At 37.0% G+C, this 50,437-nt stretch carries 43 protein-coding genes; 30 read left to right on the plus strand and 13 right to left on the minus strand.

Going from position 1 to position 50,437, the window contains the following annotated elements; translation table 11 throughout:
* The first annotated feature begins 557 nt into the window (after positions 1-557).
* Both NK356_RS15760 and NK356_RS15765 read left to right on the plus strand, forming a co-directional pair.
* Positions 558-1,025: a heme-binding domain-containing protein gene (locus NK356_RS15760; protein WP_253317426.1), complete on the plus strand. Its 468-nt coding sequence runs from the start codon at positions 558-560 to the stop codon at positions 1,023-1,025.
* Between the two features lie 4 nt (positions 1,026-1,029).
* The gene (locus NK356_RS15765; RefSeq protein WP_034695014.1) at positions 1,030-1,440 is read left to right on the plus strand and encodes a thiol-disulfide oxidoreductase DCC family protein; all 411 of its coding nucleotides are present in this window, start codon (positions 1,030-1,032) and stop codon (positions 1,438-1,440) included.
* A gap of 402 nt (positions 1,441-1,842) precedes the next feature.
* Here the strand turns inward: NK356_RS15765 and NK356_RS15770 are convergent, their stop codons facing one another.
* Positions 1,843-3,282 carry an alpha-amylase gene (locus tag NK356_RS15770; RefSeq protein ID WP_253317427.1) on the minus strand — a complete coding sequence of 480 codons (1,440 nt, stop codon included), beginning with the start codon at positions 3,280-3,282 and terminating at the stop codon, positions 1,843-1,845.
* A gap of 187 nt (positions 3,283-3,469) precedes the next feature.
* On the opposite strand from NK356_RS15770, the gene NK356_RS15775 reads away from it, so the two are divergent.
* Positions 3,470-4,138, plus strand: a complete 669-nt coding sequence (locus tag NK356_RS15775; RefSeq protein ID WP_034695011.1) for a DUF4290 domain-containing protein — start codon at positions 3,470-3,472, stop codon at positions 4,136-4,138.
* The gene (murA, locus tag NK356_RS15780; RefSeq protein ID WP_034695010.1) at positions 4,138-5,445 is read left to right on the plus strand and encodes a UDP-N-acetylglucosamine 1-carboxyvinyltransferase; all 1,308 of its coding nucleotides are present in this window, start codon (positions 4,138-4,140) and stop codon (positions 5,443-5,445) included. Before NK356_RS15775 ends, murA begins: the two co-directional genes overlap by 1 nt.
* Before the next feature lie 228 nt (positions 5,446-5,673).
* Here the strand turns inward: murA and NK356_RS15785 are convergent, their stop codons facing one another.
* The gene (locus NK356_RS15785; protein WP_034695009.1) at positions 5,674-5,985 is read right to left on the minus strand and encodes an NIL domain-containing protein; all 312 of its coding nucleotides are present in this window, start codon (positions 5,983-5,985) and stop codon (positions 5,674-5,676) included.
* A gap of 160 nt (positions 5,986-6,145) precedes the next feature.
* Positions 6,146-6,820, minus strand: a complete 675-nt coding sequence (locus tag NK356_RS15790; protein ID WP_081906422.1) for a YiiX/YebB-like N1pC/P60 family cysteine hydrolase — start codon at positions 6,818-6,820, stop codon at positions 6,146-6,148.
* Between the two features lie 101 nt (positions 6,821-6,921).
* On the opposite strand from NK356_RS15790, the gene NK356_RS15795 reads away from it, so the two are divergent.
* A complete protein-coding gene (locus tag NK356_RS15795) occupies positions 6,922-7,623 on the plus strand; it encodes a response regulator transcription factor (protein WP_034695040.1) in 702 nt (233 codons plus the stop codon).
* A gap of 31 nt (positions 7,624-7,654) precedes the next feature.
* Positions 7,655-9,016, plus strand: coding sequence for an ATP-binding protein (locus NK356_RS15800; RefSeq protein ID WP_253317428.1), 1,362 nt, complete (start codon positions 7,655-7,657; stop codon positions 9,014-9,016).
* Positions 9,017-9,099: 83 nt separating this feature from the next.
* Here NK356_RS15800 and NK356_RS15805 read toward each other — a convergent pair whose 3' ends face one another.
* On the minus strand, positions 9,100-9,951 hold the full coding sequence (locus NK356_RS15805) for a DMT family transporter (protein ID WP_034695039.1): 852 nt from the start codon (positions 9,949-9,951) through the stop codon (positions 9,100-9,102).
* Positions 9,952-10,356: 405 nt separating this feature from the next.
* Between NK356_RS15805 and NK356_RS15810 the strand changes: the two genes are divergently transcribed.
* Genes NK356_RS15810 through NK356_RS15830 form a run of 5 tightly spaced genes read left to right on the plus strand, consistent with a single transcriptional unit; the run spans position 10,357 to position 19,278 of the window.
* Positions 10,357-11,055 (plus strand): MgtC/SapB family protein, encoded by a 699-nt coding sequence (locus NK356_RS15810; protein ID WP_034695005.1) that lies wholly within the window; start codon positions 10,357-10,359, stop codon positions 11,053-11,055.
* A 23-nt stretch (positions 11,056-11,078) separates the two neighbouring features.
* On the plus strand, positions 11,079-13,751 hold the full coding sequence (gene mgtA, locus NK356_RS15815; RefSeq protein WP_253317429.1) for a magnesium-translocating P-type ATPase: 2,673 nt from the start codon (positions 11,079-11,081) through the stop codon (positions 13,749-13,751).
* Positions 13,752-13,808: 57 nt separating this feature from the next.
* Positions 13,809-14,912, plus strand: a complete 1,104-nt coding sequence (locus NK356_RS15820; RefSeq protein ID WP_034695003.1) for an efflux RND transporter periplasmic adaptor subunit — start codon at positions 13,809-13,811, stop codon at positions 14,910-14,912.
* A 15-nt stretch (positions 14,913-14,927) separates the two neighbouring features.
* A complete protein-coding gene (locus tag NK356_RS15825) occupies positions 14,928-18,023 on the plus strand; it encodes an efflux RND transporter permease subunit (RefSeq protein WP_253317430.1) in 3,096 nt (1,031 codons plus the stop codon).
* On the plus strand, positions 18,013-19,278 hold the full coding sequence (locus tag NK356_RS15830) for a TolC family protein (RefSeq protein WP_253317431.1): 1,266 nt from the start codon (positions 18,013-18,015) through the stop codon (positions 19,276-19,278). The genes NK356_RS15825 and NK356_RS15830 overlap by 11 nt, the downstream gene beginning before the upstream one ends.
* A gap of 201 nt (positions 19,279-19,479) precedes the next feature.
* Here NK356_RS15830 and NK356_RS15835 read toward each other — a convergent pair whose 3' ends face one another.
* Both NK356_RS15835 and NK356_RS15840 read right to left on the minus strand, forming a co-directional pair.
* Positions 19,480-19,935: a DUF1801 domain-containing protein gene (locus NK356_RS15835; RefSeq protein ID WP_253317432.1), complete on the minus strand. Its 456-nt coding sequence runs from the start codon at positions 19,933-19,935 to the stop codon at positions 19,480-19,482.
* A gap of 100 nt (positions 19,936-20,035) precedes the next feature.
* Positions 20,036-22,528: a GEVED domain-containing protein gene (locus NK356_RS15840; RefSeq protein ID WP_081906421.1), complete on the minus strand. Its 2,493-nt coding sequence runs from the start codon at positions 22,526-22,528 to the stop codon at positions 20,036-20,038.
* Positions 22,529-22,755: 227 nt separating this feature from the next.
* On the opposite strand from NK356_RS15840, the gene NK356_RS15845 reads away from it, so the two are divergent.
* The 4 genes from NK356_RS15845 to proC all read left to right on the plus strand — a co-directional run bounded on the left by NK356_RS15845 (position 22,756) and on the right by proC (position 26,852).
* Complete coding sequence (locus tag NK356_RS15845) at positions 22,756-23,961, plus strand: pyridoxal phosphate-dependent aminotransferase (RefSeq protein WP_034694997.1); 1,206 nt, start codon at positions 22,756-22,758, stop codon at positions 23,959-23,961.
* A gap of 10 nt (positions 23,962-23,971) precedes the next feature.
* Complete coding sequence (locus NK356_RS15850; protein ID WP_034694995.1) at positions 23,972-24,457, plus strand: hypothetical protein; 486 nt, start codon at positions 23,972-23,974, stop codon at positions 24,455-24,457.
* 3 nt (positions 24,458-24,460) lie between these two features.
* Positions 24,461-25,474 (plus strand): UDP-N-acetylmuramate dehydrogenase, encoded by a 1,014-nt coding sequence (gene murB, locus NK356_RS15855; protein WP_034694994.1) that lies wholly within the window; start codon positions 24,461-24,463, stop codon positions 25,472-25,474.
* 574 nt (positions 25,475-26,048) lie between these two features.
* Positions 26,049-26,852 carry a pyrroline-5-carboxylate reductase gene (proC, locus tag NK356_RS15860; protein ID WP_253317433.1) on the plus strand — a complete coding sequence of 268 codons (804 nt, stop codon included), beginning with the start codon at positions 26,049-26,051 and terminating at the stop codon, positions 26,850-26,852.
* Here proC and NK356_RS15865 read toward each other — a convergent pair.
* Complete coding sequence (locus NK356_RS15865; protein ID WP_034694990.1) at positions 26,842-27,255, minus strand: VanZ family protein; 414 nt, start codon at positions 27,253-27,255, stop codon at positions 26,842-26,844. The two genes, proC and NK356_RS15865, sit on opposite strands and share 11 nt — an antisense overlap.
* A 56-nt stretch (positions 27,256-27,311) precedes the next feature.
* Between NK356_RS15865 and lnt the strand changes: the two genes are divergently transcribed.
* Positions 27,312-28,946 carry an apolipoprotein N-acyltransferase gene (gene lnt / locus NK356_RS15870; RefSeq protein ID WP_253317434.1) on the plus strand — a complete coding sequence of 545 codons (1,635 nt, stop codon included), beginning with the start codon at positions 27,312-27,314 and terminating at the stop codon, positions 28,944-28,946.
* 225 nt (positions 28,947-29,171) lie between these two features.
* On the opposite strand, the gene NK356_RS15875 is transcribed toward lnt, so the two are convergent.
* Positions 29,172-30,881, minus strand: a complete 1,710-nt coding sequence (locus NK356_RS15875; RefSeq protein WP_253317435.1) for a T9SS type A sorting domain-containing protein — start codon at positions 30,879-30,881, stop codon at positions 29,172-29,174.
* Positions 30,882-31,124: 243 nt separating this feature from the next.
* Here NK356_RS15875 and rpmB point away from each other — a divergent pair, with 243 nt between their 5' ends.
* The 6 genes from rpmB (at position 31,125) to NK356_RS15905 (ending at position 33,588) form a co-directional block, all read left to right on the plus strand.
* Positions 31,125-31,367 carry a 50S ribosomal protein L28 gene (gene rpmB / locus NK356_RS15880; RefSeq protein WP_002976757.1) on the plus strand — a complete coding sequence of 81 codons (243 nt, stop codon included), beginning with the start codon at positions 31,125-31,127 and terminating at the stop codon, positions 31,365-31,367.
* Positions 31,368-31,373: 6 nt separating this feature from the next.
* Positions 31,374-31,556, plus strand: coding sequence for a 50S ribosomal protein L33 (gene rpmG / locus NK356_RS15885; protein ID WP_027373683.1), 183 nt, complete (start codon positions 31,374-31,376; stop codon positions 31,554-31,556).
* Positions 31,557-31,576: 20 nt separating this feature from the next.
* On the plus strand, positions 31,577-31,729 hold the full coding sequence (locus tag NK356_RS15890) for a DUF4295 domain-containing protein (protein ID WP_002976755.1): 153 nt from the start codon (positions 31,577-31,579) through the stop codon (positions 31,727-31,729).
* An 89-nt stretch (positions 31,730-31,818) separates the two neighbouring features.
* Entirely contained in the window at positions 31,819-32,286 is a 468-nt protein-coding gene (locus NK356_RS15895) for a RidA family protein (RefSeq protein WP_253317436.1), read from the plus strand.
* A gap of 15 nt (positions 32,287-32,301) precedes the next feature.
* Positions 32,302-33,255 carry a signal recognition particle-docking protein FtsY gene (gene ftsY, locus NK356_RS15900; protein WP_034694984.1) on the plus strand — a complete coding sequence of 318 codons (954 nt, stop codon included), beginning with the start codon at positions 32,302-32,304 and terminating at the stop codon, positions 33,253-33,255.
* A 72-nt stretch (positions 33,256-33,327) separates the two neighbouring features.
* The gene (locus NK356_RS15905) at positions 33,328-33,588 is read left to right on the plus strand and encodes a GlsB/YeaQ/YmgE family stress response membrane protein (RefSeq protein ID WP_034694983.1); all 261 of its coding nucleotides are present in this window, start codon (positions 33,328-33,330) and stop codon (positions 33,586-33,588) included.
* Between the two features lie 79 nt (positions 33,589-33,667).
* On the opposite strand, the gene sppA is transcribed toward NK356_RS15905, so the two are convergent.
* Positions 33,668-35,425 carry a signal peptide peptidase SppA gene (gene sppA, locus NK356_RS15910; protein WP_034694974.1) on the minus strand — a complete coding sequence of 586 codons (1,758 nt, stop codon included), beginning with the start codon at positions 35,423-35,425 and terminating at the stop codon, positions 33,668-33,670.
* 20 nt (positions 35,426-35,445) lie between these two features.
* Between sppA and folK the strand changes: the two genes are divergently transcribed.
* The 6 genes from folK to fmt all read left to right on the plus strand — a co-directional run bounded on the left by folK (position 35,446) and on the right by fmt (position 43,297).
* Positions 35,446-35,862 carry a 2-amino-4-hydroxy-6-hydroxymethyldihydropteridine diphosphokinase gene (gene folK, locus NK356_RS15915; RefSeq protein WP_034694973.1) on the plus strand — a complete coding sequence of 139 codons (417 nt, stop codon included), beginning with the start codon at positions 35,446-35,448 and terminating at the stop codon, positions 35,860-35,862.
* A 17-nt stretch (positions 35,863-35,879) separates the two neighbouring features.
* Positions 35,880-36,995: a hypothetical protein gene (locus tag NK356_RS15920; RefSeq protein ID WP_034694972.1), complete on the plus strand. Its 1,116-nt coding sequence runs from the start codon at positions 35,880-35,882 to the stop codon at positions 36,993-36,995.
* 48 nt (positions 36,996-37,043) lie between these two features.
* Positions 37,044-38,570: an OmpA family protein gene (locus NK356_RS15925; RefSeq protein WP_034694971.1), complete on the plus strand. Its 1,527-nt coding sequence runs from the start codon at positions 37,044-37,046 to the stop codon at positions 38,568-38,570.
* Positions 38,571-38,776: 206 nt separating this feature from the next.
* Positions 38,777-40,216, plus strand: a complete 1,440-nt coding sequence (locus tag NK356_RS15930) for an OmpA family protein (RefSeq protein WP_034694970.1) — start codon at positions 38,777-38,779, stop codon at positions 40,214-40,216.
* A 77-nt stretch (positions 40,217-40,293) separates the two neighbouring features.
* Positions 40,294-42,201, plus strand: coding sequence for an ATP-dependent DNA helicase RecQ (locus NK356_RS15935; RefSeq protein ID WP_034694969.1), 1,908 nt, complete (start codon positions 40,294-40,296; stop codon positions 42,199-42,201).
* A gap of 148 nt (positions 42,202-42,349) precedes the next feature.
* Positions 42,350-43,297, plus strand: coding sequence for a methionyl-tRNA formyltransferase (fmt, locus tag NK356_RS15940; protein ID WP_034694968.1), 948 nt, complete (start codon positions 42,350-42,352; stop codon positions 43,295-43,297).
* Positions 43,298-43,374: 77 nt separating this feature from the next.
* Here fmt and NK356_RS15945 read toward each other — a convergent pair whose 3' ends face one another.
* The 3 genes from NK356_RS15945 to NK356_RS15955 form a co-directional block, all read right to left on the minus strand.
* Positions 43,375-43,956, minus strand: a complete 582-nt coding sequence (locus tag NK356_RS15945; RefSeq protein WP_034694966.1) for a Crp/Fnr family transcriptional regulator — start codon at positions 43,954-43,956, stop codon at positions 43,375-43,377.
* A gap of 103 nt (positions 43,957-44,059) precedes the next feature.
* Positions 44,060-45,181, minus strand: a complete 1,122-nt coding sequence (gene ribB / locus NK356_RS15950) for a 3,4-dihydroxy-2-butanone-4-phosphate synthase (protein ID WP_034694964.1) — start codon at positions 45,179-45,181, stop codon at positions 44,060-44,062.
* Between the two features lie 68 nt (positions 45,182-45,249).
* On the minus strand, positions 45,250-46,254 hold the full coding sequence (locus NK356_RS15955) for an LLM class flavin-dependent oxidoreductase (RefSeq protein ID WP_253317437.1): 1,005 nt from the start codon (positions 46,252-46,254) through the stop codon (positions 45,250-45,252).
* 305 nt (positions 46,255-46,559) lie between these two features.
* Between NK356_RS15955 and NK356_RS15960 the strand changes: the two genes are divergently transcribed.
* Positions 46,560-47,408 (plus strand): M12 family metallopeptidase, encoded by an 849-nt coding sequence (locus tag NK356_RS15960; RefSeq protein ID WP_034694959.1) that lies wholly within the window; start codon positions 46,560-46,562, stop codon positions 47,406-47,408.
* Positions 47,409-47,444: 36 nt separating this feature from the next.
* On the opposite strand, the gene NK356_RS15965 is transcribed toward NK356_RS15960, so the two are convergent.
* On the minus strand, positions 47,445-49,571 hold the full coding sequence (locus NK356_RS15965) for a helix-turn-helix domain-containing protein (RefSeq protein ID WP_034694957.1): 2,127 nt from the start codon (positions 49,569-49,571) through the stop codon (positions 47,445-47,447).
* Positions 49,572-49,653: 82 nt separating this feature from the next.
* Here NK356_RS15965 and NK356_RS15970 point away from each other — a divergent pair, with 82 nt between their 5' ends.
* Entirely contained in the window at positions 49,654-50,106 is a 453-nt protein-coding gene (locus tag NK356_RS15970) for a hypothetical protein (RefSeq protein ID WP_253317438.1), read from the plus strand.
* Positions 50,107-50,437 lie beyond the last annotated feature (331 nt).

The following is a 50,437-nucleotide window of genomic DNA, read 5'->3' on the forward strand; positions in this document are numbered from 1 at the left end:
TCAGGCCACCAATCAGAATTCTGGGTTCCTCCTCCTGCTACACTCTTTTTCATTGTTCCGTTATGAAACGGGCATTTACTGATGTCATTCAAATCTTTTTCCATTGTCGTTTATTTTATTTTTTATGTTGATTAATACAGTTTCAATTCTCTGTTGTAAGAACATGACAAACCTACAACGTTTAATCGATAAATACAATCTATTAATTTTTATTTCAACGATAGTTAAAAACTATAAATAAATATTTTTAACAGCTTTAAAGCTAAGACATAATTGAGGTATTAAGTTAGTCATTTTTCAGATCAACTTAAATAAAAACAGGTATATACAACGCAATTTAGAATTACTCAACGTAAGAATTTTAAAGAAGAAAGAAAGTTGGAGGCTGGAAGAAGGAAGTTGAGCAGCATCATGAAAAACAACCTGATGATTTCTGAAAAAACACGCTATTTCAACAATTTCTAAAAGCTCTTCTCTCTTCCCTCTCCCAGCTTCCAGCTTTATCCCACTAAAAATAAATTAACTACCTTTATATAGATCAAACATGAACATCTGCTATGAAAAAAATAATTGTTGTAGTTCTCGTTGCCTTTATCATCATCCAGTTTTTCCCCATTGATAAAACAAATCCACCGCTTACTCCGGGAATGGATTTTCTGAAGATTAAAAATACTCCGGAAAAAATTTCCCGTACCCTCAGAACGTCCTGCTATGACTGCCACTCAAATGAAACCAAATATCCATGGTATAGCAGTATTTCCCCAACTTCATGGTGGGTAAAAAATCACATTGATGAAGGAAGAAAACATCTTAATTTTTCTACCTTTGCAGTATATGAGCCTAAAAGACAGCTTCATAAACTGGATGAATGTATAGAAATGGTTGAGAAGAAAGAAATGCCGCTCGAGTCTTATTATTTAGGGCATCAGGATGCTAAACTGTCTGATGAACAGCGTGCAGATCTTGTTCAATATTTCAAAAAAGTAAAAGAAGATACTGAGAGAGGAATCATGTTTAATAAATAAGGTCATGGAAAACTGGGAAAATAAACATATTGTATTTTTTGACGGAGATTGCGGTGTATGCAATTTCTGGGTGCAATGGATTTTGGAGAGAGATAAAAAAGACCAATTCATGTTTGCTTCTCTTCAATCTGATTTCGGACAGCAGTTTTTATCCGAAAGAGGACTTGAAACCAATGTCTTCAATACGATGTATCTTTGGAAACCCGGACGGTATTATCAGATCAAATCAAGAGCCGTACTGGAAATCGCTAATTTACTGGGAGGAGTTTATAAACTTTCCTTTGTTGGGAAAATCCTGCCTGCCTCTTTAAGTGATAAAGTGTATGATGTTATTTCCAGAAACAGAATGAAACTGGCCAATCAAAAATGTTATTTACCAGATCAGCATCAGAAGAAAAAATTTATTCAGGTATAATCTTTCCTTAGTATTACATTTAATCTTGTATAAAGAATCTGTTTAAACCTTTTATTTTTGAAATAGTAAGATAAGATGAGTTTCGCTTTAAGCTTAACAATCAGAATGATTCATCTTAATTACACTTTATTTCTTAAACCTTTCTTAATGGTTTTAATTATATTCAAAAATATCATTCCGTAAGAAACTCATACAATTTGACATTGAAAATAATGGATTGTATGGATTCCTACGGAATGACAAATAAGACGTATAGTTGTTCTTGTTTAATGTTTAATGTTTAATGTTTAATGTTTAATGTTTAATGTTTAATGTTTAATGGAAATTAAACTGAATAACAACTTCATAATTTATAATTTATAATTCATCATTTATTATTGCTCATTACCGATTGCTCATTACTTATAAATTAGGCGACCACACAGAATAAGAATTCGGCGGACACTGGATTTTCACCCATTTATCTCCCTGAGTTGTTGGATACCAACTTGAATTTCCTGTGAAATCTTTGATCTGCTGACTGCTCCAATTTGTTTCTATCCATCTTTCCTGCCAGCTTGAAGACGTATTGATATAAACAACAAGCCCTGGATTACCGTTATAGCCGTTACGTCTTGCAATATATTCATCGTTATCAGTATACAGAATGGAAGTTGTTCCGGTGGCTTTATTATTATGAATCCAGATCAGGTTATTCAGTCTTTCTTTATTTAACCATTCTTCATAATCTCTGTAGAAAATAGTCGGATAACCTTCATGGGTTAAGATATAGGCATATGCCGGCATTTTATTGTAAATAATATCGGTATCATGATTGGCAACAAAAGTCACTGCTTTGTAGGGATTTCTTTTCCACATCATATCATCATTCAGAACATTTAAGTTTCCGTTGTCAAAGGCTTCATCCATTTTATAATAGGCAGCAAAGTCAAATACGGAACTGTTCGCATTATTTGCCCACCACTCTAATGTATTGACGTTGGAATCCCATAATTCTCCAACTGAAAATCCTCCTACTTTTGAATTCCAGGTATTGACCACCCATGGCCCGAATCCTTTAACGTAATCGAATCTCCAGCCATCAAATTTCATCACGTTTTTATAATATTTTGCCACGGAATCATCTCTGCCCCAAAGCCAGTCCTGCACATGAGGATTAGCGTGACATAAATCCGGAAAGCCGCCAAAAGCCCCTTCATCATTATTCCCGTAAGAATTTTTATAAAAGTCATTGTAATTTCTCTGGAATTTTCCGGATGCCACTCCTGAAAAGTTAGTCCAGGTATTGGTTCCTGTAAAAGGATTGGCTTCGGATTGTCCTCCACTGTTATGATTGATTACAATGTCTGCATACACCTGCATATTTTCTGCATGTGCTTTGGTAATCAATCCCTCCAGTTCAGCTCTGGATCCGAAACGGGTTTCTGTACTTCCATTTTGATTAAAATCTCCAAAATCATAATAATCGGTAGGGTCATATCCCATAGAATAAGCTCCGTTCTGAGCTTTTGACGCCGGAGGTAACCAAACAGCTCCAATTCCGGCAGTAGACCATGCAGTTAATTTATCTTTAACAGTATTCCACCAGTTACCACCTTCCGGAACATCCCAGTAAAAACCCTGCATCAGAACTCCGCCACCAGGTCCGGCTGTGAATTTACTTTGTGCAGAACCTGAACTGCTTCCTGTACTAAAAGGGCGGCCATCGTGATGGGTCACATTCACTGTTTTGTTGTGAACCTCTTCCTGCCTGGAAGGTTCAGTTGTCAATTCATCACTCGTTCTGCATGAGCTTACTAATGCTAAAGCCAGCAGTGAAAGGAAAAAGTTTGTTTTTTTCATCGCTTTAATTAATTATCAATCTATCAAACAAGATACAATTTTATTAAAAACAAATTCAAATGAATGGGAAATATTTTCATTTTCCACAATAAATCAATAAGAAAGGCATCTAAATTTTTCATTAAAAAATCATAAATTTTTCAGAATCCCGAGACAATTTTTCTTTTAATCCATATATTTGCATACTATGGAATACAATACCCAAAAAACTCAGCTTCATATGCCAGAATATGGCAGAATTATACAACAGTTGGTTGAGCGCTGCAAAGAACTTCCTACCAAAGAGGAAAGGAACGAAATGGCTATGGCAATCATCGATTTTATGGGTCAGAGAAACCCACAACTTCGCGACGAGGAAAATTATAAACATAAACTTTGGGACCATCTTTATATTCTTGCCAATCATGATCTGGATGTAGATTCTCCTTATCCCTTCCCTACGATGGAAGAGCTGGCAGAAAAACCTAAAAGAATGGAATATCCAAAACTTCAAGGTGACTTTAAGTTCTACGGAAAAAGTATTCTTCAATTGATAGAAAAAGCAATCGAACTGGAAACGGGTGATGAAAAAGAAGCCCTTATTGAGGTGATTGCCAACAATATGAAGAAGTCTTATAATGTCTATAATAAAGAACATGTGACGGATGATGTGATTTTCCGCCACCTGAAAGAACTGTCTGAAAACAGGTTGGATCTTACCGGAATAGACTCTCTTGAAAAGAGTAAAATCTATTACACCAGCAATAACAACAACCGAAATAATAACAATAACAACAGGAATAACAACAATAATAAAAACAATAATAACCAGCCTAATAAGAGAAGGCACAATAACAATCATAAAAACAGGAAATAATGAGTGGAACATTTCAAATAAGGGGAGGAAAAAGACTGCAGGGTGAAATAACTCCACAAGGAGCCAAAAATGAGGCTCTACAAATTTTATGTGCGGTTCTTCTGACGGACGAGGAAGTAAGAATCAAAAATATTCCGGATATTCATGATGTGAACAGACTGATTGAAATTCTTGGAGATTTTGGTGTAAAAATTACTAAAAACGGACAGGGAGATTATACTTTCAAGGCAGACCAGGTTAATTTTGATTATATTAAATCTAACGAGTTCAAAAAGGACGGAGCAAAATTACGTGGATCCATTATGCTGATGGGACCAATGCTTGCCCGTTATGGAGAAGCTTATATGCCAACTCCGGGTGGTGACAAAATCGGAAGAAGAAGATTGGACACTCACTTTCAGGGACTTGTTGAATTAGGTGCTGAATTCAATTATGATGAAGAGGAATATTTCTATTCTTTAAAAGCTAAAGAATTAAGAGGAAAATTCATCCTGTTGGAGGAAGCTTCTGTTACCGGAACTGCTAATATTGTAATGGCGGCAGCTCTGGCAAAAGGAAAAACAAGAATCTACAACGCTGCCTGCGAACCTTATCTTCAGCAATTATGCAAAATGCTGAACAGAATGGGTGCTAATATCTCAGGAATCGGATCCAACCTTCTTACGATTGAAGGGGTGGACTACCTTAGAGGAACGGAGCACACGATGCTACCGGATATGGTGGAAATCGGATCATGGATTGGTCTTGCAGCCATGACAAAATCTGAAATCACCATCAAAAATGTAAACTGGAACCAGCTTGGTGTGATCCCGAATACCTTCAGAAAATTAGGAATTGAGCTTGAGCAAAGCGGTGATGATATTTACATTCCTGCTCAGGAGCATTATAAAATCCAGAAATTTATTGACGGTTCTATCCTTACCATTTCGGATGCGCCATGGCCTGGATTTACACCGGATTTATTATCTATTATTTTAGTGGTAGCTACTCAGGCAAAAGGAAGTATCCTTGTTCATCAGAAAATGTTTGAGTCCAGATTATTCTTTGTGGATAAGTTAATCGATATGGGAGCTCAGATCATTTTATGTGATCCGCACAGAGCTACAGTAATCGGATTAAACCAGGAAGCTCCATTAAGAGGAACAACAATGGTTTCCCCGGATATCAGAGCCGGAAACGCACTACTTATTGCTGCACTTTCTGCTGAAGGAAAATCTATTATCCACAATATCGAGCAAATCGACAGAGGATATGAAAATATTGATGGAAGACTAAGAGCTATTGGTGCTGACATCGAAAGAATCTAAAATTATTTTATTTAATAATAGGAAAGCGTTCAGAATATCTGAGCGCTTTTTTTGTTTTACCATCCCGTCAAAAATTCTTTAAATTTTTGCCACCCCTCCTCTGGAGGGGAATTTTGTCCCGATTAACAATTGACCTTTTTAATGTATTTATCATCTTCTTTTGTAAAAAATAAAAAGTGCCCGGTAAAAAACCGGACACTTTGGTAATTAAAACTATATGAATCTCACTTAAAAATAGGTTCTGCAGGTATATTCTACCGTCGTATTGATAAGTTTATTTTTATTCAGATAGACTTCAAGCTGCTGAAAATCATCTGAATTGACATTAATATATAACTGTACCGAACCGAAACTATATCCGTTCACGTACTCTACATTAGCAGATAACACTCTATGGCAAATTCCAAACTGATTATAGATGGTATTCATTAAATGTTCAAATTTCATTTTGCCATTCAACTCTATTTCCAGTAATAATTCTTTTTTAGGCAGGCTTATTTTATTTTGCAAAACCTGCAGGCCGGGATTAGGTGTAATCATTGCTAAACATTTTTGGGTTAAACATTGTCAGATCATATTGCGTTCTGCATTTAAATCTGTGACAAAAATATAAAAAAATATTAGTCCACCAAATTAGTAGACTAATATTTTTAAAAATTTAACATAAAAAAAAGAAGCCTGTTCAGCTTCTTCCTATATTTTAAAAATTTCCTATTCTTTCCAATTTGTCAGAACCGGCCAGTCCGTTAGGATTGCAACCAGGCTCACCTTCAGGGACTTTGATATTTTTTTTGTTGTAAAACTCCTCCCAGAATGCATTCGTTTTTCCTGTTTTCGGATCAATAAACGTCATGGGTTCCAGTTTGAAAATATTTTCTGCACAGAAAGCTCTTTCCACAAAATCTGAACAGTAATAGGATTGTTCATCCAGAATATAATTGAAATTGTATGGTTTTCCCAACATGGAATTTGCTTTTTTAACGGCTTCAGGAATTGCTTTCTGATATTCCGGTTTTAAACGGTAAACAATCACCTCCTGCCCTTCTTCTTTCTGATCTTTAATAAAATCCTTCAAATCCTGTCTCTGAGAACCGCCTTTAGGAGCAGCATGCAGAACAAACATCCGGTTGCCTTCTTTTTCCAGAATTCCTATGTGATCAAATGAAGCCACCTTTTGTTTTTGAGTAACATTATTGATTGCTCCGGAAAGACCCGATTCTTTTGCTGTTACAAAAAGAAGATCTCCATTTTTGAGTTGTACATTGCTTGGATAAGAGTGATTACACTGGATCAACAAAACCATTAAACAGGACAACCATCCAGTAACCATTATTTCTTTGATTCTTTTGCTAAAAAATGTTTTAAATTCGGACATTCTATTATACTTTTCGGTACCAAAATTACAAAATAGAATTCATTACATTTGTGGGAATATTGATCTATTCCTCACACCAACCCAAACATTCCAAGAATCTTATGCCCCATATTTTATTAGTTGAAGACGACGACAGGCTTTCAAAATTGATTGCAAAGGGATTTCAGGAAGCTGAATTTGAGGTCACTGTGGCATATGACGGAGTTACAGGCCTGAAACTGGCTTTACAGACAAATTTTGATCTGGTAGTGACCGACATTATTCTTCCCAAAAAAGACGGTCTTGAATTTTGCCATGAAATCAAAACTTTAAAACCCAATCTTCCTGTCATTATGCTTACTGCACTGGGAACTACTGATGACAAGCTGGAAGGATTTGATGCCGGAGCAGATGATTATCTCACCAAGCCTTTTGAAATGCGGGAACTGGTAGCAAGGATAAAAGTACTTCTTAAACGTTTTTCACAACAGTTGAAGCAAAAAGTTTTTGTCCTTAAATATGAAGGCATTGAAATGAATCTGGAACAAAAAACTGTGAGCCGTGATCATACCTTGATAAAACTGACTCCGAAAGAGTTTAATCTCTTAAAATTCATGATGGAAAATTCAGAAAGGGTTCTCTCCAGAAGTGAAATTGCTGAAAAAGTATGGGAAACACATTTTGATACGGGCACTAACTTTATTGATGTTTATATCAATTATCTCAGAAAGAAAATAGATAAAGATTTTGAAACCAAACTCATCCACACCAAAGCTGGTATGGGATTTATTCTGAAAAAAGATTACGAATCAGGTACTGTATAGTAAATCAATGAGATAAACTAAAAATATCGGGATGAAAATAAGAACCAGACTTACCCTGCTTTTTACCTTAATCACTGCAATGCTTTTAAGTATTTACAGTATTTCGATCTATTATTCATCCAAAGAAGCCAGAGAAAAATCTTTTTACAGCGAACTTCAGAACGAAGCGATTGCCAAAGCTGATTTATTTTTCCGAAGCTCACTTCCCGAACAGGAAATGCATAAGCTTTATAAAAACAATACCAGAACTCTTAATGAAGTACAGGTTGCCATTTATAATGCCAATAAACAATTGATTTATCATGATGATGCCAAAGTAGATTACGTAAAGGAGACTCCGGAAATGCTTGCTCAGATATTCCAAAAGAAGAAAATCAATTTCTTTCTGAAAGATTTGCAGGTGATCGGAATGGTCTATCATTATGAAGGAAAAACGTATGCGGTAACTGCAGCAGCTTACGATCAATACGGATATGATTATCTCACACATCTTCTTACCATCAGCATTATCTCTTTTTTTATTATCCTGATTTTAATTTATCTGGCAGGAATATTTCTTTCCAAAAAAGCATTGAGTCCGCTGAGTGAAATGGTTATTCAGATTAAAAAAATTACAGCCGGAAAACTTCAATTACGTCTGAAAACAACAAAAGAAAAAGACGAACTGAATGAACTTGCTCAAAATTTCAATGGAATGCTGGAACGGCTTGAAAATTCTTTTGATTCACAAAAACATTTTGTCTCCAATATTTCACATGAACTGAGAACTCCTTTATCCGCCATCATTACTGAATTGGAACTCGCTTCAGAAAAGGATAAAACCAAAGAAGAATACCAGGAAACCATCCAATATGCACTGGAAGATGCCCGAAATATGGTAAAATTGTCGAATAGTTTAATGGATCTTGCCAAAGCAAGCTATGATCCCAATGAGATCAGTTTTTCGGAAGTACGTCTTGATGAGGTTCTTCTGGAATCTTATACCAAAATCACCAAAGAAAATTCAGGATATAAAGTTTCTCTGAACATAGAGGATTCCGTAGAAGAGCATCAGCTTATCATTCAGGGAAATGAGTATCTTCTTCAGGTGGCCTTCAACAATCTTATTGACAATGCCTGCAAATATTCACCTGAACATACTTGCCTCATCCACGTGCAGGCTAATTCAAGAATTCTTGCAATCCTTTTTACCAATACCGGAAACAGCATTAATAAAGAAGATTTACAGCATATTTTCGAACCTTTTTACAGAAGCGAAACATCAAAACACGAAAAAGGTCACGGAATAGGACTATTCCTTACTGAGAAAATTATTCTGCTCCATCACGCAAAAATCAACGTTGTATCAGAAGATAACAAGACTACTTTTACAGTTGAGTTTATGATCGGCTAACGTATCAAAAAAACTTCATTCAAATTTATTTGAATCTTAATGCTTCTTAAAACCTTAATTAACTTAATCGTTTAAAATTTTCATCAATCATGAGAAAGAGATTTCTTATTGAAAACAGTAGTTCCAATACTGGCCACAATCACACAGGCAATAGAAATCCACTGTAAAAAAGATAATTCTTCAGCAAGAAAAACCAATCCGGAAAGCGCTGCAAATGCAGGTTCCAGACTCATCAGAATACTGAAAGTTTTCGCAGGAAGTTTTTTCAAGGCCATCATTTCTAATGAAAAAGGCAAAGCACTCGAAAGAATAGCCACACCAAGTCCTTTCATAAAAATAGTCGGGGTAATATTGAAAACAGCACCATCCCATATCGTAAAAGGAATAATCACAAGACTTGCAAAAATCATCCCCGTAGTAACCGCATCTTTTCCATCCATTATTTTGGAAACTTTTCCACCCATAACGATATAAAGAGCCCAGAAAATTCCTGCAAGAAAGGCAAGTCCAAGTCCTAATAAATCTACATGATCACTTTTCCATGGAACAATCAGCAGAATTCCCACACAAGCCAGTAACGCCCAGATAACATCCAGCATCTTTCGGGACAAAGCTAAAGCAAGAAATAATGGCCCGGCAAATTCCACAGTAACAGCCAGCCCCAGAGGAATTCTTTGAATTGCCATATAGAAAATAAGATTCATCGCAGCCAGTCCTACTCCATAGATTGCACAATATTTCCATTTCTGACGGTCAAATTGTAAAAATTTCGGGCGGTTAATCAACGTAAGCAAAACTGCAGAAAGTACAATTCTTAAAGTAACTGTACCAATAGCTCCGATAGCTGGGAAAAGCTGCTTTGCAATGGAAGCTCCTCCCTGCACACAGATAATCGCTAAAAGCGTAGCTGGTATTGCTAAGTTTGATTTTTTCATTTCTAAAATATATAATTCAAAAGATATTGGAAGGAAGTCTCCGGGATTAAACAAGCCGTTATTTTATAAGACAAATTGTAAAATTCATCATACAAAAAACCAGCCTCCAAATGTATTGAAATTTTATCTCTTACCATGGGTACAGTTTACACATATTAATAGGATATAATAAATAAATATTTCTTACAGAATCTTCAAAAAAACAGAAAGGAATTTTCTCTAATGATTTTCTAATAACATTCTAAAGCTTTTCTAACGGTAAAAAAAAACTGGCAGTTTTACTTTTGCACAGTAAAAAATAAAGCATATGGACTCAGATCCCTACAGTAATTATCAATCTTAAAAGCTTTAGTTGTACTCACTTTTCCCGTACAGCTGAAAAGCTTTATAACAACAGGAAAAGTTATGACTACATTAGAATTTACCCTCCGTCTCCTTACCGCATTTGCCCTTGGTGCCAGCATTGGCTTTGAAAGACAATGGCGTCAGAAAAGTGCAGGTCTTCGCACCAATACTTTAGTATGTCTTGGCTCAGCAGCATTCGTTCTTCTTTCCATCAGGATTGGAGGCGACGCTACAGGCAGAATAGCTTCTTATATCGTAAGCGGAATTGGCTTTTTAGGAGGAGGCGTTATCATGAAAGATGGTCTCACCGTGAGAGGACTCAATACCGCTGCTACCATCTGGTGTTCCGCATCTGTAGGAGCTCTCAGTGCTATGGGATTTCCCGTAGAAGCAGCTATTACCAGCGGATTTATTATTCTCACCCATATGATTCTTCGTCCTCTAGGCGTCAAGCTGGGCAACAATATCAACAGCAGAAACCATTATACAGAATACCTTCTCAGCATCAAATGCAAAAGTGAAGTAGAAAATCACGTCCGTGTACAACTCATGCAGTCTCTGAGCGGAAATGATAAAGTATTGCTGAAATCTCTTACCAGCGATGACAATGGTCTGCCTGAAAACGCCATCATTACAGCAGAAGTTCACGCTTCCACACCACAGGACAGTTTTATGGAAAAAACAGCCAGCCGACTCACAATTGAAGATAAAGTCATCAAAGTAAGCTGGGAAATTATAGGTACCGAAAACGATTTGTAACATTAAAAACAACCTTTGAAGCGATGTTAAAAAAATCTTCAAACAAAAATCTCAATTCTGCAGCTCTTGTAAAATTAAAAGAAGCTGCAGCCGAGAATGAAAAAATGGTGTATGCCCTACTGGAAACCTCAGAAGAAGGACTCAGCGAAAACACCGTAAAAGACCGTCTGAAAATTTATGGTAAGAATGAAATTGCTACCCAAAAAGCTCCCTCATGGATAAAACAGTTTGCTCATTCATTCTTTAATCCATTTAATTATATCCTGGCCTGCATTGCCATTATTTCCTTATTTATTGATGCTATTCTTGTCCCTGCAGGAGAAAAAGATTTCAGCACCAGTATTATTATTTCGGTGATGCTGCTCTTCAGTACGGTTTTAAGATTCATTCAGGAATTCCGAAGCAACAAAGCAGCAGAAGCCTTAAAAAAGATGGTAAAAACAAGCTGTCTCACCAAAAGAAAATTCAATGAAAGCAAAGAAATAGAAATCACAGAAATTGTTCCTGGAGACATTATTATTCTGTCCGCAGGTGATATGGTTCCGGCTGACTGCAGAATTCTTAAAAGCAAAGATCTTTTCATCAGTGAATCTATCCTTACAGGAGAAGCTCTTCCCGTTGAAAAAAATGCACTTCCCATCAAAGATGCCAAAGACCGTAATCCTCTCAGTCTTCAGAATATCTGTTTTATGGGAACCAATGTGGTAAGTGGATCAGCGGCTGTAGTGGTAGCGAACACAGGTATTTTCACTTATTTCGGAAGTATAAGCAGAAGTCTGGCGTCTAAAAGACCTGAGACTGCATTTGATATCGGAGTTAATAAAGTGAGCTATCTGCTGATCAGATTTATGCTGATCATGACTCCGGTTATTTTCCTGATCAACGGATTGGTAAAAGGTGACTGGGTGCAGGCACTGCTATTCGCCATTGCTGTAGCTGTAGGATTGACTCCTGAAATGCTTCCTATGATTGTTACTGCCAATCTTGCCAAAGGTGCAGTCAACATGAGTAAAAAGAAAGTGATCGTTAAAAGGTTGAATGCCATCCAGAATATCGGAGCTATGGATATTTTGTGTACGGATAAAACAGGAACCCTTACGTTGGACAAAATTGTATTGGAAACCCACCTCAATGTTCGTGGTATTGAAGATGATGAAGTATTGAAATGGGGCTACCTCAACAGTTTCCACCAAACTGGTCTCAAAAATTTATTAGATCAGGCTGTTCTTGATCATGCTGAAGTTCACAATCTGATGAAGGCAGATGAATTGTATCAAAAAGTGGATGAGATTCCTTTTGATTTTGAAAGAAGAAGAATGTCTGTCATCCTGAATACATCGAAAGGAAAACATCTTATGATCTGCAAAGGAGCAGTGGAAGAAATGCTTCCTTTATGTCAATATGCCTTAGATCCTGGAGACGATCGCAGTCTGCATGTTGAGAATGACAATAGTGTTCCGTTGGATGATCTTATGAAACAGCAGATTATCAGAATGTCTGAAAAGCTGAATGCCGAAGGACTTCGTGTATTACTAATTGCCATCCGTGAATTTGACGGGGATCATCCATTGAATTATTCTGTTGCTGATGAAAACACCCTTACCCTTACAGGATTCATGGGATTTCTTGATCCGGCAAAACCCTCTGCAGAGCCAAGCATCAAAGCTTTACACAAGCTGGGTGTAGAAGTGAAAGTAGTAACAGGAGATAATGATATTGTTGCTAAAAAAATATGCCATGATGTAGGAATTCCTATCAATACCATTATGCTTGGTGATGAAATGGAACATCTTAGCGATGATGAACTTCGCAAGGATATGGATCTCTATTCTGTTTTTGCTAAGGTAAGCCCGTTACAAAAACAACGTATTGTAAAAATATTAAAATCGAAAGGCCATACCGTTGGTTTTATGGGTGACGGAATTAATGATGCTGCAGCTATAAAAGAAGCAGATGTGGGAATTTCTGTTGATACCGGAGCAGATATTGCCAAAGAAAGTGCAGATATCATTTTGCTGGAAAAAGATCTGATGGTCCTCCGAAGCGGAGTGATCTACGGAAGAAGAACTTTCGGGAATATTGTGAAGTATATAAAAATAACTGCCAGCAGCAACTTCGGAAATATGTTCAGTATGATTGGAGCTAGTGCATTACTTCCGTTTTTGCCCATGCTTCCGCTCCAGATTCTGACTCAGAATTTACTGTATGATGTATCACAATCCTCCATTCCATGGGATACAATGGATAAAGATTTTCTGGAAAAACCAAAAAAATGGGATGCCGGAAGCATCAAAAAGTTCATGTTATATATAGGTCCTTTGAGCTCCATTTTTGATTATGTGACTTTTGCAGTACTGTTTTTTATCTTCAAAGCCAATACACCGGAACAACAAGGTTTGTTTCAGACAGGCTGGTTTGTGGAAGGATTATTATCCCAAACCTTGATTGTTCATATCATCAGAACAAAGAAAATTCCATTTATCCAAAGCTGGGCCGCCACACCGGTAGTTGCTTTAACAAGTTTAATCATGCTGATCGGAATTCTGATTCCCTTCACTCCAATGGCCGTGTATCTCAAAATGCAGTCTTTACCTCTAAGCTATTTCCCCTATTTAATAGGAATTCTTACAGGATATTGTGTTTTAACCCAACTTGTGAAACAATGGTTTATCAGAAAATTCGGGCAGTGGCTTTAATAGCAAAATTCATTGCCGCACGATCTATCAATAAAACAATGGTTATAAATAACTTACATGAAAAAAACAGTCTTAACAATGGTACTTTTAACATTTGTTACCTCTTGTAAAAATCCAAAAAATGAAACCCCGCAGGCGCAGGATCTCCTCCTAAAAAATGATCAGGTCACTGTTCCTGAAAGCAGTCCTGTTTTCAAAAAAATTAAAACACAGATCGTTACTGAACAGGAACACAGTGATGGTGTGGTTTCAGCGGGAACAATTCAGGCCATTCCCAATCACTATGCAGAAATTGCCAGCCCTTTTTCCGGAAGAATTACCAAATCATTTATTAAGCTTGGACAAAATGTTTCCGCCGGAAGTCCTCTTTTTGAAATTCTTTCTTCAGATTATTTTTCAGTTCAAAAGGATTATACAGATGCACTGAATGATGTACAGCTCGCAGAAAAAAATTACAAACGACAGCAGGATCTTGTAAAACATGGAGTGGGGATTCAGAAAGAACTGGACGAAGCAGAAACTGATTTTAAAAATAAAAAAACATCCCTATCCAATGCTTCTTCTGCCTTGAAAGTCTACAACAGTAAAGGTGGAGGCATAGGAAGTCCCCTTGTGGTAAGAGCGCCCATTAACGGAGAAATTATTTCCAACAAAATTGTAAACGGCCAATATCTGAAAGGAGATGCAGATCCCGTCATGATTATCGCAGAATTATCAAAAGTCTGGATTTCCGGTGACGTAAAGGAAAAAGACATCCGTTTTGTCAATACCGGAGATCAGGTTTCCGTCAGGGTAAGCGCCTATCCCGACAAAAATATTACCGGAAAAGTATATCACATCAATGAAATTGTAGACGAAGATACCCGAAGTATCAAAGTTCTTATTGAATGTGACAACCCGGACAGAAAACTAAAGCCAGGCATGTACGCCACAGTCAACTTTTCAACCACTCCGGAAAAAACAGTGATGATTCCTGTAACCGCTTTGATGCAGCAGGATAACTCTCAGTATGTATGGGTAAAAACAGGCAAAAGTCAATATACAAAACGTGCTGTCACAACAGGAGAAACTGATCAGAAAACAGTAAGAATTACATCCGGCTTACAACCCGGAGAAACCATCATGACTGAAGGAGGAATTTATATGCTGGATGCGAAATAATGTAAAAGAAAAACTATGAAGAAATTACTAACAATCTCTATACAGAAAAGATGGCTGATGCTGGCGCTATTCCTTTTACTGGGGTTCTTCGGGTATTATTCCTGGACCAGATTATCCATTGAAGCCTACCCTGATATTGCTGATGTAACCTCTCAGGTGGTAACACAGGTTCCGGGTCTGGCCGCTGAAGAAGTAGAACAGCAGATCACCATTCCGTTGGAAAGATCTCTGAACGGACTTCCGGGAATGCATGTGATGCGAAGCAAAAGCACTTTCGGCCTTTCCATTATTACCATTGTTTTTGATGATGGTATAGACGATTACTGGGCACGGCAACGTATTCAGGAAAGACTGACAGACGTGGAGCTTCCTTATGGTGCACAGCCCGGATTAGATCCACTCACCTCTCCCATTGGCGAAGTGTACCGTTATATTATCGAAAGTAATAACCACAGTCTGCGGGAACTTACGGATTTACAAAAATTTGTGATTATTCCCCGTATCAAACAGGTTTCAGGAATTGCTGATGTCACCAACTTCGGGGGAATTACTACCCAGTTTCAGATTGAACTGGATCCGCATAAACTTGAACAATACTCACTATCTCTTTCTGAAGTTACCGAAACCATCTCCAAAAACAATGTGAGTGCCGGAGGAAGTATGCTTCCCCGTGGAAATCTTGCGTATGTAATCCGTGGAATAGGTTTGGTAAAAGACTTAGATGATCTTGGAAAAATTGTAGTCAAAACCCAAAACGGAGTTCCTGTTTTCTTAAATGATGTAGGAACATTGAAATACGGAAATCTGGAAAGAAAAGGGATTCTTGGCTATACCGACAGAAAACGAAACTATTCTGAAAGTGTGGAAGGTATCGTACTTTTACTCAGAGGTAAAAACCCTTCACAAGTACTGGAAGGAGTACATGAAGCGATTGAAGAACTGAATAATGAAACGCTTCCTCCCGGTGTAAAGATCCATCCTTTTCTGGACAGAACAGACCTTGTCAAAACAACACTTACTACCGTTTCCCATACCCTTACCGAAGGAATTGTATTGGTTATTATTGTACTGATTGTATTTCTTGGAAGTTGGCGTGGAGCGTTATTAGTGGCTATTACCATTCCGCTTTCCTTATTAATTGCTTTTATATTAATGCAATTCACAAATATTCCGGCCAATCTGCTTTCACTGGGAGCTATTGATTTTGGAATCATTGTGGACGGAGCCATCGTCATGCTGGAAACCATTCTGAAGAAACGGGAAGAAAATTCTGAAGAAACGCTGGAAGAAAAAACCATTACCCAAAGAGTGATTGAGGTGGCAAAACCTATTTTCTTTTCGACTATCATTATCATTACCGCTTATCTGCCCTTATTCGCTTTTGAAAGAGTAGAGAAAAAATTATTTACCCCCATGGCTTTTACTGTAGGATATGCACTATTAGGAGCACTTGCTGTAGCATTGATTCTGATCCCCGGATTGGCTTATGTGATCTATCGTAAACCACAGAAGATCTATCACAATAAATGGCTTGAAAAAATAAGCACAGCCTACGGAAAGAGTATTGAAAAAATAATGCAGACCCCAAAAAGAGTAATCATTCCTATTATGATTGTCTTAGTTTCTGCCGGAATTCTCTCCTATCATGTTGGAAAAGATTTCCTTCCCGAGTTGGATGAAGGTTCTATATGGTTGCAGGTGCAGCTGCCACCCGGAATTTCTTTAGCCAAATCAAAAGAAATGAGTGATACATTACGTGCCCGAACTTTGAAGCATCCCGAAATCACTTATATGATGGTTCAGGCAGGACGTAACGATGACGGTACCGACCCGTGGACGGCTTCCCATTTTGAAGTTTCTGTCGGAATAAAACCTTACAGCGAATGGCCAGCCGGAAAAACAAAAGCAGACCTCATCAAAGAACTGGCAGCTGATTATAAAGATATGCCAGGATTCACCGTAGGTTTCTCACAACCTATGATTGACGGAGTGATGGATAAAATCTCCGGAGCTCACAGCGAACTGGTAGTAAAAGTATATGGTGAAGATTTTAAAGAAACCAGACGAATTGCAGATAATGTATTGTCTACTTTAAATAAAATTCCGGGTTCAGCAGATCTTGCTATCGATCAGGAACCGCCATTGCCTCAATTGCAGATTATTGCCAACAGAGACAAAATCGCTCAGTACGGTTTGAATGTAGCCGATGTAGCCGATCTCATTGAAGTTGCACTAGGTGGAAAGGCCATTTCCCAGATCTTTATCGGCAATAAGGTCTATGATATTTCATGCCGTTACACAGAAGACAGCCGCGACACACCAGATAAAATCGGAAATCTGATGCTGACCTCAGCTTCAGGAGCAAAAATTCCTTTATCTCAGGTGGCAGAAGTAAAATTAAGTACAGGTGAAAGTACTATTACCCGAGAAATGAATAAACGACATCTTACGGTAAAGCTGAATTTAAGAGGAACCGACCTTTCTTCTTTTCTGAAAAATGCTCAGGATAAAATTGAAAAAGAGATTAAATACGATCATGAGAAATACCAGATCAAATGGGGTGGACAGTTTGAAAATCAAAACAGAGCGTATTCCAGATTGGCATTTATTGTTCCATTGGCATTAGCGATCATGTTTCTTTTGTTATATGGTGCATTTGGAGATTTCAGACAGGCTTTGGTTCTGATGTCTATTGTTCCACTGGCTTTATTTGGCGGAATGCTGGCACTCAATATACGAGGCATGTCTCTGAATGTGTCTTCTGCAGTAGGATTCATCGCACTCTTCGGAGTTGCCATCCAGAACGGGGTCATTATGATTTCCCACATCAACGATCTGCGTAAAAAAGGATATGAATTGAAACAGGCGGCTATCAAAGGGGCAAAAGACCGTTTCAGACCTGTACTGATGACTGCAACAGTTGCTGTAATCGGGCTTTTCCCGGCATCATTAGCTACAGGAATCGGTTCTGATGTACAGCGTCCACTGGCAACAGTAATCGTCTATGGATTAATGTTCTCTACTATTTTAACCCTATTCGTGCTGCCTGCTATTTATTTTATGGCTGAACACCGCAACGAAAAACAAAATTTAGAATCAGATGAAAATTAAAGTTCATATTATCATATTATCTGTAGTATTATTAAGCATTACAGGGATAAAGGCACAGGAAAAAGAGCTTTTACCATTTGAAGAATATCTGGGGCTTGTCGGAAATCAGAATCTGGGCTATGCTTCTCAGAAATACAACGTAAGTATAGCCGAAGCTGCTATCCAGACCGCTAATATGTTTCCTGACCCTGAACTGGAAATGGAAACCAGCAATAACGGAATAAATCAAAGTATGGGATATGTTTACGGAGCATCAATCGGGTGGACACTTGAACTGGGTGGTAAAAGAAAAGCTCGTGTTAATCTGGCCAGAAACCAATCTGAGCTAAGCAAAATACAGTTGCAGGATTTTTTCAGGAATCTCCGTGCAGATGCCAGTTTAGGATATATTGATGCTTTAAAATCCAAAGCTTTGCTTGAAGTGCAACAGGATTCTTATCAAAATATGCAGCAACTGGCAAAATCCGACAGTATCCGTTACAAATTAGGTACTATAACATTAGTCGCTTCCAAACAGAGTAAACTGGAAGCCGCTTCTTTACTCAATGAAGTATATCAGGCACAAAGTGCAGAACAACAGGCTATCATCGGTTTGTCAGTATTTCTTGGAGATAACAAAATAACTGGCAGAAATGTTTCCGGAGATTTTAATGCCTTCAATAGAGATTTCAGTATGGATGATCTTATTCTTCAGGCTTTGAATGAAAGAGCAGATCTATTGGCAGCCAAACAAAATACAGAAGTTGCCAAAAGCCAGATTAATCTTGAAAAAGCCAATCGTGTCATAGATCTTGGCATCAGTGCCGGAGCAGAACGACACACCGAAGCTACCAATGAAATTGCTCCTTCTCCCACTGTAAATGCTGTAAAAATGGGCATTAGTATTCCTTTAAAATTTTCCAACAGAAGAAATGCAGGGTTGAAAATAGCAGAAATGGGCCATTCGCAGGCAGAAGTTGAATACAAACAGATTGAGCAAGGGATAAAAGCCGAAGTAATGCAGGCCTATCAGCAGTATACAGCAACCCAGAAACAGCTCAAGCAGTTTCATAACGGCATGCTTTCAGAAGCACAGAACATTCTGGAAGGGATCATCTACAGCTACAAAAGAGGCGAAAGTTCTATCCTTGAAGTTCTGAATGCCCAGAGAACCTATAATAATGTACGAAAAGATTATTACCAGGCTCTTGCCGATAACGCAGCAGCTTTGATTGAACTTGAACGGAAAGCCGGAATCTGGGATATTCATTTTTAGCTGGAAGATGGGAGCTGGAGGACCGAGGTTTATGGAAGTCGGTGAATAAATACAGACCATTTAATTAACTTTTAAATATTTAGAATGTTCATGAAGGAATGACGATCGGTAGTTTTAAAAACAAATATTACTTCCAGCTTCAATCCTCCCTCTTCCAGCATAAAAAAAGCTCTGAAATCAGATAGATTTCAGAGCTTTTTTTTATCTCTTATACTGCGATTCATAAATTTTAATCCAGTCGTCTGCAGTCATTTTTTTACTGAGTTCAGCGATCAGCTCAAAAGGAATATCTTCTGCTTTCTTGAAGCGTACACAGGATTTTCCCATATCCAGTTTCTTTTTGGAGTGTTTAGGATATTCCGCCACAAACCAGTCAAGAAGTTCCGGCGTTGAATACAGTCCCATATGGTACAGTGCTATAAAATTTTTCTGGGAAGCAAGATTGATGAATGGTAGCGGTGTCCCGGGCGCACAATGATATCCTGCAGGAAATGTTGCCAAAGGAACGACCCATCCTACCATTCCGTAATTGGTGGCCTCTTCAAAACCTTTTGGAAGATTATCATTCACCGTATTGTAAAGCCTTTTAAAAGCTTCCTGTCTTTCTTCAGGAATTTTTGAGATATAATCTTCTATAGAAACTGACTGAATCTGCATATTGTAATTTTTTCTAAAATACGACTATTTTATAAAATTATCACAAAAAAGGCAGCTACACGAATGCAACTGCCTACAGAAATTATTAACTCAAAAAATTTTATTTCTTAATGGCTTTTACTGTTGATTTTGAACCATCTTTAAAGTTCATTGTCACTAAGTATAAACCAGCATTCAGTTCACCTAACTGCAGTTCTGTGGTAGGATTGTCAATAGTTTTCACTACTCTTCCTGCTACATCAGTAACTGTTACAGATTTAACATCTTTGATATCTGCAATGTGAAGTACATCTTTGAAAGGATTAGGATATACACTCACTTCTTTTTTCTTCAATTTCGTTTCTGAAGTGGATAAAGAGGTTGCCACTTCAAATGCAAAGTCAATGAACTCTCCTCTTGAAATAGCAGTACAAGGATTAGAAGGTGCTGTGCTGTTATAATCCGTCACCACTCTCATTCTATAAGTTCCAAGAGGTGTTCCTGCAGGTACAGTGATAGATCCCGAAGTACTTGTAATATAAGTGTTCGTAACAAACATTCTTTCAGAAGCTTCAAAAGTTAAATTATTATTCCAGTCTACCCAAACCCCAATTCCACATGTAGGGCCACCGGCAGTGAAAGATACTGAAGTACTTGATCCCGGAGCATTGATTATTTTGTTACTGCTTGTTGTTAAGTTCTGATACCCGCCTGCAACACTTGAACCGGATGAATACGCCATATCTACAAGTCCTCCTGTAGAACTGAAGTCAGAAAGCCAGGAATTCTGAGAACTGGATGAAGGCAGACAGTACCCTGTTCTGAATGCAGTAGCTTCACTCCAGATACTTTTGTCACTAGCACTACATACAGATCTTACCCATGCATAGTAATTCGTATCCGTAGATAATGAACTCAATGGCGCAGAAATAGTAGTAGAAGTTACAGAATTGGTAGCATTCAACACCGTTGTAGCATCAGGTGCAGTATTGGTTGTACTGTAATATACTTCGTATCCGTTTGCAGGAACTGAAGCTGGTGCCGTCCAACCGATTGTTGCTGAGTTCATTGTTACGTTTGATGACGTAAGTGTCGTTGGTTCAAGGCAAGAAGGAATATTCTGAACGGTAATATTATCAATATAAATAGAACGTGAAGAACCTCCTAAACCATGTTTAAATGCTAACTGTAAATCAGTACCCGCCGGAATATTAACTGTATATTGAGTGTGGGTAGTTGTTAAAGCAATAGGAGAACCAATTTGTGTGAAAGAAGCAGGATCTGCAGGGTTTGATAATGTTCCCACTAACAGTGTATAATTACTTCCTCCCGCTTTTGCATAAAATCTTACCCTCTTCGTACCATCTGAAAGATTGATAGTAGGAGGTGCAACCAACATTTGGCTACCTGTTGTCCCACTTGAATTATTCATATAATAAGAATTGGGTGCTGAATAACTATTGGATCCATTTACATATCCATACCCCGCAAATGATGCACTTTCCAGATATGCCCAACAGCTTGGAGCATTGGTATTTGAGGTAGAACCTGTACTTGTTGTATCAAAGTTTTCTGTATACGGAACTGTGAAAGTAGAACAAGCCGTTTTAAATGTTCCTGCAAAAGACCATACACTTTGGCTCGTTGCAGTATTACAGTTGGATTTTACCCAATAATAATAGGTTGTATTGGAATTAAGACCTCCTATCGTTGTACTTGTTCCTATTACTCCCGGATAAGTAGGAGTTACAGAGCTTGATGGTGTTGTGTTTGAGGTACTGTGGTATACATCATAACTGGCAGCACTACCTGTCCATGAAACTAAAGCAGAATTAGCTGTAATTCCGGAAACCGCCTGCAATACTGGCGGAGCACAGTCTGAATATACATCTGCAGAAAAAGCAAAGATATTAGGTAAACCTGAGCCACTCGCTTTGGTAACCGTTACACTTTGTATTGGTTTTGCCTGGTTTGCGGCATCTATTGCCAGTTCAATCTGATATAACCTTGGGTTTGTTCCCCCTTCAGGAGAAGGAACATCATCTCCACTGGCAGGAGTCGCACCTGGTTTTTTTATTCTTCCTATCCCCTGGATGGCAAAGTTAGATCCTCCATACCAGTCGGCAAGACTGATACTTGAAAATGTCTGCGAACTACCATCTGTAAAATTTACCACCGCACTTACCGTAGAAGTACCACTTCCACTCACAGCAAGCATGTACAGTTTAGTAACAGGCTTGGGTGTTGTAAATGCCAGAGTCCCGACATCATTTATAGCAGCTAACCTTAAAGAATTATTTGCATTTAAACTTGCTAACTGAAAGCTTAGCCCAGGAGTGGTTCCCACTACAGAATTAATAATTCCGTCAACAGGGATACCATACGTAATTGCTGCACTTGTAGAGGTGAGTTGGAAATCTTTAGCAACAAAAGCATAAGAAACTCCATCTACATCATTGTTGGTTGAAACTGTTGAGGAACCTATTCCGTTAGCAATTACGTCTGCCGTATAGCCTGAAGAAACCGGCATTGTCTGAAAATTTTGAGCCATCATTACACTGGCCGAGAATAGAGCGACGGCAGGCACCACTCTAGAAAATAAATTTATTACCATTTTAATCACATTTGTGGCGAAATTTAGGAAAAATAATAATACAAAATAATTATTTTTAATAAAAAATCAACATTTATTTAAAATCAATAAAACATCAACATCAAACTACATTAAAATAAACAGAATCTAAAGGGAATATAAAAACTTAATGGACTCCTTCTTAATTAACTCATAATTTTATTATTGAGAAATTAAATCCTATTTTTGTCATACAAATTTTTTGAACAATGCCGAATATTTCAAACAGAGCACTGCATATGCCGCCATCGCCGGTAAGAAAACTGGTTCCCTTTGCGTTACAAGCAAAACAAAAAGGAATAAAAGTATATCACCTTAATATCGGACAGCCTGATATTGAAACTCCGGAAACAGCTTTAAATGCTTTAAAAAACATCGATTTAAAAGTATTGGAATATGCGCTTTCTGAAGGGAATATTGAATACAGAAAAGCCCTTACAGAATACTATCATTCTTTAGGTTTCTCAGATCTTACTCCTGATAACTTTATTGTTACCAACGGAGGTTCTGAAGCTCTAAACTTTGCCATCTCTACTTTATGTGACGAAGGGGATGAAGTGATTATTCCTGAACCTTATTATGCTAACTACAATGGGTTCACCAGCACATTTGATGTGAATGTAGTAGCAGTTCCTTCTACAATTGACACTGGTTTTGCTTTGCCACCTGTTGAAGAATTCGAGAAAAAAATTACAGAAAAAACAAGAGCAATCATTATCTGCAACCCTGGAAACCCTACCGGATATCTTTATACCCGTGAGGAACTTCAGAAATTGGCAGAAATTGCTTTGAAATATGATATCGTAATCATCTCTGATGAAGTTTACAGAGAGTACGTATATGATGGAAAGCAGCAGATCTCAATGCTTGACTTCCCTGAATTAGCTGAAAACTGTATCATCATTGATTCCGAATCCAAGCGTTACTCTATGTGTGGAGTAAGAATCGGATGTATGGTAACACGTTCCAACAAGATCCGTAATGCAGCCATGCTTTTTGCACAAGCAAGATTAAGCCCGGTTCTTTTAGGACAGATTGCAGCAACAGCAGCACACCAGAACGACGGTCCTTACATCAGAGCCGTAAGAGAAGAATATACTCACAGAAGAAATGTATTGGTAGATCTTTTAAATGCTATTCCTGGGGTAATCTGCCCTAAGCCGAGAGGAGCTTTCTACTGTGTGGCAGAACTTCCGGTGGATGATACTGAAAAATTTGCTCAGTGGTTACTTGAAAAATATTCTCTTAATAACGAAACCATCATGGTGGCTCCTGCTGGAGGATTCTACAGCAATCCTGAATTAGGTAAGAAGCAGGTAAGAATTGCTTACGTTCTGAAAGAAGAAGATTTAAAAAGAAGTGCTGAAATTCTTAAAGAAGCTTTAAAGAAGTACAGAGAAGAATTCAGTCTGTAAAATATATCCTATGCCGACAACAAAAAAAATCCATCTGAAAATCCTGTTTTCGATTCTTTTGCTGTCGGCATTTTTTTCATGTGATTCTAAAAAAACGGAACAGTCTGTTCCCCATAAAAATCCATACGAGATTACTTTCATCAGTGTATCTGATGTTGAAGGAAACCTCGGAAACTACAGGATTATTAAAGCTACAAAAGATTCTGTTTTTGCAGAAAAAGGAATGACCGCCAATCAAACCCATAAAGCGTGGTCATCTGCCATCAATTCTGAAACCTGGAAAAAGCTTGTATCATCCATTCATATTGTAGATCTTGATCATATCAAAAGTTCTCACAGCCAACAGTCTGTGGACGGAATAGATGAAACCTTCCAGATCCGGACTCCAAAAAAGTCTCATATCTATGTGAATGCTTATGCAGACACTTTACATTACAAACAGTTACAGCAAGTTAAAGAACAACTATACAAGATTCTTCCCAAAGAATACCAATAAAACATGCAAGAAAACTTTTCATTAAAACCTTATAACACATTTGGTGTTGAAGCCAAGGCCCGATATTTTACTGAAGTCAATTCTATTGATGAATTGAAAGAAGCTCTCACTTTCTCGAAGTCTCAATCTCTTCAGCTTCTTTTTTTAGGAGGCGGAAGTAATATTCTTCTTACCAAAGATTTTGACGGTCTTGCCATTCAACTTAATTTAAGAGGAATTTCTGAAGAGCATATCCATGAAAATGAAGTATGGGTAACTGCAAAAGCTGGGGAAAACTGGCATGAATTCGTGATGTACTGCCTGCAAAAAAACTATGGAGGACTTGAAAATCTTTCTTTAATTCCAGGAAATGTAGGAACCTCTCCCATGCAGAATATCGGAGCTTACGGAACAGAGATCAAAGATATTTTTGTGAGCTGTGAAGTACTGGATTTAGAAAATCTTGAACTGAGAACATTCAATCTTGAACAATGCAGATTCGGATACAGGGATTCTATTTTCAAGCAGGAAGGAAAAGGCAGATATGTTATTCTGGAAGTTACTTTTAAGCTTACTCAGAAAAATCACCCTATCAAAACAGAATATGGAGCAATCAAATCTGAACTGGAAAATCTTGGCATTGAAAACCCAACCATTCAGGATGTTTCCAAAGCTGTAATCAATATAAGACAAAGCAAATTACCGGATCCAAAAAAAATCGGAAATGCCGGAAGTTTTTTCAAGAACCCTACAATTCCCTTAACTCAGTTTGAAGCATTAAAACAACAGTTTGAAAATATTCAGGGTTACCCGAATGGAGAGATGGTAAAAGTTCCTGCCGGATGGCTGATTGAGCAATGTGGATGGAAAGGAAAGCAGATCGGAAATGTGGCTTCACACAAATTGCAATCTCTGGTCATTGTCAATGCTACAGGAAATGCAACCGGAAAAGAAATTTTCGATTTTTCTACGGAAATCATTAATTCTGTAAAAGAAAAGTTCGGGATAGAGCTTGAACGGGAAGTAAATATTATTTAATCTAAAAATAGATAAAGGCTGATTCATATGATTTCAGTCTTTTTTATTGCTTATTATCTGTAAGTGTTGGATTAACGCAAAGACTCAAGGATCCTTTATTTTCTTTGTTGTTATTGTAAGGCGCAAGGATTTATCTTCGATAAAATGCCTTATGGCTGCATGATAGCTGGAAAATTGTAAGGCTGGATTCTTTCAGAATGACAAACACAATGCTTAGCTTATCTGTACACTTTGTCACTTCGCAGAATCTATGCATAGATGAGGTGGAAAACTAAAGGGCTGCATAATAGCTGGAAAATTGTAAGGCTGGATTCTTTCAGAATGACAAATACAACGCTTAGCTTATCCGTACACTTTGTCATTCCGATTAGGAATCTATGCATAGATGGGGTGGAAAAGCAAAGGACGAAAATAAAAATCTCATATTGAGCAAAATCGAAATATTCTTGCCCTTAAATGGCATACTATTTACAATCTTTGTGACTTTGCGCTTATCCAACAAAAATTAATTCAGAACCAATTCATATCCAGTCTCCGGAAAATCATTATTTTAGCTTAAAAATTACAATTTGCGATGAAAATAGCCATTCTTGGAGCCGGAAATATGGGGCTTTCTTTCTCAAAATCATTTTTGAAATATGAACTGATCAAACCTGAAAATCTGCATCTTATTATCAGAAATCAGGAAAAAATTGCCAAAATAGCTGAGGAATTTCCCAAATCTAAAATTTCCACTTTTGAAGAAGTAAAAGATATCGATGCTGATCTGATCATTATCGCTGTAAAGCCTCAGGATTTTCATGCAATAGCCCAAAATATTCAATTTACGTTCAAAGAAAACCAGATGGTTTTATCCATCATGGCAGGAATCAATATTGAAAAAATCCAGAAATTACTGAATCATCCGCTTGTTGTAAGAGCCATGCCGAACTCTCCTACCCTTCTGGGAATGGGAATCACAGGATATACTGCAGCCAATGGAATTTCTTTCAGCCAGTTAATCAATATTGAAAGATTATTGAACAGCACAGGAAGATCGGTTTATCTGGAGAATGAAGAACTTCTGGATGGTGTCACCGCCCTTTCAGGAAGTGGTCCTGCTTATTTCTATTATATCATCGATGCTATGATTAAAGCAGGTATTGAAATGGGAATTGAAGAAAATCTTTCCAAACTTTTTGTAAAACAGACTATGCTGGGTGCTTATCATCTGATCAATAATTCAGAAAAGAATCTTGAAGAACTGATTAAAGATGTTGCATCCAAAGGCGGAACTACTGAAGCTGCTTTACAAACGTTTGAAGAAAACAGTTTTAAAGAAATTCTGAAACAAGGAATTCTGAACGCCGAAAAACGAGCAAAGGAACTTAATAGTTAAATCTTTTTTCAATCAATCCACAAATCTTCCATCCCAGATACACCCCAAAAGTATTCAGGATGATATCGTCTACCTCAAATATTCCCATCCTGGTAAAATATTGAAGTGCTTCTACAATAACGATGCATGAGATAAAACCAAATAATAACGGCTTCAGTTTTCTCAGTTCGGGAATGACCCAACCCAGAAAACCAAAAGGAATAAACATTATGATATTCCCTAAAACAATCCTCACAATATCTATTGTCTTATTAGGTCCCTGAATAAATTTTATGGTAGAAAAAAAAGGTTCTACCGTAATAAGATTTTCCTCATATTGAAATCTGCCCATTCCTAAGAACATCAGATAGAGCAAAAACAGAGTATACGGAACAATAATGATTTTATAAATTTTCTTTAACATCGAACTGCTAATATATTCATTTCAAAAACATTAAATTTGTGTATTAAAATAATTTAATGAAATACGTTCTACTTACACTTATTTCAGCAATGCTGCTGTCGGTTTCATGGCCAACTTATGGAGTTCCGTTTTTTATATTTTTCGCTCTTGTTCCTCTTCTGATGATGGAGCATGGAATTTCAAAATTTTCAGATTATAAAAGGAAAAGCTGGATGGTCTTCGGATTGTCTTACCTGTGTTTTATCATCTGGAATGTAGTGACTACAGGATGGCTGTATGGTTCCAAAAACCCTGACGGAAGCCACTCTCTGATGGCTGTTTTATTTCCGGTGCTGGTTAATTCTCTTTTATACTCTTTGGTATTTCAATGCTACCATTGGTACAAAAATGCTCAGGGAACCTATTGGGGATTAGGATTTTTAATTGCTATCTGGATGAGTTTTGAAAAATTTCATTTAGGATGGGAACTTACCTGGCCTTGGCTGAACCTTGGGAATGTATTCTCAGACTACCCAAAACTAATCCAATGGTATGACACTCTAGGAGCAACCGGAGGAAGCTTCTGGATTCTCCTGATTAATGTACTGATTTTTTACACAGTAAGAACGTGGGAAGCCGGAAGAAAGAGGAAGGATTTGATCAAAAACTCGGCTATTATTGGAGCTTTAATTGCTTTACCAATGATTATTTCAGTAATCAAATACAATAATTTTGATGAAAAACCAATCGGACAGGTTAATGTTCTGATGCTGCAGCCGGATCTTGACCCTTATGCTGAAAAATATTCGAAAGACAGCCTGACCATAGAACAGGATTTATTAGCACTTGCTGAAAAAAACTCAACCGGTAAAATTGATTATTATATTGCCCCTGAAACAGCTCTGCCGGGAAGAGGATCTATTTCCGAAACAGCTTTTGAAAAGAGTTTACTTTTAAACAATATCAAAGGATTTTTATCCAATCATCCAGGATCTGTTTTTGCAACAGGAATTTCTTCACACCGATTTTTTTATAACCCTGCCGACTTGCCTAAGGAAGCGTACCAGATTAACAGTGGTGTTTGGGTGAGTAGTTATAACACAGCTATTCAATTGGTTCCTAATCAAAAAGTTCAGGCTTATCACAAAGGAAAATTAGTACCAGGTGTTGAGATATTTCCTTATATGAATGTTTTAAAACCATTGCTTGGAGATGCCATGCTGAATCTGGGAGGAACAGTAGCTTCTTTGGGAACAGATAAAGAAAGAGTTGCCTTTTCAAACCCTTACAATAAAGGAAAGCTGGCTCCTATCATTTGCTATGAAAGTATTTATGGTGAATTTGTAACAGACTATGTAAAAAAAGGAGCTAACTTCTTAGGTATTATGACCAACGACTCCTGGTGGGGCGTTACAGAAGGACACAAACAACTTTTATCTTATGCTAAACTAAGAGCTATTGAAACCAGAAGAGAAATTGCCCGTGCTGCCAACAGTGGAATTTCTGCCCATATTAATGCTAAAGGTGAAATAACTGCCGATACTTTCTATGGGGATCAAACCGCTTTATTTGCGAAAGTGAATCTGTATGATAGCATGACCTTTTATACCAGAGCAGGTGACCTTCTTTCAAGGTTTTCCATATTTGCGCTAGGGTTTTTATTATTTTATTACCTGATTGAATGGTTCAAAAAGAAAACGAAGAAAGCTTAGTTTTTAAACACGAATTGCACAAATTGATGCACAAATAACACAAGATCTGCGTGATCTGCAAGATTTGCGAGCCTTATATTTTCTCGCTGATTTTGCAGATTACGCTGATTTTTATTTTATGAAGTTTTACTTTGCTTTAAATAGGTAAAATATTAAGACTTAAAAAAGAGAAAAGCCAGCTGGACGTCTGGCTTTTCTCATTGATAGAAGATAGAATTGATTCAATTACTTAATCGTAAGCTTCTTTGTGGTTATTTCGTTTTTTATCTTCAGTTTTAATAAATAGACTCCTTTAGGTAAATGAGAAACATCAATTGACTGGTCTCCATTTACACTGATATTCAGTTTTCTTCCATCCATCGAATACATTTCGGCTTCCGAAACTTTTTCTCCTTTGATATATACTTTATCTGATGTCGGATTCGGGTAGATAACCAATTGTTTTTCAGATTTGATTTCAGCTGTTCCCAACACACTCTGTGCAGAAGCATCAGAATATACTTTTGAAGCATCAATAGATTTCACACTCCAGTATACATTTTGAATGGACGGATCAAGCTCAAGAAACCATGATGGTGTTGTTACTACATATTTTGCAATATCATGAGCTCCCTGTGTAGATCCTACGGTGATTTCATAACGTAATGCATTCACCGGAGTTTTATCATCCGATGCCCCACTCCATGTGAAATTAAAACGATTTCCGTTTTTAGTCAGATTCAATTGAGTAGGTGCTGCAGGTTTTGCATTGGCTGCTGTGGAATTATTTTTAAATACTTTAGTCAGTGAAGGCAGATCAGAAGTAGCCCAATCGAATCCACCCAATAAGATATCCAGATGATGATCATTATTAAAATCAAAAAGCTGTACCAGTCCCGGACCTCCAAGCGCAGTAATACCAGTGACAGTTCCTTCATTGAATTTATGATTGGAAACATCATAGATATAGGTTTTCACAACAGCGTTATAATCTTCATTTCCTGAAATAATAAAGTCGTAATAGCCGTCGTTATTTAAATCTCCAACACTCAATGCTACATCTGAAATATCGTTTACGGCAATCGCCTGAGGAGTCAATGTCCCGGTACCATCATTCATGAGAACAGCAAAATAGGGATCATCATTCCCATCTCTTCCAATCACCACAATATCCTGAAAACCATCTGCATTAAAGTCTGCATAATCTATTTTGCCCACTGCTACAGGCGCAAGATCTTGTGTAGGAGTGAGAACTCCAGCCTGGTTCATGTACACTTTGGATACTGCATCTCCATTGATATCTGATCCGATAATCACAAGATCCAACAGGTTATCATTATTAAGGTCTACCACTTTAAAACTTCCGCTCTGAGTTCCATCTACCCAATTTCCTGTAAGATCAAAACCGGTACCCGTATTTTTGTAATAATCCAAACTATTTCCAAAACCTCCTCCGTGAGCATACTGAGTTCCATTAATTGCATAATCAGATTTCCCATCATGGTTAAAATCAAAAACTTCCAGAGATCCATAAATTTTTCCCGGCAATTCTGCTTCTTTTACAAATCCTGCACCTGTATTTTTGAATCGGTATTGTTTATAATTAACAACATCCATATAGCTGAGTCCTGTGGAAATAATATCCATCAGGCCATCATTATTATAATCAATGAATTTAATATCTCCAAGATGGGTCACATCTGCTCCCAACCCAACAAACGGCAATAAAGTTGTCCCATTATTCTGATATACTTCATTATAAGTACTGTCTACATTTCCGTCACCATCGGAATCAATCGCTCCATTGAGCACAATATCAAGCGTACCATTGTTATCTATATCTGCGATATCAGCTGCAGAATAATAAAAATTATTCATGCTGGTCTGCACCTCAGTAAAGTTCTGAGCCATCAGACTGACAGGTACCATAGACAATAAAATATAAATCCTCCTCATAGTTGTTTTTATTTAGATTAATTAAAAACAAAGATAGAATATTAAATTCTGCGGGTAAAAAAAAGCGTGTATGAAATATATCAGCACCCTTTATCTGCTGTATCCCAAGGATTCTACTATTTTAAAAATTCAATATTATTAATCAGCCACTTATTTATAAATATTTTCCAAAAGATTTGTCTATCTAAAAAATTCTTCGTTATTTTGCACTCTCAAATATTATACAAATAAGAACATCGAGATATGTCAAGAATTTGCCAAATAACAGGAAAGCGTGCAATGGTTGGTAACAACGTTTCTCACGCTAATAACAAAACGAAGCGTCGTTTTGAAATTAACTTATTAGAGAAGAAGTTTTACCTTCCGGAGCAAGATAAGCACGTTACACTGAAAGTATCAGCTCATGGATTGAGAGTGATTAACAAGATTGGAATCGAGGAAGCTATTGAAAGAGCTACTAGAAACGGATTGATTAAAAAGAATTAATAAATCATGGCAAAAAAAGGAAATAGAGTTCAAGTAATCCTTGAATGTACAGAGCACAAAGAAAGTGGTATGCCAGGAATGTCTAGATACATTTCTACAAAAAATAAAAAGAACACTACAGAAAGATTGGAATTGAAAAAATACAATCCTGTTCTTAAGAGATCTACCCTTCACAAAGAAATTAAGTAATTTATAAATAATAACTTACCATGGCAAAGAAAGTAGTAGCAACCCTACAAAGCGGTCAATCTAAGAAGATGACTAAAGTGGTGAAAATGGTTAAGTCTTCTAAATCAGGAGCTTACGTTTTCGAAGAAAAAGTAATGAATGCTGATGAAGTAGATGGTTATTTAAAAAAATAATCAGTACTTTGTTTACAATATAAAAAACTACTCATTTTTTGGGTAGTTTTTTTGTTATCTTTGCTCACCAGATTATTAATCAGTAAAGTATGAAAAAGATACTTGTTCTGGCCTGCACAGCAACTTTTCTATTTTCATTCAGTCAGAAAACGATGAATTCTGCAGAATATAAAAGTTCGCCAAAAGTTTTCAACATTAAAGGATTATCACAATCAGTAAGTATTGACTGTGGAAATTCTAAAATGATTTTGTTATCCGGACAGGTTCCTCTGGACTCTGAAGGTAATCTTGTGGGAAATACGATTGAAGAGCAAACGCAGCAGGTTTTCAAGAATATTGATAATATCCTGAAAGAATATGGAGGTACAGGAAAAGATATTATCAAACTGGTAATTTATACCACAGACATCAAAAAAACACCTGATTTCAGAAAAGTAAGGGATTTGTATGTCAATCTTCAAAATCCTCCCGTAAGCAGCCTCGTAGAAGTGAGCAGGCTTTTCAGAGATGATGTACTTATAGAAGTAGAAGCCACAGCAGTGATTAAAAATAAATAAGAATAAACTAAAACTATGAGTTGGTTTAAAAATATTTTCAAAAAGGAAGAAAAAGAAACCTTAGATAAAGGATTGGAAAAATCCAGCCAGGGATTCTTTGAAAAAATGACGAAAGCCGTAGTCGGTAAAAGCAAAGTAGATGACGAAGTTCTGGATGATCTGGAAGAAGTACTGATTGCTTCCGATGTAGGAGCCTCTACCACTATCAAAATCATTGAAAGAATTGAAGAACGTGTTGCCAGAGATAAATATGTAGGAGTAAATGAACTTGACAAAATTCTTCGTGATGAGATTTCAGGATTATTGCTTGAAAATCCTCATGCCGGCACAGGGAATATCGATACTTCCAAAAAACCCTACGTCATCATGGTTGTAGGAGTAAACGGAGTTGGAAAAACAACAACCATCGGAAAACTGGCTCACCAGTTCAAATCGGAAGGTAAAAAAGTAGTACTTGGAGCTGCAGATACCTTTAGAGCTGCTGCTGTTGACCAGCTTGTTATCTGGAGCGAAAGAGTGGGTGTTCCTATTGTAAAACAGGAAATGGGATCAGATCCTGCTTCAGTAGCCTTCGATACAGTACAAAGTGCCGTTGCTCAAAATGCTGATGTTGTCATCATTGATACCGCAGGAAGACTTCATAATAAGATCAACCTGATGAATGAATTGTCCAAGATTAAAAGAGTGATGCAGAAAGTAATTCCTGATGCACCTCATGAGATTCTATTGGTACTTGACGGCTCTACAGGACAGAATGCTTTCGAACAGGCAAAACAGTTTACAGCAGCAACAGAAGTAAATGCTTTAGCAGTAACCAAACTGGACGGAACAGCCAAAGGAGGTGTTGTAATCGGTATCTCTGATCAGTTCCAAATTCCGGTAAAGTATATTGGTGTAGGCGAAAAAATGCAGGATTTACAACTTTTTAATGGTACGGAATTTGTAGACTCATTCTTCAAGAAAAGATGATTTATATCATGTTTTCCCTTATATTAGCAAACAAATCATTTTTAAATATTAACAATAAAAAAATTTGCAACTATGGGAATTATAACATGGATCCTATTTGGTCTTATCGCAGGTGCTATCGCTAAAATGATCATGCCGGGAACTCAGGGAGGAGGATGGCTTATCACTATTATCCTTGGAATTCTTGGAGCATTTGTAGGAGGAGCTATAGGAGTTTACGTTTTACACTGGGGAGATGTTACTTCATTCTGGAATCCTAGAAGCTGGATTCTCTCAATTGGAGGCGCTTTAATCATTCTCTGGATTTACGGAATGGCAACAAAGAAAAGCTGATATAAAGGCTGATAAAAAAAATAAAATCCCGGATCTGAAATTTCAGGTCCGGGATTTTTGTATACAATATAAAATTTAGTTAGTCGTTAATTCTAATCTGATAAGGCATTTCCATTTTCACCTCAGACTGCAGTTTCTTGTTTGTAATCTGCTGCAGAATCTCATAGTTGGATTTCCCAATCTTGTTCTTGATAATTCTGGCAGAAACGTCCTCTTCATTCAGGTCTTTAAAGATTTGCTCAAACGGAGTCATTCTCTTAGGGAAAGCCTCTACATGATAAGATTTTAATCCTGCTTTCTGAGCGGCAAACTTCACTGCATCTGTTAAAGTACCCAATTCGTCTACCAATCCTATTTCTTTTGCACGAACGCCACTCCATACTCTACCACCTCCTACATTGTCAATCTGCTCAAAAGTTTTCTTTCTGTTCTGAGTCACAAAGTGTACAAATCTCTTATAAGTACCTTCTACACTTCTTGTCATCATATTCACTCCGTAAGGGGTTACTCCGTTTAATCCGGAATAATACATAGAGTTGGCATTGGTGGAAACAATATCTGCACGGATTCCGTTTTTAGCTGCAATATCTTTGTAGTAAGGCATCACCCCGAACACTCCGATAGAACCGGTAAGTGTGTTAGGCTCTGAATAAATTTTATCCGCAGCCATCGCTACATAATATCCTCCTGATGCCGCATAGTCACCAAAAGAAACGATCAGTGGTTTTTTCTTTTTCAGCTGCTGTAGTTCAAATAAGATTTCATCTGAAGCATTAGCACTTCCTCCCGGAGAGTTGATTCTGAAAACAACTGCTTTCACTTTATCATCCTCCTGAAGTTTTTTAATATACTTCACATATTTCTCAGAATGAATATCATTGTATTCATCTCCGTTATTAATAGATCCCGAAGCATAAAGTACTGCAATCTTTTCACCAGATTTATCTTCATCCGCATAAGAGTTGATATAACTTGTCAAAGAAATCTTGTTCAGTTTATCTTCATTTTTCACACTTAACTTCGCCTTAAGAAGATCTTCGTATTCTGATTTCTGGATCAGTTTATCGGCTAGTTTATATTTTAGGCTTTGCTCAGGAATCATTCCATATAAACTGTCTGTAATCATTCTGAACTGAGCAGTATCAATTTTTCTTGAAGCTGCCATTTTATTGGAAGTATTTTTCCAAAGGTCATTCAAAAGCGTACTTAACTGTTCTTTATTTTCAGGTGAAATATCATTTCTTATAAAAGGTTCTACCGCAGACTTGAATTTACCGTGACGGATTACTTCAATTCCGATCCCGTATTTATCTGCAAAATCCTTGAAGAAAGTAACCTCTGTAGAAAGACCTTTTAATTCTACCATTCCTGCAGGATGCAGATAATATTTATCAGCAACAGATCCTAAATAATAAGCAGACTGTGATACGCCGTTTCCATATGCATACACAAACTTTCCACTCTTCTTGAAATCTTCAATAGCGTTTCTAAGATCATCAATCTGAGTAAGTCCTGCAGATAAATAATCAGTTTCTATACTGATTCCTTTAATATTATCATCCGTTTTTGCTTTATTGATAGCTTCCAATGCATCATATATAAGGATACTTTTATTTTGAGCTCCTAAACCGAATAATCCCATCTCTTCTTCAGTGGGGCTATCGATTATATTTGTCTTTAAATTAATCGTAAGAACGGAGTTCTTTTTTACCGCCACCGACTTATCATTCCCCATCGCACTGAACACAAGCATCATAATGAAAAAGATGAAAAATAGAGCGCAAAGTATGATAATTGCTACTATATTTGCCAAAACATTTTTAAAGAAACTTCTCATAAATCAATCAATTTTCTAATATGTCGCAGCATAAGGTCGTTTTGTTACTAGGAAGTAACTTAGGAGAGCAAAAAAAAAATGTAGAGCTTGCATTAAAGATGATAAATGAAGCCGGAAATCACATTTCACAAACCAGCGAATTTTTAATGTCTGACCCTGTAGAGTTTGTCAGTTCCAATATTTTTTGTAATATTGCAGCAATAATATTCACTCATCTTTCACCAATCCAACTGCTTGATTGTATTAAGAATATAGAAATTGAGATGGGAAGAATTAATGATTCAAAAGTATCCGGAGGTTATACTGACAGGATTATAGACATTGATATCATTAAGTATAATGAGTTAAATTTTAAGTCAGAAAGGTTAGAAGTCCCTCATAAAAAACATCTTTTTGAAAGGGATTTTTCCAGAATATTATTGAAAGATTTTATTTAAAACATAAAACATATTGTATGAAATTAGGTTTATTATTATTGGCTACGTCATTGCCAATTGCAGCTTTCGCACAGAGCAGCGGCACTACAGTAAACTCTTCCACAGAGTACCCTAATACATTCTCCTCAGGTTCCGCTAATGTACAAACTTTCGACAACAAATCCAGACGTTTCAGAGACTGGTCTATTTCTGTTGGAGGAGGTCCTGCATTTATGGTACACTCCGATTTAAAATCTATCCGCAAGGATAAGACCAATTGGGGTTACAATGCATACGTAAGCGTAGACAAACAAATCACACATGCATTCGGGCTAAGCCTAATGTATATGAGAGGAGAAACGAAACAGACAGCCCAGCTTCCCGGTGCTGCAGGTGTAAAATCAGGAATAGCGACTGCAACCACACAATTTGACAACATCTCTTTATTAGGAGATATCAACTTCTCGAACTTATTCAGAAGAGTAGACAACCACTCTCCATACAGATGGGCTTTCCATGGATATATGGGAATTGGAGTTCAGGGATTCAGAACATCACTACATGATAACGACGAATTCAGATGGAGTAATACTCCAAGAAGAACGCCTTTGTTCATAAAACAAGACATTGATATCAACTCTATCTTCTATCAGGGAGGTTTAGGAATAAAATACAATGTTTCTAAACTTATTGACGTTGAGGCAAGAACCATGTACATCATCAGTGGTGATGATGAATTTGATGGTGGCGGATGGGCAGATCCTAATGATTATGATCCTTCCACTCCAGGTTCAAAATACAACATGCTAAACCCTAGAAGATCAGATAATGCATGGACGGTAAGTTTAGGTGTATCCTTCAAATTAGGAAAACACGAATCTCACCTTGCATGGCATGACCCACTTCAGGAAGCTTACTACAGAACCAGCGTTCTTGAAAATGCAAGTACTGACCTTGTTGTTTGTGAAAAAGGAGATGCAGACAATGATGGAGTATGTGATGACTGGGACAGACAGCTTGACACTCCTGCAGGTGCAAGAGTAGACGGTGCCGGAGTTGCTTTAGATATGGATCTGGATGGCGTTATTGACCTTTACGACAAATGCGTGACTGTTCCCGGGCCTGTTGAAAATAACGGATGCCCAATTAAATAATAAAACTTAAACTTTTTTTCAAAAAAAAGAATTATATAATTATACACGATGAAATCAAATTTAGCAATTATTGCATTAGCATTGGCTATTCCTTCGGCCAACTATGCACAAGACTCATTGGCAGTTTCCAAAGGAGAATATCCTAATACATTTTCTTCAGGATCTGCCAATGTTGCACCTTTCACCAATCAATCAAAAAGATTTAACGATTGGTCTATTTCTGCCGGGGTGGGAGTTCCGCTTATTCAGTCAGGAGATCTCACTTCCATAAAAAATGGTAACGGTAAAAACCTTTTTGGATATTCAGCGTATGTAAGTATTGATAAAGCGATTACCCATGCTTTTGGGATCAATTTACAGTATGACAGAGGTGAAACCAGACAAGGATGGTTCAATACTAAAAATGCAGCACCAGATGCATCTGCAGTAGGAGCAAGAACCCAGTATGACGCAATCTCCATTTTAGGAGATATTAATTTTTCTAACTTATTAAGAAGAGTAGACAACCATTCTCCTTACAGATGGGCGCTTCACGGATATGCAGGTATCGGTACAATCGCATACAGAGCCTACCAGAAAAACGGAAGTAACAAACAGACATTAATGACTGAAATCAAGCCTTTCCAATTAGGTTCGATGTTCATGCAGGCTGGTACAGGTCTTAAATTCAAAGTCAACAGAAGAATCGATATTGAAGGCAGATTAATGTATGTAATAACCGGTGATGATGAATTTGATGGTGGCGGAGACAAATATAGCGCCATCAATAAACGTGAAGAACAGGTTTCTGATAACTTCTTCAATGCAACATTGGGACTTTCTTTCAAATTAGGAAAGCACGAATCTCATTTAATGTGGCATGACCCGCTTCAGGAAATCTACTACAAACTAGATGTATTGGCTAATAAAGACCAGGATATCGAAGTGTGTAAAAAAGGAGATGCTGATAACGACGGGGTATGTGACGATTGGGACAGACAGCTTGATACTCCTGCAGGAGCAAGAGTAGACGGTGCCGGAGTTGCCCTTGATACAGACTTAGACGGGGTTATTGACCTTTACGATAAGTGTGTAACCGTTCCCGGACCTGTTGAAAACAACGGATGCCCTATCGTGAAAGATCATAAGGAAACTGCTGTAGAAGTAGAGAGAACTCTTAAAGATATTTATTTCAACTTCAATAAGGCAACTATCAGACCTGAATCTAATGAAAAGTTGGATCTGGCAGCTTCAATTATTAAAGAAAACGGAGGTAACTACCTTTTAACAGGACATACAGATATCAAAGGAAATGCTGCCTACAACCTTAGATTGTCTAAAGAAAGAGCAGCTGCTGTAGTAGGAGCTCTTGAAAGCAGAGGCATTAATGATAATGTACTGAAATCAAGAGGAGTTGGTTCTGCTGAAGCAACAATCCCTGCATCAGCTTCAGATGCTGAAAGACTGGCAGACAGAAAAGTGACTGTAAGATTTATAGAAAGTTCTGAATGGGATTCTATCAAAAAGAAAGACTATGAGGATGCTCCTGTAAAAAAAGCAGTGAAAAAAGTTTCAGCTAAGAAAAAGAAGAAATAATTTTCAAATACATCATAAACCGAAAAGAAAAATTCTTTTCGGTTTATTTTTTTCTACTCCGAATTTTTTACATACCTTTATCATTATTTTCAGGATAACTGACATAAAATGCATTAGAAATTGGTGATTTTGTCTTGAAAAAATTATACAAAATCGCTTTTAAAATAAAAGTCATTTAAAATAACTTAACTTAAAAAAATAACACTATGAAATTAAGTTTAGCAATTGTTGCATTAGCGCTGGCAATTCCTTCTGCCACATATGCACAAGACTCAACGGCAGTTTCAAAAGGAGAGTATCCTAATACATTTTCTTCGGGATCTGCTAATGTTTCCCCATTCACCAATCAATCTAAAAGATTTAACGATTGGTCTATTTCTGCCGGGGTGGGTGTTCCACTTCTTCAGTCTGCAGATTTGACCTCAATCAAAAATGGTAACGGTAAAAACCTTTTTGGATATTCAGCCTATGTAAGTATTGATAAAGCGATTACCCATGCTTTTGGGATCAATTTACAATATGACAGAGGTGAAACCAGACAAGGATGGTTCAATACTAAAAACTCAGCACCAGATGCATCAGCAGTAGGAGCAAGAACTCAGTATGACGCAATCTCTCTCTTAGGAGATATTAACTTCTCTAACCTGTTAAGAAGAGTGGATAACCATTCTCCTTACAGATGGGCACTTCATGGATATGCAGGTATTGGTACTATTGCCTACAGAGCCTACCAGAAAGACGGAAGTAACAAACAGACATTAATGACTGAAATCAAACCTTTCCAATTAGGTTCTCTGTTCATGCAGGCTGGTACAGGTCTTAAATTCAAAGTCAACAGAAGAATCGATATTGAAGGTAGATTAATGTATGTGGTAACTGGTGATGATGAATTTGACGGAGGCGGTGATGCTTACAGCGCGATTAACAAGCGTTCTGAGCAGGTTTCTGACAACTTCTTCAATGCTACCCTAGGTCTTTCTGTAAAACTTGGAAAACACGAATCTCACTTAATGTGGCATGACCCACTTCAGGAAATCTATTACAAACTGGATGTACTGGCTAATAAAAACCAGGATATCGAAGTATGTAAAAAAGGAGATGCTGATAACGACGGGGTATGTGACGATTGGGACAGACAGCTTGATACTCCTGCAGGAGCAAGAGTGGACGGTGCCGGAGTTGCGCTTGATACTGACTTAGACGGTGTAATTGACCTTTACGATAAGTGTGTTACAGTTCCAGGACCTGTTGAAAACAACGGATGTCCTGTAGCTACAACAGGACCTGTAGTAGAAACAGAAACTAAGTTGGAGGGAATTGAGTTTGATTTAAATTCTGACAGAATTTTACCATCAAATACGCCAATCTTAAACAATGCTGTAAACTACATCAATTCTTCAACTGGTTCTTATAATGTAATCGGAGCTACTGATACAAGAGGTACTGATGCTTACAACCAAAAACTATCAGAAAGAAGAGCAAACAACGTTAAGAACTATCTTATCAAAAATGGTGTTCAAACAGGTAAACTACAGGCAATAGGAAAAGGTGAAAAAGACCTTAAATACCCTGAGTGTGAACCGGCAACGAAGTGCCCTGAATGGAAAAACAGAGCCAATAGAAGAGTATACTTCGAAGCTAAATAATAAACATATTGATATATCATATGAAAGTCACGCCCTGCGTGACTTTTTTTGTCTAATTCTTTCCTTATTTTTACAACATGATTTCTCCGCAGGATTTTCAAAAGCTAAAATATGATACTCTTAAGTATTTCTGGGGTTATACCGACTTCAGAGATTCTCAGGAAGAAATTATCAATGCTGTCATCAATGAAAAAGACACCTTGGTTCTACTACCTACCGGAGCAGGAAAGTCTTTATGCTATCAACTTCCAGCCTTATTGAAAGAAGGAACCTGTCTTGTTATATCTCCTTTGCTGGCACTGATGAAAGATCAGGTTAATCAGCTTAAATCACGTGGGATAGAAGCAGAATATCTGTCCTCCGAGCTGGATGAATATGATGCAGAAGCAGTGTATGACCGTTGTAAAGAAGGACTTACTAAACTACTCTATGTTTCTCCTGAAAGACTTACCAATAGTCAGTTTATTCAAAACATGGAGGAAATTCAATTATCCTTCATTGCTGTGGATGAAGCTCACTGTATTTCAGAATGGGGTCAGGATTTCAGACCCAGCTACCAGAATATAAAAGGATTCAGAAGTAATAATCCTGAAATTCCTTGCCTTGCTTTGACTGCAACAGCAACTCCAAAAGTTCTTGAAGAAATCAAAAATAAGCTGGAACTGAAAAATCCTTTTGTTTTTCAAAAGAGTTTCAAAAGAGAAAATATTAAAATTTTCACCGATGAAGTTTCTGATAAATTTCAACGTGTTTTTGATATTTTAAAATATAGCAATGACTCTGGGATTGTATATGTAAGAACAAGAAAAGAAGCTGAACTGCTGGCAGAATTCCTGAAAAAGAATCAACTGAAAAACGTAGATTATTTCCATGCAGGCTTAACAACCAAAGAAAAAAATGCAAGACAGCATCTTTGGAACAATAGCGACAACCATGTTCTTATTTCTACCAATGCCTTTGGAATGGGTATTGACAAAGACAATGTTCGTTTTGTGATTCACTATTCCCCTGCTGCCTCACTGGAAAACTATTATCAGGAGATCGGAAGGGCCGGAAGAGATGGAAAAGACAGTTTTGCCTTCATGCTTTGGAACAAACAGGAACTATTGAATTTTGATCAGGTTCTAAAAAATCAGACACCCAATAAAGCTGAATTTTTGAAGATCATTAGCTACCTCTACTCTATTTTTCAGGTAGCAGAATTTGAACTTCCGGAAAAAACTTTTCAACTGAATAGTCTGAGTATACAGAATTTCACAAAACTGTCGAAAGCAAAAATCAACAATGTACTCAATTTTCTGCACAACCAGGAAATTGTCTACTACAACGATTATAAAAGTCTGTCTTCACTTGAACTTTTTATCAAAGCTGATGAGATGGACCAGCTGCCCCAAAAAGATGCCCATTTTATAGAGCTTCTTTTCCGTAATATATCAGGCATTACCACCCACAAAGTAATGTTCAGTGAACAACAGGTAAGCAACAAAATCAATATCAGTGTTCCTTTGATCAAAGAACGGTTGAAAGAACTTCAGCAAAAGAATTATCTTGAATATATCGATGGGGCACTAGCCAGTATTAAATTCCTGAAACCACGTGATGAAAGAGCTGTGAATAGCGCTTACTGGAAATTATTTGAACATATTCAGAGAAACAAAATTCAGAAATGGGAAGAGATGAAATTTTACGTAGAAAATAATGACTACTGTAAAATGAAACTTATCCTTGCCTATTTTGGTGAAAAAAATTCAAAAAACTGTGGCCAGTGTTCTGTCTGTGAAAAAAATAAGCAGTCTATCTTTGGTAAGAACATTTCTCAGCAAATCATCAATTTATTGGCAAAAAAATCGGCTACCATTGAAGAACTGTCTATCCAGCTCAGCTATCATTCTAAAGAAAATATCCTTGAAAATCTGATCTTCCTTTTGGATTCAGGAAAGGTAAGAATGTTGAACTTCAGAACATATGCGCTTAATCATGAGTAATCAATGATAAGCAATGAATAATGATAGATACGGTGGAATAAAATGTATGTGTTTTGATAAAATACTTTAATGATTTTATCTCTACAACACTGCCACTCTCCCACGCTAATACCTTCCGACTCTCAGCTCAAAAACTTATCTTTGCAGTATGAAATCATTGAAAGTCGTTTTTTTAGGGACTCCTGAGTTTGCAAAAACTTCTTTGGAGGCAATCCATCAATCTCACCATCAGGTGGTAGGTGTTGTAACTGTGGCCGATAAGGCAAGCGGGCGTGGACAGAAAATTCACCAGTCACCTGTAAAAATCTATGCAGAAGAAAACAATATTCCTGTTTTCCAGCCGGAAAAATTGAGAAACCCTGAGTTTCTGGAAGAACTTAGAAAACTGGATGCTGATGTTTTTGTAGTGGTAGCATTCAGAATGATGCCTAAAGTACTTTTTGAAATGCCTAAAATGGGAACTTTCAATCTTCATGCTTCATTACTTCCTGATTACAGAGGTGCTGCGCCTATCAATTACGCAGTGATCAACGGAGAAGAAAAATCTGGAGCAACTACTTTCTTCATCAATGAAAAAATAGATGAAGGTAATATTCTTCTTCAGCAGGAAATGGAAATTTTACCGGACGAAAATGCAGGAAGTCTTCACGACAGATTGATGGAAATGGGTTCAGGTCTTGTTGTTAAAACATTAGATGGCCTTGCTGAAAATGCTATTGAAGAAAAACCTCAGCCACACGTTGAGCATCCTAAAAATGCTTATAAAATTTTCAAGGAAGATACGAGAATCAATTGGGAACAACCTTCAAAAACCGTTCATCAGTTTATTCTGGGAATGTCGCCTTATCCTGCAGCTTTCACCACTTTAAAAATTGACAATGAAGAAAAGGGCTTAAAAATATTCGGGGGTAAATTTGAACTTTCTGATCACGGAAAACCAGCCGGAAGTCTCGATATTTCGAAAAATGAATTTAAAATCTATACCCAGGACGGAATTTACTATCCTTTGGAACTTCAATTGGAAGGTAAAAAAAGAATGATGGTAAAAGATTTTCTGAATGGCTTCCGAAATTTTGACGGAATTACATTAGGCTAAAAATAGATTATATCTCATATAGAAAAGTCCCGAAAGTATTTATAAACAAACTTTTGGGACTTTTTATTTTCCAGCCATCAGTTTTTACTGACAATTTTCTTTCTGATTCTGCTTATAAATTCAGGCGTTACTCCCAGATAGGCGGCAATCTGAATATTGGTAAGACGGTTTGCGGTCTGTGGGTAATCTTTTAAAAATTCAACATAACGTTCATCTGAAGGCTTGCTTAAATTATCAATGATTCTACGCTGTAATGCAATAATTGACTTTTGAAACTTAAGTCTCATTAATCTTTCAATCTCCGGCATTTCGGCATACAGTTTTTCTTTTTCCTTTTTGGGAATGAGCAGAATCTCACTATCCTCCAGCGCCTGAATATTGAGCTTTGAAGGAATACGGTTGACAAAGCTGTCAATATCGGAGATCCACCAGTTTTCAATTCCAAAATACAATATCTGTTCGGCGGCATTATGATGGGTATGAAAAACTTTAAAGCAGCCACTCACCACAAATCCTTCAAATTCACAAATCTCTCCTTCTTTTAAAAGGAATTCTTTTTTCTTTATTTTCTGAAGACTAAAGGCATTGCAGTATTTTTCCAGCTTTTCGTCTGAAATATCAATATATCCCCGGATGTGTTTTTTTAAAGACTCAGTCATGGTTTAAAAATAAAAAAAGGTTTAGAAAAATCCTAAACCTTATAAATTTGTATTACAAACAGTCATTTATTGTGAAAACAATTCACTATTGACCATTCATTAACTATAGTTGTACCATCTCAGTCACCTCTACATCATATCCTCCAACCTGAGGTTTGATATTAGGGTTTTGAGTGATTACTTTAAACTTGTTGATTCCTAAATTCTTTAAGATCTGCGTTCCGATTCCATAGTCTCTGTAATTGTACGCTAATGTAGGATGCTGCTCCTGCCCGTCCTGATAGTTCAGGAACTGCTGAAGCTTTCTTAATGTATTTTCAGAATTAGAAACGTTGTTGATAAAAATAATAGCTCCTTTTCCAGCTTCATTAACCATACCTGTTACTTTTTCCAACAATGGTTTTTCACCGTTGTTCAGTCTGGTCAATACATCAAAATAAGAATCTGAAGACTGTACTCTTACCAAAACAGGCTCATCTACTGTCCAAGCTCCTTTTGTCAATGCAAAGTGGATTTGATCATTGGAAGTCTCTCTGAAAGCATAAAAATCAAAATCACCGTAGTGCGTTTTCACTTTTTTCTCTTCAAGTCTTTCTACCAGATTTCCTTTTTTAAGCTGATAGTGGATCAGATCTTCGATAGAAACGATCTTCATATCATGTTTTTGAGCAAAAGCGTGAAGTTCAGGAAGACGAGACATTGTTCCGTCTTCATTCATGATCTCACAGATTACTCCTCCTTCTTTCAATCCTGCTAAATGCGTAAGATCAATCGCAGCTTCAGTATGTCCGGCTCTTTTTAATACTCCACCTTTTCTTGCACGAAGCGGGAAAATGTGACCAGGTCTCATAAAGTCTGTAGGCTTGGATTTCTCATCCATCAGTGCTAAAATAGTTTTTGCTCTGTCCCCTGCAGAAATTCCGGTAGATGTTCCGTTACCCAAAAGGTCAACCGATACGGTGAAAGCAGTTTCTTTAGGATCGCTGCTTCTGCTTACCATTACTTCAAGGCCTAGCTCATCACATCTTTTTTCAGGAAGCGGCATACAGATCAGTCCTCTTCCGTGAAGCGCCATAAAATTGATAATTTCCGGTGTTGTCAGTTCTGCTGCACAAAGAAAATCACCTTCATTCTCTCTGTCTTCATCATCTACTACTATGATTATTTTACCATTTTTAAGGTCTTCAATAGCCTCTGGAATAGTATTTAATTTAATATCGGACATGTTTACTTTTTATTTGTGCAAAGATACTCATAAAAATAAGCATCTGCCAATTAATTATGTATGGTTTATTACGCTTTGGATAAAGAGTCTGCCGCCTCTCTGAAAATCTCGTAAGATCTCAATCTTTTCTGATGATCGTAGATATGTGAATTAATCATCAGTTCATCTACCTGAAATCTTTCCTGAAAATCTTTAAGCTTTTCCTGAACTTCAGCCTGATCTCCGATAAACGTATATCTCAGCTTCTGCAAAACCATAGATTTTTCCATTGGCGACCAGATTTCATCCATGTCATCCACGGGTGGAGCAAAAGGTTTTCTGTCGTTTCTTACAATATTGATAAATGCCTGGAATAAAGTCGTCGAGATTTTATGGGCTTCTTCGGATGTTTCAGCCGCTACCCCATTTACACAAGCAATGATATAAGGTTTGTCTGCATATTTTGACGGCTCGAAATGTTCTCTGTAAATTTTAAAAGCCATTTCCATCTGCTCAGGAGCAAAATGTCCTGCAAATGCGTATGGCAAACCTAGTTCTGCAGCCAGCCATGCACTATCTGTACTTGATCCCAGAATATAAAGCGGAATATCCAACCCTTCTCCCGGAATGGCACGAACCATCGCATCTGAATTTTCTTTTGAGAAATATCTTTGAAGCTCAAGGATCTGTCTTGGAAACTGTTCATTGATAATCGCAGGATTTCTTCCTAAAGCCTGAGCTGTTAGCCCATCTGTTCCCGGAGCTCTCCCTAATCCAAGGTCTATTCTTCCTGGAAATAAAGACTCCAAAGTTCCAAATTGTTCTGCAATGATCAGAGAACTGTGGTTGGGAAGCATAATTCCTCCTGAACCTACTCTGATTGTTTTCGTTCCATTGGCGATGAAACCTATTAAAACAGAAGTTGCAGAGCTTGCAATACTTTCCATATTGTGGTGTTCTGCCAGCCAGAATCTTTTATAATTTAAATTTTCAGCGTGATTGGCTAATGATAAGCTGTCCTGAAAAGTATCATGAATGCTTTTGCCTTGCTTTACCGGTGCAAGATCTAAAACAGAAATTTCAAAATTTTTCATATTGAGATCGTTAATTTTTCCAAAGGTGATAAGGAATCTCCTCTGTCAATTTCATAATTCTAAATTGGCTCTTAAAACCATACAAATTTAAAACTTAAAAACTGCATTAGTTACTTTTTGTAATTAATAAAAACAATGGATCAGTTCAGGGAAAAACTATTGGAATAAAATTTTTGTTTATTTGATTTTGCCTATGTAATTTTTAAAGTAAATAATAATGTTAAAAACTTTATTTTAACAAAAATAATTCAATAAAAAGAGACATATTCATTATATTCGTATACCAAATTTTTAAAAACTTTAATATGAACAAAAAAACAAACAGCCTGTTTTATAAGCAGATGCTGACAGGAAAAGCTGTCTTTATGAGTTTTCTTATTGCTGCTACATTTTCGTCTTGCAGTAAAAACAATGAAGAAATTACTTCTGAAGCTCAAACCAATGCATTCAACGCAGAGAATGTAAAAAAAGGACAATTGAACGGCCAGGAAATTACCTATGAAAGAAAAAACGGAATGAATTTTTTCCAGGGAGATATTGTTCTTACCGACAAACAATTATCAGAAGGGAATGAAGTTAATAAAGGCGGCGCCAGCTATTCAAGATGGCCTAATGGTAAAATTTACTATACCATTGCCAGCAATATGGGTTCTATCAACGTCAATAAAATTAATTCTGCAATCAGCGAGTATAATAATAAAACCAATACTCAGTGGATCTACCGCACCAATCAGTCTAATTATGTTGAATTTATTTTCGGAAGCTCATCAGGATCTGATGGATGGGCGCATATCGGGTATCAGGGCGGAAAACAAACTGTTTCTTTGGACCAATACATTTCTGTAGGTTCAGTCATTCATGAAATGGGACATACTGTGGGACTTTACCATGAACATACACGTAAAGACAGAGATCAATATGTAAAGATTCTGTGGAATAATATTCAAAACGGACAATCTTATAATTTCAATATCTATAATTCCGGAACAGATATAGGACCGTTTAATATTAACTCTGTGATGATGTACTGGCCAACCTCTTATTCTAAAAATGGCTTACCAACGATTACCAGAGCTGATAACAGCAATTTTACTTATAACAGAACCGGATTTACTACCGGAGATATCAATACCATCAATGCGATGTATCCTTAAATTTTTAAGAATCATCAATCCATAAAAAAAGAACTCTTATGAGTTCTTTTCTTTTTTATAATTATAATGATTAATTAAAATCCTGATTTCGTTAAATTCAAAATGATTGGGCAATGCATTCTTCCACTCGGTTAAAGTTTCGTGTGGATTTTTGTAGAACTCATCTTCAAAGGCTTTGATTTTATCTGAAGTAATGACTCTGGCGATATCCAGCAATCCCTGTTCTGCAAATTTGGCAAGATGTCCGATAACAGTTTCTTTCACCAAACCTCTTTCTAAGGCAATTTCTCCGATCGTTTTTCCTTGTTCAAACAGCTGGAAAGTTAAAACTTGTGACGGAACTTTAGCAATTTTCAGATTGATTTCTTTGTCATTCTTTTCATCTAAAAGTTTAGTTTCAAGAAGATGTATCTCTCTCAGACTGTTCAGATATTCTTCAATGTCTTCCAACCAGCTTTTAAATTCTTCGTTATATTGTTTTAGACCTTTCGCACCTTTTATTTCGGCATAAAATTCTTTTAAAGGATCGAAAATTTTATTTCTGGTTTCTGTAAAAAAGAAATTAACAGCACCTTTTGATTTACTCTCAATTTCGGACCACTCTTCTTTCTTTTCAATAAAATTATTGACTTTCTGAAAAATGATACGTTCCAATTTCTCAAATATCTTTCCAAGATTTACCGCTTCATGTTTCAACTGAAGATAAAGCTGTTTGGTTTTAACGTGATCAATATTCTTGGTAACGATGGAAAGGTTATTCCACTCTTCCACTTCTTTCAAAAACCATGTACAGTCTAATGTACGTAATACTTTTCTGATACTGTAATCATATTTTTCCTGATTCAGAATCGCCTCCACATGGTCATTGGCAATCGTATCCGTGTGGAAATGTAAAATCCTGTTATCCTTGAAAATAACTTCGGGAGTAATTTTTGATTTTAAAACTATTCCTTCCAAAGTTCTGCAACGGGATAAAGCTACATAGACCTGACCGGCAGTGAAACTCTTTCCGGCATCAATAATCACTTTATCAAACGTTAATCCCTGACTTTTATGAATCGTAACCGCCCATGCTAATTTGATTGGAAACTGCTCGAAACTTCCCAACACTTCTTCCTGGATATTTTTATCAGTATCAAGGAAATATTTCTTCTGTTCCCAGGTTTCTCTTTTGACAACAATTTCATTTTCACTTTCGTCCAGTACAACACGGATTTCATTTTCATCCAATCCGATGATCTCACCCAGTTTTCCGTTAAAATATTTCTTCTCACCGGAAATATCATTTCGGATAAACATGATCTGAGCTCCAATTTTCAGTTCTAAAAACTGTTCGTTCGGAAATTGGTTTTCTTTGAAATCGCCTACCAATTTAGCTTCATACACCTGAGGATCAACTTTTATTTCTGTCAGTTTTTCCTGATTGATCTCATCTGCCATTTTGTTGTGGGAACACAGATATACATAAGATTCTTTTCCCATATCAAAGTCAGGATCATACCTTTCATTGAGATGATTGAAATCTATATTATCCACATCACCATCACGGATAGCATTCAGAATTTCCAGAAACTCTTCGTCAGACTGTCTGTACACTTTTGTCAGTTCAATGGTAACAATAGGAATTTCTTTAATGGCATGACTGTCAAAAAAGAAAGGTGAGTTGTAATACATTTTCAGGATATGCTCATCCCTCACTACCGGAGGAAGCTGAAACAAATCCCCGATAAAAAGCATTTGTACACCTCCAAATCTCTGATTATTCCTTCTGATGAATCTCAAAGAAAAATCCATCATATCCAGAACATCAGCCCTCAACATTGAAACCTCATCAATGATAATAATTTCAACTTCTCTCAGAAGTTTCAGTTTGTCTTTACGGTATTTGAAATGGGGCATCAGATCGGCAATATTATTAGCCAAACTGGTATCTATCCTTTCTGTAGTAGGAAGAAAGGTTCTTAAGGGCAGTCCAAACATGGAATGGATGGTTACTCCTCCTGCATTAATGGCAGCAATTCCCGTGGGAGCTACTACAATATGCTTTTTCTTTGTACGCCTTACAAAGTCATTAAGAAATGTCGTCTTTCCTGTTCCGGCTTTCCCGGTTAAAAAAACGCTTCTGTTCGTATATTCTATTAAGTCAAAAAAATGATTATTCATCTTCGTCAAAAATACGGAAATGAATTTGAATTTCTTACCTTGGCATAAGTTTTGAAAATTCTTAAAAAGAAAAAAGTTTATTGTGAAAAAATTATTCTTTCATATCCCGGCAATAGTATTGTGTACTACATTAACTTTAGTTTCGTGTAATACATCAAAGAGTGCCAATACCAATCTTCCCATTGATATAGCTGACAGACCTGCTGACGAAGACAGTCAGAAATATGAACAGGCACAGCTGGATAGATTAAAAGCTTCTATTGAATCTGAAGTATCAGGAGAAAAATGTATGGATGCCAGCCAATGGGCATTTGCTCCTATGGGATCAAAAGCCTGCGGCGGACCTCAGCAATACATTGCCTATCCTAAGAAAATAGAAGCGACTTTCTTACCAAGGGTGAATGAGTATACGGATAAAGTGAAAGCTTTTAATGAAAAGTATAATATTACGTCTGACTGTATGATGATCGAGCCACCTACATCACTCAAATGTATCAATGGTAAGATCAGGCTTATTACACCGGATAATAATTAACAATAAAGCAAAGGTTCTATATCAAATCGAAAAAGCTCTGTTTCAGAACAGAGCTTTTATATTTATTTTAAATAGATCAATAAGTGAATTTTGCTTCGCAAGTGAATAGTGAATTTTTACACCAAAAAAATTGACAAGCGCAGCGGATTGACGATTCACCTTTCACTATTTCATAGTCAATAAGTGAATTTTGCTTCGCAAATAAATAGTGAATTTTTGACACCAAAAAAATTGACAAGCGCAGCGAATTGACTATTCACTATTCACTTAATATCCTAAAATTGATGATCCTTCACATTCTCTTTATACCATGATGAATATTTCACATAGT

The organism is Chryseobacterium sp. S0630 (assembly GCF_024158915.1).
GTDB lineage: Bacteria > Bacteroidota > Bacteroidia > Flavobacteriales > Weeksellaceae > Chryseobacterium.

Excerpts from the sequence above, each read along its gene's own strand:
- NK356_RS15760 (WP_253317426.1), top strand. The coding sequence starts at position 558 with ATGAAAAAAATAATTGTTGTAGTTCTCGTTGCCTTTATCATCATCCAG.
- NK356_RS15765 (WP_034695014.1), top strand. The coding sequence starts at position 1,030 with ATGGAAAACTGGGAAAATAAACATATTGTATTTTTTGACGGAGATTGC.
- NK356_RS15770 (WP_253317427.1), bottom strand. The coding sequence starts at position 3,282 with ATGAAAAAAACAAACTTTTTCCTTTCACTGCTGGCTTTAGCATTAGTA.
- NK356_RS15775 (WP_034695011.1), top strand. The coding sequence starts at position 3,470 with ATGGAATACAATACCCAAAAAACTCAGCTTCATATGCCAGAATATGGC.
- murA (WP_034695010.1), top strand. The coding sequence starts at position 4,138 with ATGAGTGGAACATTTCAAATAAGGGGAGGAAAAAGACTGCAGGGTGAA.
- NK356_RS15785 (WP_034695009.1), bottom strand. The coding sequence starts at position 5,985 with ATGATTACACCTAATCCCGGCCTGCAGGTTTTGCAAAATAAAATAAGC.
- NK356_RS15790 (WP_081906422.1), bottom strand. The coding sequence starts at position 6,820 with ATGTCCGAATTTAAAACATTTTTTAGCAAAAGAATCAAAGAAATAATG.
- NK356_RS15795 (WP_034695040.1), top strand. The coding sequence starts at position 6,922 with ATGCCCCATATTTTATTAGTTGAAGACGACGACAGGCTTTCAAAATTG.
- NK356_RS15800 (WP_253317428.1), top strand. The coding sequence starts at position 7,655 with ATGAAAATAAGAACCAGACTTACCCTGCTTTTTACCTTAATCACTGCA.
- NK356_RS15805 (WP_034695039.1), bottom strand. The coding sequence starts at position 9,951 with ATGAAAAAATCAAACTTAGCAATACCAGCTACGCTTTTAGCGATTATC.
- NK356_RS15810 (WP_034695005.1), top strand. The coding sequence starts at position 10,357 with ATGACTACATTAGAATTTACCCTCCGTCTCCTTACCGCATTTGCCCTT.
- mgtA (WP_253317429.1), top strand. The coding sequence starts at position 11,079 with ATGTTAAAAAAATCTTCAAACAAAAATCTCAATTCTGCAGCTCTTGTA.
- NK356_RS15820 (WP_034695003.1), top strand. The coding sequence starts at position 13,809 with ATGAAAAAAACAGTCTTAACAATGGTACTTTTAACATTTGTTACCTCT.
- NK356_RS15825 (WP_253317430.1), top strand. The coding sequence starts at position 14,928 with ATGAAGAAATTACTAACAATCTCTATACAGAAAAGATGGCTGATGCTG.
- NK356_RS15830 (WP_253317431.1), top strand. The coding sequence starts at position 18,013 with ATGAAAATTAAAGTTCATATTATCATATTATCTGTAGTATTATTAAGC.
- NK356_RS15835 (WP_253317432.1), bottom strand. The coding sequence starts at position 19,935 with ATGCAGATTCAGTCAGTTTCTATAGAAGATTATATCTCAAAAATTCCT.
- NK356_RS15840 (WP_081906421.1), bottom strand. The coding sequence starts at position 22,528 with ATGGTAATAAATTTATTTTCTAGAGTGGTGCCTGCCGTCGCTCTATTC.
- NK356_RS15845 (WP_034694997.1), top strand. The coding sequence starts at position 22,756 with ATGCCGAATATTTCAAACAGAGCACTGCATATGCCGCCATCGCCGGTA.
- NK356_RS15850 (WP_034694995.1), top strand. The coding sequence starts at position 23,972 with ATGCCGACAACAAAAAAAATCCATCTGAAAATCCTGTTTTCGATTCTT.
- murB (WP_034694994.1), top strand. The coding sequence starts at position 24,461 with ATGCAAGAAAACTTTTCATTAAAACCTTATAACACATTTGGTGTTGAA.
- proC (WP_253317433.1), top strand. The coding sequence starts at position 26,049 with ATGAAAATAGCCATTCTTGGAGCCGGAAATATGGGGCTTTCTTTCTCA.
- NK356_RS15865 (WP_034694990.1), bottom strand. The coding sequence starts at position 27,255 with ATGTTAAAGAAAATTTATAAAATCATTATTGTTCCGTATACTCTGTTT.
- lnt (WP_253317434.1), top strand. The coding sequence starts at position 27,312 with ATGAAATACGTTCTACTTACACTTATTTCAGCAATGCTGCTGTCGGTT.
- NK356_RS15875 (WP_253317435.1), bottom strand. The coding sequence starts at position 30,881 with ATGAGGAGGATTTATATTTTATTGTCTATGGTACCTGTCAGTCTGATG.
- rpmB (WP_002976757.1), top strand. The coding sequence starts at position 31,125 with ATGTCAAGAATTTGCCAAATAACAGGAAAGCGTGCAATGGTTGGTAAC.
- rpmG (WP_027373683.1), top strand. The coding sequence starts at position 31,374 with ATGGCAAAAAAAGGAAATAGAGTTCAAGTAATCCTTGAATGTACAGAG.
- NK356_RS15890 (WP_002976755.1), top strand. The coding sequence starts at position 31,577 with ATGGCAAAGAAAGTAGTAGCAACCCTACAAAGCGGTCAATCTAAGAAG.
- NK356_RS15895 (WP_253317436.1), top strand. The coding sequence starts at position 31,819 with ATGAAAAAGATACTTGTTCTGGCCTGCACAGCAACTTTTCTATTTTCA.
- ftsY (WP_034694984.1), top strand. The coding sequence starts at position 32,302 with ATGAGTTGGTTTAAAAATATTTTCAAAAAGGAAGAAAAAGAAACCTTA.
- NK356_RS15905 (WP_034694983.1), top strand. The coding sequence starts at position 33,328 with ATGGGAATTATAACATGGATCCTATTTGGTCTTATCGCAGGTGCTATC.
- sppA (WP_034694974.1), bottom strand. The coding sequence starts at position 35,425 with ATGAGAAGTTTCTTTAAAAATGTTTTGGCAAATATAGTAGCAATTATC.
- folK (WP_034694973.1), top strand. The coding sequence starts at position 35,446 with ATGTCGCAGCATAAGGTCGTTTTGTTACTAGGAAGTAACTTAGGAGAG.
- NK356_RS15920 (WP_034694972.1), top strand. The coding sequence starts at position 35,880 with ATGAAATTAGGTTTATTATTATTGGCTACGTCATTGCCAATTGCAGCT.
- NK356_RS15925 (WP_034694971.1), top strand. The coding sequence starts at position 37,044 with ATGAAATCAAATTTAGCAATTATTGCATTAGCATTGGCTATTCCTTCG.
- NK356_RS15930 (WP_034694970.1), top strand. The coding sequence starts at position 38,777 with ATGAAATTAAGTTTAGCAATTGTTGCATTAGCGCTGGCAATTCCTTCT.
- NK356_RS15935 (WP_034694969.1), top strand. The coding sequence starts at position 40,294 with ATGATTTCTCCGCAGGATTTTCAAAAGCTAAAATATGATACTCTTAAG.
- fmt (WP_034694968.1), top strand. The coding sequence starts at position 42,350 with ATGAAATCATTGAAAGTCGTTTTTTTAGGGACTCCTGAGTTTGCAAAA.
- NK356_RS15945 (WP_034694966.1), bottom strand. The coding sequence starts at position 43,956 with ATGACTGAGTCTTTAAAAAAACACATCCGGGGATATATTGATATTTCA.
- ribB (WP_034694964.1), bottom strand. The coding sequence starts at position 45,181 with ATGTCCGATATTAAATTAAATACTATTCCAGAGGCTATTGAAGACCTT.
- NK356_RS15955 (WP_253317437.1), bottom strand. The coding sequence starts at position 46,254 with ATGAAAAATTTTGAAATTTCTGTTTTAGATCTTGCACCGGTAAAGCAA.
- NK356_RS15960 (WP_034694959.1), top strand. The coding sequence starts at position 46,560 with ATGAACAAAAAAACAAACAGCCTGTTTTATAAGCAGATGCTGACAGGA.
- NK356_RS15965 (WP_034694957.1), bottom strand. The coding sequence starts at position 49,571 with ATGAATAATCATTTTTTTGACTTAATAGAATATACGAACAGAAGCGTT.